Origin of the sequence: Sphingomonas endophytica (genome assembly GCF_014199415.1) — a bacterium.
In the GTDB taxonomy this organism is placed as follows: Bacteria; Pseudomonadota; Alphaproteobacteria; order Sphingomonadales; family Sphingomonadaceae; genus Sphingomonas; species Sphingomonas endophytica.
In genome coordinates this window covers 449,537-507,207 of sequence record NZ_JACIJN010000002.1, presented here as the reverse complement: position 1 = coordinate 507,207, position 57,671 = coordinate 449,537, and the positions used below count along the sequence as shown (strand labels likewise).

At 68.9% G+C, this 57,671-nt stretch carries 45 protein-coding genes (2 of these 45 running past the window's edge); 34 read left to right on the top strand and 11 right to left on the bottom strand.

Annotation, left to right across the window (positions count from 1 at the left end; translation table 11 throughout):
- The 3 genes in view from FHS97_RS05170 to FHS97_RS05160 are tightly spaced (at most 41 nt apart) and all read left to right on the top strand, a layout consistent with a single transcriptional unit that may run on beyond the window.
- A protein-coding gene (locus tag FHS97_RS05170) for a TonB-dependent receptor (RefSeq protein WP_184033972.1) crosses the window boundary here: on the top strand, window positions 1-1,353 show its end. It extends 1,941 nt beyond the left edge of the window; 1,353 of the gene's 3,294 nt are visible here — the last part of the coding sequence; its start codon lies off the left edge, out of view; it ends in the stop codon at window positions 1,351-1,353.
- A gap of 41 nt (window positions 1,354-1,394) precedes the next feature.
- Window positions 1,395-3,704 (top strand): beta-N-acetylhexosaminidase, encoded by a 2,310-nt coding sequence (locus tag FHS97_RS05165; RefSeq protein WP_184033969.1) that lies wholly within the window; start codon window positions 1,395-1,397, stop codon window positions 3,702-3,704.
- Window positions 3,701-5,809: an alpha-L-fucosidase gene (locus tag FHS97_RS05160; protein WP_221233110.1), complete on the top strand. Its 2,109-nt coding sequence runs from the start codon at window positions 3,701-3,703 to the stop codon at window positions 5,807-5,809. Before FHS97_RS05165 ends, FHS97_RS05160 begins: the two co-directional genes overlap by 4 nt.
- A 25-nt stretch (window positions 5,810-5,834) precedes the next feature.
- On the opposite strand, the gene FHS97_RS05155 is transcribed toward FHS97_RS05160, so the two are convergent.
- Entirely contained in the window at window positions 5,835-7,058 is a 1,224-nt protein-coding gene (locus FHS97_RS05155; protein WP_184034159.1) for an amino acid deaminase, read from the bottom strand.
- A gap of 87 nt (window positions 7,059-7,145) precedes the next feature.
- Between FHS97_RS05155 and FHS97_RS05150 the strand changes: the two genes are divergently transcribed.
- From FHS97_RS05150 to FHS97_RS05115, 8 genes are all read left to right on the top strand, one after another.
- Window positions 7,146-8,612, top strand: a complete 1,467-nt coding sequence (locus tag FHS97_RS05150) for an N-acyl-D-amino-acid deacylase family protein (RefSeq protein WP_184033966.1) — start codon at window positions 7,146-7,148, stop codon at window positions 8,610-8,612.
- Window positions 8,613-9,005 (top strand): RidA family protein, encoded by a 393-nt coding sequence (locus FHS97_RS05145; protein ID WP_184033964.1) that lies wholly within the window; start codon window positions 8,613-8,615, stop codon window positions 9,003-9,005. It abuts the gene before it with no gap.
- The gene (locus FHS97_RS05140) at window positions 9,006-10,340 is read left to right on the top strand and encodes a GntT/GntP/DsdX family permease (protein WP_184033961.1); all 1,335 of its coding nucleotides are present in this window, start codon (window positions 9,006-9,008) and stop codon (window positions 10,338-10,340) included. It begins immediately after the preceding gene.
- A gap of 618 nt (window positions 10,341-10,958) precedes the next feature.
- Window positions 10,959-13,466 (top strand): TonB-dependent receptor, encoded by a 2,508-nt coding sequence (locus tag FHS97_RS05135; protein ID WP_184034156.1) that lies wholly within the window; start codon window positions 10,959-10,961, stop codon window positions 13,464-13,466.
- Window positions 13,460-14,545 carry a YdcF family protein gene (locus tag FHS97_RS05130; protein WP_343053378.1) on the top strand — a complete coding sequence of 362 codons (1,086 nt, stop codon included), beginning with the start codon at window positions 13,460-13,462 and terminating at the stop codon, window positions 14,543-14,545. Before FHS97_RS05135 ends, FHS97_RS05130 begins: the two co-directional genes overlap by 7 nt.
- A gap of 32 nt (window positions 14,546-14,577) precedes the next feature.
- Window positions 14,578-14,895, top strand: coding sequence for a hypothetical protein (locus FHS97_RS05125; protein WP_184033958.1), 318 nt, complete (start codon window positions 14,578-14,580; stop codon window positions 14,893-14,895).
- Window positions 14,896-14,906: 11 nt separating this feature from the next.
- A complete protein-coding gene (locus FHS97_RS05120; protein WP_184033955.1) occupies window positions 14,907-15,089 on the top strand; it encodes an alpha/beta hydrolase in 183 nt (60 codons plus the stop codon).
- 52 nt (window positions 15,090-15,141) lie between these two features.
- Window positions 15,142-15,732, top strand: a complete 591-nt coding sequence (locus FHS97_RS05115; protein WP_184033952.1) for an NADPH-dependent FMN reductase — start codon at window positions 15,142-15,144, stop codon at window positions 15,730-15,732.
- A 62-nt stretch (window positions 15,733-15,794) separates the two neighbouring features.
- On the opposite strand, the gene FHS97_RS05110 is transcribed toward FHS97_RS05115, so the two are convergent.
- Window positions 15,795-16,520, bottom strand: coding sequence for an SDR family oxidoreductase (locus FHS97_RS05110; RefSeq protein ID WP_184033949.1), 726 nt, complete (start codon window positions 16,518-16,520; stop codon window positions 15,795-15,797).
- Between the two features lie 148 nt (window positions 16,521-16,668).
- Between FHS97_RS05110 and FHS97_RS05105 the strand changes: the two genes are divergently transcribed.
- The 5 genes from FHS97_RS05105 to FHS97_RS05085 all read left to right on the top strand — a co-directional run bounded on the left by FHS97_RS05105 (window position 16,669) and on the right by FHS97_RS05085 (window position 23,410).
- Window positions 16,669-17,556 (top strand): AraC family transcriptional regulator, encoded by an 888-nt coding sequence (locus tag FHS97_RS05105; RefSeq protein WP_184033946.1) that lies wholly within the window; start codon window positions 16,669-16,671, stop codon window positions 17,554-17,556.
- A 455-nt stretch (window positions 17,557-18,011) separates the two neighbouring features.
- Window positions 18,012-20,141 carry a UDP-galactopyranose mutase gene (gene glf, locus FHS97_RS05100; RefSeq protein ID WP_343053377.1) on the top strand — a complete coding sequence of 710 codons (2,130 nt, stop codon included), beginning with the start codon at window positions 18,012-18,014 and terminating at the stop codon, window positions 20,139-20,141.
- Window positions 20,142-20,153: 12 nt separating this feature from the next.
- A complete protein-coding gene (locus FHS97_RS05095) occupies window positions 20,154-20,540 on the top strand; it encodes a hypothetical protein (protein WP_184033941.1) in 387 nt (128 codons plus the stop codon).
- The gene (locus FHS97_RS05090) at window positions 20,537-22,240 is read left to right on the top strand and encodes a glycoside hydrolase family 1 protein (RefSeq protein WP_184033938.1); all 1,704 of its coding nucleotides are present in this window, start codon (window positions 20,537-20,539) and stop codon (window positions 22,238-22,240) included. The genes FHS97_RS05095 and FHS97_RS05090 overlap by 4 nt, the downstream gene beginning before the upstream one ends.
- 54 nt (window positions 22,241-22,294) lie before the next feature.
- Window positions 22,295-23,410, top strand: coding sequence for an alpha/beta fold hydrolase (locus tag FHS97_RS05085; protein ID WP_184033935.1), 1,116 nt, complete (start codon window positions 22,295-22,297; stop codon window positions 23,408-23,410).
- On the opposite strand, the gene FHS97_RS05080 is transcribed toward FHS97_RS05085, so the two are convergent.
- Window positions 23,355-24,125 (bottom strand): YybH family protein, encoded by a 771-nt coding sequence (locus FHS97_RS05080; protein ID WP_343053376.1) that lies wholly within the window; start codon window positions 24,123-24,125, stop codon window positions 23,355-23,357. The two genes, FHS97_RS05085 and FHS97_RS05080, sit on opposite strands and share 56 nt — an antisense overlap.
- A 53-nt stretch (window positions 24,126-24,178) precedes the next feature.
- On the opposite strand from FHS97_RS05080, the gene FHS97_RS05075 reads away from it, so the two are divergent.
- Together FHS97_RS05075 and FHS97_RS05070 are read left to right on the top strand one after the other, a co-directional pair.
- Window positions 24,179-26,587: a zinc-dependent metalloprotease gene (locus FHS97_RS05075; protein ID WP_184033932.1), complete on the top strand. Its 2,409-nt coding sequence runs from the start codon at window positions 24,179-24,181 to the stop codon at window positions 26,585-26,587.
- A gap of 91 nt (window positions 26,588-26,678) precedes the next feature.
- Window positions 26,679-28,064: a M20/M25/M40 family metallo-hydrolase gene (locus FHS97_RS05070; protein WP_184033929.1), complete on the top strand. Its 1,386-nt coding sequence runs from the start codon at window positions 26,679-26,681 to the stop codon at window positions 28,062-28,064.
- A gap of 87 nt (window positions 28,065-28,151) precedes the next feature.
- Here the strand turns inward: FHS97_RS05070 and FHS97_RS05065 are convergent, their stop codons facing one another.
- Window positions 28,152-28,727 carry a TetR family transcriptional regulator C-terminal domain-containing protein gene (locus tag FHS97_RS05065; RefSeq protein ID WP_184033926.1) on the bottom strand — a complete coding sequence of 192 codons (576 nt, stop codon included), beginning with the start codon at window positions 28,725-28,727 and terminating at the stop codon, window positions 28,152-28,154.
- Between the two features lie 48 nt (window positions 28,728-28,775).
- Here FHS97_RS05065 and FHS97_RS05060 point away from each other — a divergent pair, with 48 nt between their 5' ends.
- Together FHS97_RS05060 and FHS97_RS05055 are read left to right on the top strand one after the other, a co-directional pair.
- Window positions 28,776-29,981 (top strand): aromatic ring-hydroxylating oxygenase subunit alpha, encoded by a 1,206-nt coding sequence (locus FHS97_RS05060; RefSeq protein ID WP_184033923.1) that lies wholly within the window; start codon window positions 28,776-28,778, stop codon window positions 29,979-29,981.
- Between the two features lie 100 nt (window positions 29,982-30,081).
- Entirely contained in the window at window positions 30,082-31,695 is a 1,614-nt protein-coding gene (locus FHS97_RS05055) for a phytoene desaturase family protein (RefSeq protein WP_184033920.1), read from the top strand.
- Here FHS97_RS05055 and FHS97_RS05050 read toward each other — a convergent pair.
- On the bottom strand, window positions 31,667-32,998 hold the full coding sequence (locus FHS97_RS05050; protein WP_184033917.1) for an amino acid permease: 1,332 nt from the start codon (window positions 32,996-32,998) through the stop codon (window positions 31,667-31,669). The two genes, FHS97_RS05055 and FHS97_RS05050, sit on opposite strands and share 29 nt — an antisense overlap.
- Between FHS97_RS05050 and FHS97_RS05045 the strand changes: the two genes are divergently transcribed.
- Window positions 32,997-34,589, top strand: a complete 1,593-nt coding sequence (locus tag FHS97_RS05045; protein WP_184033914.1) for a tetratricopeptide repeat-containing sulfotransferase family protein — start codon at window positions 32,997-32,999, stop codon at window positions 34,587-34,589. The genes FHS97_RS05050 and FHS97_RS05045 overlap by 2 nt on opposite strands.
- Before the next feature lie 108 nt (window positions 34,590-34,697).
- Window positions 34,698-37,226: a TonB-dependent receptor gene (locus FHS97_RS05040; RefSeq protein WP_184033911.1), complete on the top strand. Its 2,529-nt coding sequence runs from the start codon at window positions 34,698-34,700 to the stop codon at window positions 37,224-37,226.
- A gap of 106 nt (window positions 37,227-37,332) precedes the next feature.
- Here the strand turns inward: FHS97_RS05040 and FHS97_RS05035 are convergent, their stop codons facing one another.
- From FHS97_RS05035 to FHS97_RS05025, 3 genes are all read right to left on the bottom strand, one after another.
- Window positions 37,333-37,860 carry a TspO/MBR family protein gene (locus tag FHS97_RS05035; RefSeq protein WP_184033908.1) on the bottom strand — a complete coding sequence of 176 codons (528 nt, stop codon included), beginning with the start codon at window positions 37,858-37,860 and terminating at the stop codon, window positions 37,333-37,335.
- 4 nt (window positions 37,861-37,864) lie between these two features.
- Window positions 37,865-38,113, bottom strand: coding sequence for a glutaredoxin domain-containing protein (locus tag FHS97_RS05030; RefSeq protein ID WP_246346446.1), 249 nt, complete (start codon window positions 38,111-38,113; stop codon window positions 37,865-37,867).
- 125 nt (window positions 38,114-38,238) lie between these two features.
- Window positions 38,239-38,574, bottom strand: coding sequence for a hypothetical protein (locus FHS97_RS05025; protein WP_184033905.1), 336 nt, complete (start codon window positions 38,572-38,574; stop codon window positions 38,239-38,241).
- Window positions 38,575-38,686: 112 nt separating this feature from the next.
- On the opposite strand from FHS97_RS05025, the gene FHS97_RS05020 reads away from it, so the two are divergent.
- Both FHS97_RS05020 and FHS97_RS05015 read left to right on the top strand, forming a co-directional pair.
- On the top strand, window positions 38,687-39,046 hold the full coding sequence (locus FHS97_RS05020; protein WP_184033902.1) for a hypothetical protein: 360 nt from the start codon (window positions 38,687-38,689) through the stop codon (window positions 39,044-39,046).
- 194 nt (window positions 39,047-39,240) lie between these two features.
- Window positions 39,241-41,316, top strand: coding sequence for a phosphocholine-specific phospholipase C (locus tag FHS97_RS05015; RefSeq protein ID WP_184033899.1), 2,076 nt, complete (start codon window positions 39,241-39,243; stop codon window positions 41,314-41,316).
- 30 nt (window positions 41,317-41,346) lie between these two features.
- Here the strand turns inward: FHS97_RS05015 and FHS97_RS05010 are convergent, their stop codons facing one another.
- Together FHS97_RS05010 and FHS97_RS05005 are read right to left on the bottom strand one after the other, a co-directional pair.
- Window positions 41,347-42,483 carry an endo-1,4-beta-xylanase gene (locus FHS97_RS05010; RefSeq protein WP_184033896.1) on the bottom strand — a complete coding sequence of 379 codons (1,137 nt, stop codon included), beginning with the start codon at window positions 42,481-42,483 and terminating at the stop codon, window positions 41,347-41,349.
- Between the two features lie 111 nt (window positions 42,484-42,594).
- Window positions 42,595-44,289, bottom strand: a complete 1,695-nt coding sequence (locus FHS97_RS05005) for a GH39 family glycosyl hydrolase (RefSeq protein ID WP_184033893.1) — start codon at window positions 44,287-44,289, stop codon at window positions 42,595-42,597.
- Window positions 44,290-44,516: 227 nt separating this feature from the next.
- Between FHS97_RS05005 and FHS97_RS05000 the strand changes: the two genes are divergently transcribed.
- From FHS97_RS05000 to FHS97_RS04955, 10 genes are all read left to right on the top strand, one after another.
- Window positions 44,517-46,685, top strand: a complete 2,169-nt coding sequence (locus tag FHS97_RS05000) for a TonB-dependent siderophore receptor (RefSeq protein WP_184033890.1) — start codon at window positions 44,517-44,519, stop codon at window positions 46,683-46,685.
- 393 nt (window positions 46,686-47,078) lie between these two features.
- Window positions 47,079-49,004, top strand: a complete 1,926-nt coding sequence (locus FHS97_RS04995; RefSeq protein WP_184033887.1) for a methyl-accepting chemotaxis protein — start codon at window positions 47,079-47,081, stop codon at window positions 49,002-49,004.
- A 31-nt stretch (window positions 49,005-49,035) separates the two neighbouring features.
- Window positions 49,036-50,631 carry a chemotaxis protein CheW gene (locus FHS97_RS04990; RefSeq protein ID WP_184033884.1) on the top strand — a complete coding sequence of 532 codons (1,596 nt, stop codon included), beginning with the start codon at window positions 49,036-49,038 and terminating at the stop codon, window positions 50,629-50,631.
- Between the two features lie 13 nt (window positions 50,632-50,644).
- Window positions 50,645-51,766 carry a chemotaxis-specific protein-glutamate methyltransferase CheB gene (gene cheB / locus FHS97_RS04985; RefSeq protein WP_184033882.1) on the top strand — a complete coding sequence of 374 codons (1,122 nt, stop codon included), beginning with the start codon at window positions 50,645-50,647 and terminating at the stop codon, window positions 51,764-51,766.
- Between the two features lie 16 nt (window positions 51,767-51,782).
- On the top strand, window positions 51,783-52,403 hold the full coding sequence (locus FHS97_RS04980) for a HEAT repeat domain-containing protein (protein ID WP_184033879.1): 621 nt from the start codon (window positions 51,783-51,785) through the stop codon (window positions 52,401-52,403).
- Complete coding sequence (locus FHS97_RS04975) at window positions 52,397-53,272, top strand: CheR family methyltransferase (RefSeq protein ID WP_184033876.1); 876 nt, start codon at window positions 52,397-52,399, stop codon at window positions 53,270-53,272. Before FHS97_RS04980 ends, FHS97_RS04975 begins: the two co-directional genes overlap by 7 nt.
- On the top strand, window positions 53,265-53,663 hold the full coding sequence (locus tag FHS97_RS04970; RefSeq protein WP_184033874.1) for a response regulator: 399 nt from the start codon (window positions 53,265-53,267) through the stop codon (window positions 53,661-53,663). The genes FHS97_RS04975 and FHS97_RS04970 overlap by 8 nt, the downstream gene beginning before the upstream one ends.
- Entirely contained in the window at window positions 53,660-56,020 is a 2,361-nt protein-coding gene (locus FHS97_RS04965) for a chemotaxis protein CheA (protein WP_184033873.1), read from the top strand. The genes FHS97_RS04970 and FHS97_RS04965 overlap by 4 nt, the downstream gene beginning before the upstream one ends.
- Window positions 56,020-56,271, top strand: coding sequence for a hypothetical protein (locus FHS97_RS04960; protein WP_184033871.1), 252 nt, complete (start codon window positions 56,020-56,022; stop codon window positions 56,269-56,271). Before FHS97_RS04965 ends, FHS97_RS04960 begins: the two co-directional genes overlap by 1 nt.
- Before the next feature lie 18 nt (window positions 56,272-56,289).
- Window positions 56,290-56,658: a response regulator gene (locus tag FHS97_RS04955; RefSeq protein ID WP_184033869.1), complete on the top strand. Its 369-nt coding sequence runs from the start codon at window positions 56,290-56,292 to the stop codon at window positions 56,656-56,658.
- A gap of 6 nt (window positions 56,659-56,664) precedes the next feature.
- Here FHS97_RS04955 and FHS97_RS04950 read toward each other — a convergent pair whose 3' ends face one another.
- Window positions 56,665-57,671: the 3' portion of a M14 family metallopeptidase gene (locus tag FHS97_RS04950; RefSeq protein WP_221233108.1), read on the bottom strand. Its footprint extends 760 nt past the window's final position; only the last 1,007 of its 1,767 coding nucleotides appear in the window; the start codon falls outside the window, past its right edge; it ends in the stop codon at window positions 56,665-56,667.

Here is a 57,671-nt window from a genome sequence, read left to right as displayed (position 1 = left end):
GAGCAGGGGCTTGCGATCGCGATCGGCGCCGAATATCGCAAGCAGCAGGAACGCGGGCTCCAGAACGCGCGCTTCATCGAGGTCTATGGCGGCGTCGCCGACCGGTTCGCGGAACAGGACGTGGTCGAGGGCAATGTCGAGGCGCAGCTGCCGCTGGTGCAGGACGTGTCGCTCATCAAGCTGTTGCAGGTGAACGGCGGCTATCGCCTGTCCAAGTACAGCACCAATCCCGAGACGTTCAACACGTGGAAGATCGAGGCGGTCTATTCGCCGAGCGAGGACATCACTTTCCGCTTCGGCCGCAACCGCGCCGCGCGCGCGCCGGGGCTGCGCGAGGCCAACCAGACGATCAGCTACCAGAATGCGACGATCGTCGACCCGTGCGCCAGCGTCAACGGCGTCGCGCCGCTCGCCAGCCGCGAGGCGTGCCGGCTGACCGGGCTGCCCGACAATCTCTACGGCAACGGCCTTGCCGCCGGCGTGCCGGGCAGCATCCGCTGCGTCGACGACGTCTGCCGCCAGCGCAACAACGGCACCCCGATCGTCCCCGAGGACGCGCGCACCACCACCTATGGCTTCGTGCTGACGCCGCGCTTCCTGCCGCGCTTCAGCCTCTCGGTCGATCGCTATAAAATTCAGGTCAACGACGTGATCAGCTATCTCGGCGCCAGCTTCGCGGTCGACGGCTGCGTCATCACCGGCGATCCCTATTATTGCACGCGGCTGGTGCGCGATCCGACCACCTATCAGCTGACCAGCACCGGCACCGCAGGCGGCTATATCCAGGGGGGCAACCTCAACGCCTATCGCCTCTATGCCGAGGGTTACGACTTCCAGGCGCAATATTCGCTGCGCTTCGGCGAGAAGGCGGGCAAGCTCGACCTGCTGATGAACGGCACGCTGACCACCGATCAGGGCGGACAGGCGGCGGTCAACCAGCCGCGCCTTAATTGCGTCGGCTATTTCGGCGGCTCGTGCCCGCAGCCCGCGCCGCGCTGGGTCCACAATGCCCGCGCCACCTATACGACGCAGGACGAGGTGTTCAGCGCCTCGCTGGCGTGGCGCTATATCGCCGGCACCACCGCCGGGCAGAACGGTGGACCGAATTCGAAGCCGGAGACCGCGGTCACCGACTTCACGCGCATCCCGGCGTACAATTACTTCGACCTCGCGCTGGCGTTCAACATCGCCGACGGGCTGACGCTGACCGCGGCGGTCAACAATCTGTTCGACCGGCAGCAGCCGATCCTGAGCAACACCTATGACTATGCGCTGTCGCGCGGCAATACGATCCCGCAGCGGTACGACACGCTGGGGCGGATGATCTCCGTGTCGGCGACGACGCGGTTCTGATGCCCGCGCGGGCGGCGGCGCCACGATCGGGAGAGCGAATGATGACCGGCCATCTCTTGGGGCGCGCGGCACTTGCGGCGACGCTGCTGGTCGCCGCCCCCGCCGCCGCCGCGCCGCTGGCAGCGGTGTTGCCGGTCCCGGCCGCGGTCACGTTCGGCACCGGCACGTTCCGGGTCGAGAATGGCGCGACGATCGTCGTGCCGGGCCGCGACGCCGCCGCGCGCAACGCCGCCGCGCGCGCGATCGAGATCGTCGCCCGCACCCGCGGCCTGCGCCTGCGCGTCGCCGAAGGCGGCGCGGGTGCGATCCGCTTCGTCCGCGCCGGCAAGGCGACCGCCGGCGACGAACATTACCGGCTCGACGTCACCCCCGCCGGAATCCGCATCACCGCGGCCAGTGACGCCGGGCTCTTCTACGGCGCGATGACGCTCGCGCAATTGCTCGCGCCCGACGCGCGCCTCGGCGACGCAGTCGCCGTCCCCGCGCTGGCGATCGACGACCGCCCGCGCTTCGCGTGGCGCGGGGTAATGCTCGACGTCGCGCGCCACATGCAGCCGGTCGCCGCGATCGAGCGCGTCATCGACATGATGGCGCAGCACAAGCTCAACAAGCTGCAACTGCATCTGACCGACGATCAGGGCTGGCGGATCGAGATCAAACGCTATCCCGAACTGACCCGGAAAGGCGCGTGGCGCGCGTCGACGACGCCCAACGACGGCGCACCGCCCGGCCGATATGGCGGCTTCTACACGCAGGAGCAGCTGCGTGCCTTGGTCGCCTATGCCGCGGCGCGCGCGGTGACGATCGTCCCCGAGATCGACCTGCCCGGCCATGCACAGGCCGCGATCGCCGCCTATCCCGAGATCGGCGTGCTCGGAGATCGTCCGCCGGTGTCAGGTGACTGGGGGATCAACCCCTATCTGTTCGGCACCGACACGCGCAACCTGACCTTCGTCCGCAACGTCCTCGACGAGGTGATGGCGATCTTCCCCTCGCCCTATATCCATGTCGGCGGCGACGAGGCGCTCAAGGACCAGTGGCAGGCATCGGCGGCGGTGCAGGCGCAGAGGCGCGCGCTCGGCATCGCCGACGAACAACGGCTGCAAAGCTGGTTCATCGGGCAATTGGGGGACCATCTCGCCCGCCACGGCCGCCGGCTGATCGGCTGGGACGAGATCCTCGAGGGCGGACTGCCCGCCTCCGCCTCGGTGATGTCGTGGCGCGGCGAGGCCGGCGCGATCGAGGCGGCGAACATGGGGCATGACGTGGTGCTGTCGCCCGGCCCGGTGCTCTATCTCGACAATCTGCAAAGCGCGCGCGACGACGAGCCGCCCGGCCGGCTGAAGATCCAGACGCTCGCCGACGTCTATGCCTATGATCCGCTACCCGCCGCGATCGCGCCCGCCCGCGCGCAGCATGTGCTCGGTGCACAGGCCAATCTCTGGGCCGAATATATGGTCACCCCCGAACAGCGCGAACATGCGCTGTTCCCGCGCCTCGCCGCGCTGGCGGAGATGGCGTGGTCGCCGAAGGCGGCGCGCGACTGGCCGGCGTTCCTCACCCGGCTCGATCCGCAGCTCGACCGCTATCGCCGGCAAGGAATCGCCGCCGCGGACTCCGCCTTCGCGGTCGACTTCGCGGTGCCCGGCGGGGTCGGTGCGGCGTTGCGCGCCAGGCGCGTCACGGTCGCCCTGACCCGGCAGGTGGCCTATGGCACGATCCGCTACACGACCGACGGCAGCGCGCCCACCGCCACCTCCCCCGCTTATGCCACGCCGCTGACGGTCGCGGCGGGCAGCGTGATCCGTGCGACGACGATCGCCCCCGACGGCCGCGCGCTGGCCGCGCCGCGCCGCTTCGACACCGCCCCTCCGGCGCTGCTGACCCGCACCAGCGCCGCGCTGCCGCCGTGCACCACCACCCCCGGCATCCTGCTGCGCCTCCCGCTCTCCCCCGACGCGACCGCCGGGCCGGCGCACAGCATGAACATCTTCGACAGCTGCTGGCGTTACCCCGACGCTCCGCTCGATCAGCTCAGCGCGATCAGCGTGACGGTCGGGCGGCTCCCGCGCAATTTCGCGCTCCGCCAGCCGCAGCGCGAGCAGGTGGTGTGGCGCTATAACCCGACCAGCTTCGGCACATTGCTGGTCCATGCCGGTGACTGTGCCGGCGCGGTGCTCGCCGCGCTGCCGCTGCCCGACCCCGCCAGCGCGCCGAACCGCTTCACGCTCGACGCGCCGCTGGCATCGACGACCGCGCAGGCGGACCTGTGCCTGACGATCGCGCCGCCGGTCGGCGGGCCGCTCTACGGCATCGATACGGTGCGACTGACCCCGAAGGAGCCACGGTGACCTCTCTCCCCCCTCTGTCGCGGCGCGGCGTGATCGCCGGTGCCGCCGCCGGCCTGTCCTTTCCCATGTCGGCGCTCGCCGCGCCGTCCGCCCCGAAGCTGGTCCCGTATGGCGCGACGCCCTCGGCACGACAGCTCGCATGGCACCGGCTGGAGCAGAATGCCTTCGTCCACTTCACGATCAACACCTTCACCGATCGCGAATGGGGCTATGGCGACGAGGACCCGGCGATCTTCGACCCCAAACAGTTCGACGCCGACCAGATCGTCGGCGCGGCCAAGGCCGCCGAGCTGCGCGGCGTCATCATCACCGCCAAGCATCACGACGGCTTCTGCCTGTGGCCCAGCGCCTATACAGAGCACAGCCTCAAGAACAGCCCGTACAAAAATGGCAAGGGTGACATCGTCGGCGAGCTGTCCGCCGCCTGTCGCCGCCACGGACTGAAGTTCGGCATCTATCTGTCGCCATGGGACCGCAATCACGCCGGCTACGGACGACCCGAATATATCACCTTCTTCCGCAACCAGCTTCGCGAGCTGCTGACCAACTACGGCCCGATCTACGAGGTGTTCTTCGACGGGGCGAACGGCGGCGACGGTTATTATGGCGGCGCGCGCGAGACGCGGAAGATCGACGCCGTGCCTTATTACGACTGGCCGTCGATCATCGACTATGTCCACGAACTCCAGCCGATGGCCTGCACCTTCGATCCGGTCGGCGCCGATCTGCGCTGGGTCGGCAACGAGGAGGGCGAGGCCGGCGACCCGTGCTGGGCGACGATGGACGACAGGGGCTTCACCCCCGAAAAGGGCAATACGGGGGTGCGCGGCGGCTCGGTCTGGTGGCCCGCCGAAGCCGATGTCTCGACCCGCTACGGCTGGTTCTGGCACGCCTATGAGGACGGGCAGAGCCGCAGCCCCGCCAATCTGATGAAGATCTATTTCGAGACGGTCGGGCGCAGCGCCGGGCTGTTGCTCAACCTCGCGCCCGATACGCGCGGGCTGGTCACCGACGAGGATGTCGGCAACCTCACCGCCTTCGGCGCGGCGCTGCGCCGCATGTACGCCACCAACCTTGCCGGCGGTGCGCATCCGGTCGCCAGCAGCGCGCGGCCCGGTCATCCGGCGGCGAACGTGCTCGACGGCGATCCCGCCAGCTTCTGGGCGGGCCGCGACGGTGCGGCGGTGCCGACGCTGACGCTCGACCTCGGCGTCGCGCGGACCTTCGACGTGGTGCGGCTCGCCGAGCATCTGCCGCTCGGGCTGCGCGTCGACCGGTTCGCGATCGACGTCCAGCGTGCCGGCGCATGGGTCGAGGTGGTCAGCAAGGAAGGGATCGGGTCGCAGCGCGTGATCCGGCTCGATGCGCCGGTCACCACCGGCGGCGTGCGGTTGCGGATCGTCGCGACCCGTGCCGCGCCCGCGATCACCGAGTTCGGCCTGTATCTGGCCCCGGTGCTGCTCGAACCGCCGCATATCGTGCGGGCGCGCGACGGCATGGTGACGCTGACCAGCGATGCACCGGGTCAGGAGATTGCGTTCACCACCGACGGCAGCGCACCGACGCTCGCCTCGCCGCGCTACTCCGCGCCCTTCGCGCTTCCGGACGGCGGCGTGGTGCAGGCGATCGGCATCCACCGCGCCACAAGCGCGCTCAGCACGGTCGGCCGGCAGAGCTTCGACATCCGCAAGAGCGACTGGAAGATCGTCCGCGCCAGCGCGCCCGGTGCCGAACGGCTGATCGACGAGCTGAACCGCACCGACTGGATCGCGCCGCTGACCGGCCCCGACGGCAAGCCCTGCTCGGTGACGATCGATCTCGGCCGCAGCGTCGACGTGCGTGGCTTCGTGCTCAAGCCCGGCTGGCACGCCCCGCAGGGTGCGGGCGATCCCGCCGCCTGGACGGTGCGGGTCGGCGACGATCCGGCCTTGACCGGGCCGCCGCAGGAGCGCGGCGAGTTCAGCAACATCGCCGCCAATCAGTCCCCGCAGCGGCTCGCCTTCGCGCGCCCGCATCGCGGTCGCTACATCGAGATCGCCTTCACCCGCACCGCCAAGGGCGAGCAGCGGCTGGCGGTCGCGGAGATCGGCATCCTGACGCGCTGAGCCACGCGGCCCCGGGTGGCGATGCTCAGAAGAACGTCTCCACCACCTCCACCACGCGATGCGCGTCATCGGCGACCAGCACGCGCCGCCATTTGTCGAAGGTCAGGCACGGATGCGAGATATCGAAGGCCAGCACGTCGCCGACCGCCAGATCGTCGCCGGGCGCGATCGCGAGATAGGCGTGCTGGTCCATCAGCCCGGTGACCTCCCAATGCGCGGGTGCGGTCGCCGGGGCGGTGTCGCGGCCGGGGCGGAACAGCGTCGCGGGGCGCGGCAGCCCGGCGTCGAAGGCGACGTCGCGCTTGCCCATCGCCACCACCGCGCGCGCCGGATCGGGGAGCGACTGCACCACCGCCCAGATCCGCAGCGCCGGCAACAACGCCTCGCCCAGCGTCGGGGCGACCGGGTTGCGCTGGAGGATCCGTTCCTGTGCGGCGCGGTACAGCCCGTCGTCATGGCTCAGGTAACAGCCCGGCCGCAGCAGCACCTGCACCGCGCCGTCGCGGGTCGCCGCCGCGCTCTCCTCGGCCACGACGTCATACCAGGCCGACCCCGCGCCGGTCAGGATCGCGGGCGCGCGCGCGATCGTCCCCGCCTCCACCAGCCGCGCGGTCGTCTCGACCGCCCGCCGCACGAAGCGACGCACCTCGGCCTCGTCGGGCAGCACGCCTTCGTAGAATTCGACCCCCGCGAGCCGCAACGCGTCGCGCCACCCGGCCAGCGCGTCGAGCACCGCCGCGAGTTGCGCCTCGTCACGGATGCCGGTGCGAAAACCCGGCTGATCGCGTTCGGGCGCCAGCTCGATCAGCACGTCGAGCGTCACCCCGCGCGCGCGACATGCTGCCCCCAGCATCGCCACCCCCGCCGGACTGTCGACCAGACACAGCAATTCGAGTTCCGGACGCGCCGCGAGCTCGGCTATTTCGGCGAGGTTCGCGGCACCGACCACCTGATTGGCGATCAGAATGCGCGCCACGCCATGCGCCGCCGCCGCCCGCGCCTGCTGGCTGGTCGCGACCGTCATGCCCCATGCGCCGGCGTCGAGCTGCCGCCGGAACAGCGCGGGTGCCATCGTGGTCTTGCCATGCGGTGCGAGCGCCATGCCGTAAGCGTCGATGAACGACCGCATCCACGCGAGATTGTGCGCCATGCGCGTCTCGCTCAGCACCGCGGCGGGAAACGGCACGTCGCCGGCAAGCAGGTTCCACGGCCCGTCACCCGACCCGACGCCCTTGTTCAACTCGATCATCGTCACCGCCGGTCTCCTGATAATTCAAGACGTTTACTTAATTGCACGGGCCGGTGACAATGCGGATCGAGCGGTGAGGAACGCAGCATGACCGACACGATGATCGCGGGAGCGATGCTCTATGACGGGAGCGGCAGTGCGGGCTGGCATGCCGACGTGACGATCTGCGGCGCGCGGATCGCGGCCGTCACCCCGGCGAGCGACATTCCGCCGGCCGGCGCGATCGACGCACGCGGGCTGGCGCTCGCGCCCGGCTTCATCGACGCGCATACCCATGACGATCTCGTCGCGATCACCCGCCCGGCGATGACGCCGAAGATCACGCAGGGGGTCACGACGGTCGTGGTCGGCAATTGCGGGATCAGCGCCGGCGCCGGCGGCGCGGACGGCGACGCATTGCCCGATCCGATGGTGCTGCTCGGGGCGCCGGACGCCTTTCGCTACGATAGCTTCGCCGCTTATGCCGCCGCGGTCGACGCGGCCGCGCCCGCGACCAACGTCGCCGCGCTGGTCGGCCACACGGCGCTGCGCGCCCGGCATCTCGACCGGCTCGACCGTGACGCCAGCGTGGCCGAGCGCGAGGCGATGCGCGCCGACCTCGCCGACGCGCTCGCGGCGGGCGCGTTCGGCTTCTCGACCGGGCTCGCCTATGCCAATGCGATCCACGCCTCGACCGAGGAAGTGATGGCGGTCGCCGCGGCGTTGCAGGGGACCAGCGGCGTCTATTGCACCCACCTGCGCAGCGAGGGCGCCGGGATCGGCGCGGCGATCGATGAAGCGGTCGCAATCGCGCGTCACGCCGCCGCGCCGCTCGTGGTTTCGCACCTGAAATGCGCCGGTGCGCCGCAGCATGGCCGCAGCGGCGCGATCCTCGACCAGTTGCAACAGGCCGCAGCCACGCATCCGGTCGGCTGCGATTGTTATCCTTATACCGCCAGTTCCTCGACGCTCGATCTCGGGCAGGTCGTCCCGGAAACGCCGATCATGATCACCTGGTCCGACGCGGAACCGACACAGGCCGGCCGGATGCTCGACGCCATCGCCGCCGACTGGGGCGTCGCGCCGCGCGACGCGGCGCGGCGGTTGCAGCCGGCCGGCGCGGTCTACCATTGCATGGCGGAGGACGACGTCGATCGCATCCTTGCGCATCCGCTGACGATGGTCGGATCGGACGGTCTACCGTGCGATCCGCGCCCGCACCCGCGGCTGTGGGGCAGCTTTCCGCGCGTGATCGCGCATTATGTCCGGGAGCGTGGATTGCTGTCGCTCCCCGCGGCGATCCGGAAGATGACCGGGTTGACCGCCGACCGCCTCGGATTGGCCGATCGCGGCTACGTGCGCGCCGGGTCGGCGGCGGACCTCGTGTTGTTCGATCCCGCACGGATCGCGGACCGCGCCCGCTACGACGATCCCGAACAGCCCGCCGCGGGCGTGCTCGGGGTGTGGGTCAACGGCGTCGCGGCGCTCGACCGCAACGGCGTGACGGGCGCGCGCGGCGGGCGGATGCTGCGCCGCCCGGAAAGCCAGACTGTTTTCAACGAAGAGGATCGATGAATGAGTGACGGGATCAAGCGCTACGGCGTCGAGGGCGGCAGCGGCACCGGCGGGCAGCATCTGCCGTTCGCCCGCGCGGTACAGGCCGATGGGTGGCTGTACGTTTCCGGGCAGGTGCCGATGGTCGATGGCGAGGTGATCGACGGCGGCATCATCCCGCAGACGCATCAGGCGATCCGCAACGTGCTGAAGATCCTGGAGGAGGCGGGCTACGGCCCCGAGCATGTCGTGCGCTGCGGCGTATGGCTGGACGATGCGCGCGACTTCATGTCGTTCAACCGCATCTTCAAGGAATATTTCGGCGCGAATCCGCCGGCGCGCGCCTGCGTGGTGTCGCAGATGGTGGTCGACTGCAAGGTTGAGGTGGACTGCATCGCCTGGAAGAAGCCGTAAGTGGCACCGTCTGCCCTGCTGCTGCTCGAAGGGGCAGCGGCGGTCGCCGTCCTCATCGCGCTGATCGTCCGCGTCCGGCTCAGCCCGTTCATCGCGCTGGTGCTGGTCTCGCTCGGCCTTGCGCTCGTGACCGGGCTCCCGCCCGCCTCGATCGTCAAGGCGTTCGAGGCCGGGGTCGGCAGCGCGCTGGGCCATATCGCGCTCGTCGTCGGGCTGGGGACGATCCTCGGCAAGATGATGGTCGAGTCGGGCGGCGCGGACCGCATCGCGCGGACGGTGATCGGCTTTTTCGGTGCGCGCCGCGCCGACTGGGCGATGATGACGGTGGCGCTGATCGTCGGTCTGCCGGTGTTCTTCGAGGTCGGCTTCGTCCTGCTGGTGCCGATCGTCTTCGCGGTGGCGGGACGGCTGCGCCAGCATCCGATGCGGCTCGGCCTGCCGATGGCGGCGGGGCTCTCGGTGGTTCATGCGATGGTGCCGCCCCACCCCGCCGCGATGCTCGCGACGCAGGCGTTCGGTGCCGATGTCGGCCTCACCGTCCTGTTCGCGCTGATCGTGGGCGTGCCGACCGCCGTGATCGCCGGGCCGCTTTATGGCCGTTTCATCGTGCCGCGCCTCGCCCCCGCCGCGCCGGTGAAGACGCTGGTCGAGGATGTGCCCGACGGCGCGTTGCCGGGCTTCGGCATCACGCTCGCGACGCTGCTGCTGCCGGTGGTGCTGATGCTGCTCGGCAGCGTCGGCGCGACGATCACCGCGCCGGGATCGGGCGCGGACCAGATCATCCGCTTTGTCGGCACGCCGGTGGTGGCGCTGCTGGCGGCGGTGCTGGCGAGCTACTGGACGCTCGGGCTGGCGCGCGGGCTCTCGATGGAGACGATCCAGCGCTACACCAACGATTGCCTCGCGCCGACCGCGCTCATCACGCTGGTCGTCGGCGTCGGCGCGGGGTTCGGGCGGATGCTGACCGAAGGCGGCGTGTCCGGCGCGCTGGTCGCGCTGGCCGCGCAATGGCACGTCCCGGTGCTGCTGCTGGCATGGTTGATCGCGGCGTTGATGCGGGTCGCGACCGGATCGGCGACCGTCGCGATGGCGACGGCGGCCGGGATCGTGGCGCCGCTCGCCGCTGCCCAGCCGCTGGTCCGGCCGGAATTGCTGGTGCTTGCCACCGGCGCGGGATCGGTGGTGCTCAGCCATGTCAACGACGGCGGCTTCTGGCTGGTGAAGGAATATTTCGGGCTGAGCGTCGCGGACACGATCCGCAGCTGGACGGCGTGCGAGACCTTGATCTCGGTGGTCGCGCTGTTGCTGACCCTTTCGCTGTCGCTGGTGGTGTGAGGGTGGATCGACCCTGATCCGGGATCGCCCGAGCAGGAGGCGAGGCTCGCCCGCGCTCGTTGATCCGGCCGGAGTCTCGCGTCAGAGAAGCGGGCCGAGCAGATCGACGTCGATGCAGATCCGCTCTTCGGTGCTCGCCAGCTCGAGCGTCGACGCGGCCTGATGGGCCGCCCGGCCCTGCTCGATCGCGGTCACATCCCAGCGGGCGTCATGCGCCTTGCCCGCCCCGGTCGGATCGCCAGATCGATGGCGAGCCGGTCGGTGGGGTCGTCGCGCGGCGGATGCGCGCGTGCCTCAAGGATCGAAAGGACCTCCCGTGTGAGAAAGCGGGTCCGATCGGCGTCCGCCGCCGCGATGCGCAACGTCGAAAGCGCGAGGGCGCGCCTGCGACGGCGTCGTGGCGCAAGCGATCGATCCGCCGCGACTTTCGGGCAACACTCATGCTGCGATCGCGGCGCGACATCCAAGAAAAACTTGAGCTTTCATCATGCTGTCGCAATCAGCCGCAACGGGCTGCGGCATTGATGGCCCGAAGGGGGAATGATGATCGTGATCGCGAAGTCCATGCTGCTGCGGAATACCCACCTGACCGCCTTCGCCACCGCGACGTGCCTGTTGATGACGCCGTTCGCCGTCGAAGCGCAGGCCGTTTCGACGCAGGCCGACAACACGGCGCCCGCGTCGGACACCGCACAGGCGGACGCGCCCGCGACGACCACCGCCGACGAGACTACCGGCTCCGACATCATCGTCACCGGCTCGGCGCGGCGGCAACGTCGCTTCGACGTGTCCTATGCCGTCAATTCGCTCGGTCAGGACGACGTGAAGCGGCTCGCGCCGCTCAATTTCGCCGACCTGCTCGGCAAGCTGCCCGGCATCCAGGTCGAGGCGACCGGTGGCGAGGTGCAGAACGTCACCCGGATCCGCGGCATCCCGACCGACGACGGCTATGCCGTGTTCCAGCAGGACGGCCTGCCGCTGTTCCACGACATCAACGGCAATTTCTTTCGCGGCGACAGCCTCAACCGCTACGACCTGATGACCGAGCGGGTCGAGGTGGTGCGTGGCGGCCCGGCGCCGATCTTCGCCAGCCAGGCGGCGGCGATCGTCAACAACATCACCGTCACCGGCTCCGAAACGCCGCGCGGCAAGGTGCAGATGACGGTCGGCACCACCGATCTCTACCGGCTCGACGCAATGCAGTCCGGCCCGCTCGGTGAGCGCACCTATTATGCGATCGGCGGCTTCCTACGCCGCGACGGCGGGCAGCGCGACAATGGCTTTCCCAACGACCGCGGCGGGCAGATCCGCGCCAATATCAAGCACGACCTCGACAATGGCTCGGTGCGGCTGAGCGTCAATTATCTCAACGACCACAACACCTTCTACCTGCCGATCCCGGTCGCCGATCCGCGCAACCCTTCGGTGTCGCTCGATCCGTTCATCGACTTCTTCCATGGCACGCTCAACTCGCCGGCGTTCCGCGGCGTGACGCTCAAGTACCGCGACGCGGCGGGCGTGACGCAGAGCGAGACCCGCGATCTCGCCGATGGCCGCCATATGGAATATGGCAATGTCGGCCTTCAATATGATGCCGAGTTCAGCGGCTGGCAGCTCGCGGTGCGGGCGGGCTATACCAAGGGGCGGCTGAATTTCGACGCGCTCTATTCGACGTCGAACCCGGTCGACGCCACCACCTTCGCCAACGGCTTCCGCGCCGCGGCCAACACCGCGTTCGGCACCGCCGTCACCCCGGTCGCGCGGCTGGGCTATGCGCTGTCGGGCAGCAACGGCGCGACCGCTTACGACCCTTACGGCGCCTCGGGTCTGGTGGTGCAGGCGCAATATCGCGGCGTCGGCTCCAGCTTCTATTCGGGTCAGGGCGACGTCAGCGTCACGCGCAAGTTCGAGACCGGGTTCGGCACGCACGATCTGCGCCTCGGCGGCTATGCCTCGGCCTATGGGCTGACCAACAAGGCGGTCTATCAGGATTACCTGATGGAAGTGCGTGGCCAGCCGCGCACGCTCGATCTGGTCGCCTATGACGCGAACAACAACGTGCTCGGCTATGTCACCGACAAGGGCGTGCTGCGCTACGGCACCACGCTCAACCAGGGCGATGTCGATTCGACCGTTTATTCGCTGTACGCCAACGACACCTGGGAAGTGGTGCCCGGGCTGCGCGTCGATGGCGGCATCCGGCAGGAATGGTACCATATCGACGGGTACGGCCTGACCACCGCCACCAACGGCGTCAACCTCGGCGATCCGGCCACGCTGGCCGACAATGCGGTGCGCACGTTCGACGGCGGGCGGCAGTCGCGCAAGGACAATCCGACCGCGACCAACTGGACGCTCGGCGTCAATTACGACGTCAGCGACCATTTCGGCGGCTATGTCCGGGCCTCGCACCTCGAAGTGCCGCCGCAATCGTCGAGCTATTACAACATCAATCCGGTGCTGGTGAAGACGCAGGCCGACCAGTACGAGGCCGGGCTCAAGGCATCCTTCGGGCGCAATTACTTGTACCTGACCGGCTTCTACACGAAGTTCGATCCGTTCAATGCCTCGTTCGTCGCGTTCAATCCCGCCACCGGGCGCAACGATCAGGCGGTGCCGTTCATCGGTCAGGCGGAGGTCAAGGGCGTCGAGGTCGACGGCACGCTCGCGCCGGCGCGGTGGTTCTTCGTCTCGGGATCGTTCACCTATCAGGACCCGCAGTACAAGAATCTGCAGAACAGCTCGGGTGCCGATCCGTCGGCGGTCAATGGCAACCAGATCATCCGCGAGCCGAAGGTGTTCGGCAACGTCCGCCCGACCTTCTCGTTCGACGCCGGCGGCGATCAGGTCGAGGTCTATGGCCGCTACGAATATATCGGCCGCCGCTATGTCGATCTGCTCAACCGCACCGGGCTGCCGTCGTACAACACCTTCGGGCTGGGCGGTACGCTGACCCACAACGGCTTCCAGTTCCAGGTCGTCGGCGACAACATCTTCAACAACAAGGGGTTGACCGAGGGCAATCCCCGCACCGACCAGCTCGACGGACAGGCCTCCAGCGACGCGATCTACGGCCGGCCGATCTTCGGTCGCAGCGTGCGGTTCATCGTGAGCAAGGCGTGGTGAACGCACGCGCCGGTGCGGTCGGTGCGCTGCTGCTGCTGCTGGCGGCACCGGCACCGGCGGCACCGGCCCGCGACGTGCATCTCGCCACGCTCGCGGCACGCCTGTTCCCCCATCTGCGCGGGCTGCCGACCAGCCCCGCGCGCCAGCGCCGCCGCGACGCCTGCGCCGGCCGCGCGGCGTGTCTGGTCGAGGCAGCGGTCTGGCGCGACGACGAGCGCGAAAGCATGGCACGTCGCGCGCCGGACGATGCGGAGGCGGTCCGCCGCGAGATCGACGGGCTCAACGAGGTGCTGCGCGTCTACGGTGTCGGCAAGCTGCCGCGCTATCCGCTCGTCGACGGGTCGGACGAGCCGTTCGGCAGCCCTGCGTTCGCCGCGAAGGTTGCCGATGCAGCGATGCTGGCCGACGTGCAACGCGACGATCCGGCCGTGGCCGGCGATTACAGCCTGTCGCTGGCGCTCGCGCTGCTCGACGCCAATGACAAGGATGCCGCGGTGGCGTTCGAGCCGCTCGACGCGCGCTTCAACGCGGCGGCGCTGGCGAAGGCGCGCGGGGTCGATTGGTCGCGCTTCCGCTACGCGGCGATCGTCGCGCTCGGCGTCGGCCCCGACGACCTGGTCACGCCGCTGAGCGCGCGCGGGAAGGTCAACGTCCGGCTCGCGGCGGAACGTTTCGCGCAGGGGCTGGCCCCGTTCATCATCGTCAGCGGCAGTGCGGTCCACCCCCGCGACACCCGCCATGTCGAGGCGTTCGAGATGCAGCGCGCGCTGATCGACCGCTTCGGCGTGCCCGCGGCGGCGATCGTCGTCGAACCCTATGCGCGGCACACCACCACGAACCTCCGCAACGCGACGCGGCGCCTGCACGCGCTCGGCGCGCCGCTGTCGCAGGACGTGCTGGTCGTCAGCAACGTCGGCCACATCGACGCGATCGTGAGCCCGGCGTTCGCCGCGCGCAATCAGGCCGAACTGGGCTATCAGCCCGGTACGATCACGCGGCGGCCGTCGCCGAACGAGGCCGTCTTCCGTCCGCTCGCCGCCTCGTTGCGCTACGATCCCATCGACCCTCTGGACCCGTAACGCGCACAGCGCCGCGGTCGGGCGCGCGGGAGATGATCGATCACCGCCTGCACGCGCCACGCGCGCAGCGTGGAGGGCGGCATCACCAGATGCAGCACCAGCACCGGGGCCGCCCAGTCTGGCATCACCGCCTCCAGCGCGCCCCTCGCGCAGTCCGCCAGCAGACCGCGACCAACCGCGCGCACTTCTTCCACGACGTCACCCGCCTGTCTTTCGGCTACAGCCGCGGTGGCGCCGAGGTGAAGGAAGGCGTGCGCCGCAACTGGTGGCGGCAGGGGATACCGGGCAGCGTGCTGGCGCATACGCCCGGCATCAAGGCGTTCTCGGAAACCGATACACCGACGATCTGAAGGCGATCAAGGTGCCGACACAGATCATGCACGGCGAGGACGCTCAGGTCGTGCCGCTTCCGACCACCGGCAAGCTGTCCGCCGGCATCGTCGCGGGCGCGGTGCTGAAATCCTACACCCGCTATCCGCACGGATTGCCGACCAAACATGCCGACCGGATCAACGCCGATCTGCTCGCGTTCACTCAGGGGTGAGCGACACTGCGGGCGTGCCGATGGTCCGCCCGCGTCTCCAGGAGAGCGCGCGATGGCCGACCGCATTCTGATCTTTTACGGTTCCTATCGTTCGGACCGGCAGGGCATCCGGCTCGCCGACTATCTGGTGCGCGCCTTCGCCGTGCGCGGCGCGGCGCCCGAGCTGATCGACGCGAGGGCGATCGGACTTCCGATGCTCGACCGTATGTACAAGGAATATCCCCCAGGCGAAGCGCCGCCCGCGCTGGAGGCGCTTGCGGGCAAGATCCGCGCCGCCGATGCCTTCGTCTTCGTCGCCGGCGAATATAACTGGGGCCAGCAGCCCGGTCTCAAGAACCTCACCGACCACTTTCTGGAGGAATGGTTCTGGCGCCCCGCGGCGATCGCCAGCTATTCGGCGGGGCGGCTCGCGGGCGCGCATGCCAGCGTCGCATGGCACGGCACGTTGACCGAGATGGGGATGGTCGTGATCCCGAGCACGCTCACCGTCGGCAGCATCGGCCATACGCTCGATGCCGACGCCAACCCGACCGGCGACGGCGGGGGGTCGTTGACCCGCGCCTTTCCGCGCTTCGCTGACGACCTCGCCTGGTGGACGGCCGCCGCGCGCGCGCAACGGGCACGGGTCGCACCGCCATATTGAGCGTCGCCGCGTTCAAAGGGAGCGCGGGCGTGCCGGCGCGACCACCGGCACGCCCCATGGCCTCACATGTCCGCGGCGACCGGGCGGACGATCACCTCGTTGATGTCGACGCCCTCGGGCTGCTCCAGCGCATAGCGGACCGCGCGTGCGATCGCGTCCGGGGTCAGCGACTTCTTCCGCCAGCCGGTCAGCGCCGCGGCCACGTCGGGATCGGTGATGTCGTGCCCCAGGTCGGTGGCGACCACGCCCGGCGAGATCAACGTCGCGCGGATTTCGTCATGCTCCTGCCGCAGCCCCTCGGTGATCGCGCGCACCGCATGTTTGGTGCCGCAATAGACCGCAGCGGTGGGCATCACCATGTGCGCCGCGACCGAAGCGACGTTGACGACATGGCCGCGCTGCTGCGCCACGAACCGCGGCAGCACCGCGGCGATCCCGTTGAGGACGCCATGGATGTTGACGTCGATCATCCGCTTCCACTCGTCACGCTTGAGCGCGGCGAGCGGCGACAGCGGCATCACCCCCGCATTGTTGACCAGCACGTCGACGCGCCCGAACCGCGCGTCGGCGGCCGTGACGAACGCCTCGACATCGGCGGCGTCGGTGACGTCGAGTTCGCGCCAAGCGACGGTCTCGCCCAGTTCTTCCGCCAGTGCCTTCAGGCGCGCGCCGCGCCGCGCGCCGATGAACAGCCGCGCACCCGCGCTCGCCAGCTCGCGGGCGGTTGCCTCACCGATCCCGCTCGACGCTCCCGTGATGAGGACGACCTTGTCGATGCTTCCTGCCATGATGCTATCCTTTGATTGCCGTGACGGCAGACAGATGGTCCGGCACCCGCGTCGGGCGGTAGCGCGATCGTCCGAACGGCTTGCACGATCCTCCGGAAATCAGGCCGCGCGCTTGCTCGCGCCGCTCGGGTGAGGAAGGATGATCGACATGGACCGGATCGCCGCACTCGCCACCGTCATCGATCGGCATGTCGTGGGCACGGGCATCTGCACCACGGCGATGCCGCGGCTGTCGCTGATCCGCGCCGACGCGCCGAGCACGCCCACCCCCGCCGTCTACGAGGCGTCGCTTTGCCTGATCGCGCAAGGATCGAAGCGCGTGTCGATCGGCGAGCACAGCGTCGTCTATGATGCCGCGCATTACCTGCTCGTCTCGGTCGACCTGCCGCTGGTCGGCCATGTCCTCGACGCCAGCCCCGAACGACCCTATCTCTGCTGCAAGATCGACCTCGATCCTGCGATGCTCGCCGACCTGATGGTGAGCGAGGGCGGTGCGCTGCCCCGCACCGACCTGCCGGTGCTCGGCGTCTACCCGAGCGACCCCGACCTGATCGACGCGGCGTGCCGGCTGGTCGCGCTGCTCGACCGGCCCGCGACGATCCGCGCGCTGGCGCCGCTGATCGAACGCGAGATCCTGTACCGACTGCTCACCGGGCCGCATGGCGCGATGCTCCGCCACGTCGCGACCGCCGGCAGCCATCTCAATCAGGTCAGCCGCGCGATCGCCGCGATCCGCCGCCGCTTCGACGCGCCGATCCGCATCGACGACGTCGCCGCGGAGGCCGGCATGAGCGCCTCCTCGCTTCACGCGCACTTCAAGGCGATCACCCGCATGACGCCGCTGGAATATCAGAAACAATTGCGGCTGCAGGAAGCGAGGCGGCTGATGCTGGTGGGTGGCGCCACGGCGAGCACGGCCGGCTTTGCGGTCGGCTATGAGAGCCCGTCGCAATTCAGCCGCGAGTATCGGCGGCTGTTCGGCGCGCCGCCGCGCACCGATATCGAGCGCCTCCACGCCGCGGCCATCGCGCTCTGAGCGGCGCACGTCCTTTATCGGTCGCCGCCGTCCCCATCATCACTCGATGAAGTCGACGGCCCCAGCCGGCAAGCACCGGCATTGATCCAGGACAACGTAATATCAGCGCCGTCCGCCGGAACCACGATCGGCGCGGTGCGCTTAGGGCGATCTTCGAAGACCCTTTCGGAACATGTCTGGTTTGCCGCAAATGTTGCTGAACATCTAATCAGTGTTACAGTAAGAATTCCAAACTGTTAATCCGGATCATCCAGCGACGTCTTCAGGATCTGCTAGCCCGGTGAGAGCCGAATGGCGGCTGGGAGATACGGATGTCTGCCGTGGCACAAACTACCCCCTCTTCGACCATCGGCAATGGCGAGCTTCTGCTCTGCTTTTCCCACTTGCGGTGGGACTTCGTCTTCCAGCGACCGCAACATCTGCTGACACGCCTGGCACGCCGTTTCGCTGTCGTGGTGTGGGAGGAAGCGGAGGTCGGTGCCACCGCCGCGCCATGCCTTCGGGTACAGACCCGATCGGGCGGTATCCGGGTCGTCACGCCGCACGTGCCGGACGGGCTGGATGAGGAGGCCACCCGGCTGACGCTCGCAAGCCTGCTCGACGGCTTCCTTGCCGAGGAGCCGCCGGTGAGCGTGCGCTGGTATTATACGCCGATGATGCTGGCGTTCTCGCGCGATGTCGTCGCGGCATGCACCGTCTACGATTGCATGGACGAGCTTTCCGCCTTCCGGTTCGCGCCGCCGCACTTGCTGCAACTCGAAGACGAGCTGCTGGCGGCGGCCGATCTCGTGTTCACCGGCGGCTGGAGCCTGTACGAGGCGAAACGCGGCCGGCACGCCAGCGTCCACGCCTTTCCGTCGAGCGTCGACGTTCCCCACTTCGCCGCGGCGCGTACCGGTGATCGTGACGATCACGCCGCGCCCGTGTTCGGCTTCTTCGGCGTGATCGACGAACGGATGGATCTGGCGCTGCTCGCCACGCTTGCCGATGCACGCCCCGGCTGGACGATCGAGGTCGTCGGCCCGGTGGTGAAGATCGATCCCGCCGACCTGCCGCGCCGCGCGAACCTCCATTATCCCGGCGCACGTTCCTATGACGCGTTGCCCGCCACGATCGCGCGGTGGGACGTGGCGTTGATGCCCTTCGCGATCAACGAGGCGACGCGCTTCATCAGCCCGACCAAGACGCCGGAATATCTCGCCGCCGGTCGCCCGGTCGTCTCGACGCCGGTCACCGATGTCGTCCGCCACTATGGCGAGGTCGCCGCCGTCCGGATCGCACCTGCCGGACCGGACTTCGTCGCGGCCTGCGACGCGGCGCTGGCGCTCGCCCGCGGCCCGGATCGTGCGTGGCGCGACGCTGCCGATGCCTTGCTCGCCGCGACGTCGTGGGACGACACCGCCGCCGCGATGCTGGCGGCGATCGCGCCGTATCTGCCTGCCGCCACCTCCGAACATTACGACTGTCTGGTGGTCGGCGCCGGCTTTGCCGGGGCGGTGATGGCGGAGCGGCTGGCCGCCGGGAGCGGCCGGCGCGTCCTCGTTGTCGACCGGCGACCGCATATCGCAGGGAATGCCTATGACGTCGCGGACGCCGCCGGAATCCTGATCCACCAATACGGCCCGCACATCTTCCACACCAACTCCGCCGACGTGTTCGAGTATCTGTCGCGGTTCACCGGATGGCGCCCGTACGAGCACCGCGTCCTCGCCGACGTGCGCGGGCATCAGGTTCCCGTTCCGATCAATCGCACCACGCTCAACACGCTGTTCGATGCGGGGCTGGAGACCGAGGCCGACGCCGCCGCCTTCCTGGCGGCGCGCGCCGAGCCGGTGGAGACGATCCGCACCTCTGAAGACGTCGTCGTCTCGTCGGTCGGGCAGGAACTCTACCGCCTGTTCTTCCGCGGCTATACGCGCAAGCAATGGGGGCTCGACCCGTCGGAGCTGGACAAGGCGGTCACGGCGCGCGTCCCGACGCGAACCTGCACCGACGATCGCTATTTCACCGACACCTATCAGGCGATGCCGGACAAGGGCTATACCGCGATGTTCGCGGCGATGCTCGACCATCCGAACATCACGCTGCGGCTCGGCACCGATTTCGCGACGATCAAGGATGCGGTCACCTACGACCTGCTCGTCTTCACCGGGCCGATCGACGAATATTTCGGTCAGCGCTACGGCCCGCTGCCGTATCGATCGCTGCGCTTCGAGCATCGCACGCTGCCGGTCGCGCAGCATCAGCAGGTCGCCGTCGTCAATTATCCGGACGAGGCCGTGCCGTACACGAGAGTGACCGAGTACAAGCATCTGACCGGCCAACAATCGCCGGTGACCAGCGTCACCTACGAATACCCCTCGCCGACCGGTGATCCTTATTACCCGATCCCGCGCCCGGAGAACCAGGCGCTGTTCAAGCGCTACGAAGCGCTGACGCTCGCCGAGCCCGACGTCCTGTTCGTCGGACGGCTCGCCACCTATCGCTATTACAATATGGACCAGGTCGTCGGTCAGGCGCTGGCAAGCTGGCGGCGCTGGCAGGCGCGTCAGGACGAAGCGACAATGGCGACGGCCGCCGAATGAAGGGCGCGCGCGATGCTGATCGCCCATGAGCTTGCCGGGGTCCGCGTCCTTGTCGCGCATGAGGACGGCTTCCAGAAAGCCTATCTGTCGGCGGTGCTGGCCGCCGCCGGCGCGATCCTCGTCGATCCGTCGGCCGCCGGCGACGCTGCGCTGACCGGCCCGCCACCGCTCGATGCGGCGGTGGTGAGCCAGATCGTGCAGGCGACCGACGGCCACCGCCTGATCGACGCCGCCGCGCGCGGCGCGCTGGCGGTGTTGGTGGTCCATTCCGCCTCCGCCTTGCCGTTGCCGGCGGTTGGCCTGCTCCGCAGTCTTGCGGTGCCCTATGCCGCGTTCCAGGTGGTGGAGGCGATCCGCGACATGCTCGGGCACCGGCACGACCAACGGCTGCGCGCATGACCCGGACGCGCGCCACGCCGCTGCCGCCGCTCGAAACATGGGGCGGCGCCGAATGCACCGTCAACCGGACGCGCGACGAATACCGCGACCAGACGATCCTCAGCGGCCATCAACAGCGCATCGGCGACCTCGACCTGTTCGCGGCGCTCGGGCTGAGCGCGATCCGCCACCCGGTGTTGTGGGAACGGACGCTCCGCGCGCCCGGCGCCACCCCCGACTGGTCGTGGCCGGACGCGCGCCTCGCCCGCCTGCGGACGCTGGGCATCCGCCCGATCGTCGGCCTCGTCCACCACGGCAGCGGGCCGCCGCACACCGACCTGCTGGACGACGGGTTCGCTGAGGGGCTCGGCCAGTTCGCCGGGCGGGTCGCCGAACGCTATGACTGGGTGGAGGACTGGACCCCGGTCAACGAACCGCTGACCACCGCGCGCTTCTCGGCGCTCTACGGTCACTGGTATCCGCACCAACGCAGCGAACACGCGTTCTGGCGGGCGCTGCTCAACCAGATCGATGCGACACGCGCCGCGATGCGCGCGATCCGGCGCGTCACGCCAACGGCGCGGTTGATCCAGACCGAGGATCTCGGCCGCACCTACGCCACCGCCCCCGTCATGGCGCAGGCCGAGCATGACAATCTGCGGCGGTGGGCGAGCTGGGACCTGCTCGCCGGTCGCGTCGACCGGCATCACCCGCTCTGGGAAACGCTGGTTCGCCTCGGGCTGGGCGAGCGCGCCCGCCGCATCGCCGACGATCCCTGCCCGCCCGACATCCTCGGCCTGAACCATTATCTGACGAGCGACCGCTTCCTCGATCATCGGCTCGCGCGCTACCCCGCGCATCTGCACGGCGGAAACGGGCATCTCGCTTATGCCGACACCGAAGCGGTGCGCGTGCTGGACCCGCCCCCGGACGGTTTCGCCAATGCGTTGCGCGACGCATGGGCGCGCTATGCGATACCGATCGCGATCACCGAAGTGCATAACGGCTCGACGCGCGAGGAACAGCTACGCTGGGCGGCCGAGGCATGGGACGTGGCGGTGGCGGCGCGCGACGCCGGGATCGACGTGCGCGCCGTCACCGCCTGGTCGCTGCTGGGCAGCTATGGCTGGAACACGCTGCTGACCGAGGGCGAGACGTACGAGCCGGGCGTGTTCGACCTTTCTTCGGGCACGCCGCGGCCGACCGCGCTTGCTTCGTTGTGGCGCGCCTTGCCGCGCGCAGCGCCACGCCATCCCGTCACCGCGACGCCCGGCTGGTGGCGACGCCCCGACCGGCTGCTCTACGGCGGACGGGCAGCGGAAGCGGAAACGATGCCGGTCACGGGGCGCCCGCTGCTCATCGTCGGCGATCATGCGTCGTGCGCTCTCGTCGCGGACGTCTGCGCGCGCCGCGCGCTCCGGCATGTCATCGACGAAACCGCAGCGCCGGACCGCGCCGCGATCGCGCCATGGGCGGTATTCGAGCTTCGCGCCGACGCCAGGCGAACGACGGATGCCCCGCACTTCACCATCGCCACCGGCTCGATGCCGACAGGCGTGGCGTTCCATCTGCCCGACGTACGCTGCGTCGAGCTGGCGCTGGATCTTCTGATCGACAGTGCGGCGGGTGCATGGCGCTTCGAGGGCGGCGGCGTAATCGCCGTCGCCGCACGGCCGTCGGGCGACGCCGCGGCAGCGCGTATCGACATCGTCGGCGGATAAACGCGCGGATCTGAACGGCTTGGCATTCGCGACCTGGCCGGGCAAACCAGCCGGATGCTGCACTTGCTCTCGCTGCTGGCGCTTCAGGCCGCCACGACCGCCGGCCCTGCCGTTCCCCCGCTCGCCGCGGCGAGCCCTCCGGCCGCGCCGGCCGCGCGATGGCCGGTCCGCGAAGCGGATTTCGTCATCAAGGATTTCCGCTTCGCGTCCGGCGAAACCCTGCCCGAGTTGCGGATCCACTACAGCATGCTCGGCCAGCCGCATCGCAATGCCCGCGGCGAGATCGACAATGCCGTCATGGTGCTCCACGGCACCGGCGGGACCGGCAAGCAATTCCTTGTCCCGCAATTCGCCGACGAACTCTATGGCCCGGGACAGCCGCTCGACATCCGCCGTTACTGGATCATCCTGCCCGACGGCATCGGCCACGGCGGCTCTTCCAAACCGTCCGACGGACAGCGGATGCACTTTCCGCGCTACGACTATGCCGACATGGTCGACGCGCAATACCGGCTGCTCCACGACGGCCTCGGCATCAACCGGATGCGGCTGATCATGGGCACGTCGATGGGCTGTATGCACAGCCTGATGTGGGGAGAGACGCATCCCGATTTCGCGCGCGCGCTGATGCCGCTGGCGTGCGAGCCGGTGCCGATCGCCGGGTTGAACCGCATATGGCGGCAATTGCTGATCGACGGGATCAAGGCCGACCCGGCCTGGGCCGGCGGCGATTACCGGGAGCAGCCGCTGCAAGGCCTGCGGACCGCGCAGACCGCGCTGTTCATCGCCGGCGCCGCCCCGCTCAACCTGCAGACCCTCTATCCCGATCGCGACGCGGCGGCGGACTTCGCGCAGGAGCGTGTCGCCACGGCGCTGTCGCGGCTCGACGCCAACGACCTGATCTATCAGGTCGACGCGTCGCGGACCTACGATCCCTCGGCCAAGCTCGCGGCCATCACCGCGCCGCTGGTCTGGATCAATTCGGCCGACGACTTCATCAACCCGCGCAACCTCGACTATCCTGCGCAGGCGGTACGCCGGATGAAGAACGCCCGCTTCCGCCTGATTCCCGAGACCGCCGATACGCATGGCCACGGCACCCACACCTGGGCCGTCAACTGGAAGGCGGATCTTGCCGGGCTGCTGGCGCGGACGGCACCCGCTCGCTGACCGGCGCGGCCGGGCGGCTGGGGACGTCATGCGCGGAGACGTGGTTGAGCGTGATGACCCAGCGCCCGGCGATCTTGCGGAACAGCCGCGTGTTCACCCCCTCCGCCGCGCGCACCGGACGTTCGAGATGGTAGCGACCCACCAGCATCGCCGCGTCATCGGCGAGCAGCTCGATCTTCATGTCGTAGAAGTGCAACGTCCCCCGCGTCCGCGGCGAGCCGCCATAGTCGCGCACATAATGGTCGAGCGTTCCCTGCCAGCCGTCCTGGAATCTGCCGCTGGAAACGAACACGACATCGGGATTGCTGAACCCGGCCATGTAACCGCGGAAGTCGCCGCGGTTCCAGGCCTGCTCCATCTGCGCCACCAGGGTCAGGATCGCGGCGCGGTCCTGCGCCGGGTCGGCGGCGGCCGGAGACGCGAGGCACAGCGCCGCCGTCAGCAGCCAGAATCGATCGCGCATCATCCACCGCAGCAAGCCGATCCCGGCCGGAAGATCAAGGCGGCGCACGCCACGTCGCCCGTCCCGACTCCATAGCCCGACCGCGTCCGCGATCATTGCGACGCTGGAGCGACCGGCGCAGGCAGATCGGGATAGTTGCGGCTTGTCCTGCGCGGTGATCAGCGGCGCATGGCTGTCGGTCTTCAATTGCACATCGTTGAAATAGCTCTTGGCCTGCGCCAGCAGCTTGGGCGAGGTCATCAGGTCGAGCATGTGCACCGCCATCTGTGTTAGCGTTCAGCAAATTCGCAGAACAAAGGGGCCGCATGACCACCATCGACCGACTTCGGCGCGCGCTCGGCGTGTCGCTCCTCGTCACCGCCGGAACGGGCGCGGTCGACGCCGCCGCGCAGCAACGCGCGCCCGTTGCGCCGACGCTGCTGCCGGTGACCGTCGAGCGGGAGAGCGGCAAGGTGCTCGTCACCCTGCCCCGCCCCGATGCCGACGGGGTGTCGGGGCGCTTCCTCTATGCCACCGCGCTCAAGACCGGGCTCGGCTCGGCGCCGATCCGCATCGATCGTGGCATGGTCGGCGAGACGCAGCTGCTGGCGTTCCGGCGGCTCGGCAAGAAGGTCGCGGTGGTGTTCGAGAATCCGCGCTATCGTTCGTCCGGCGATGCGCTCGCGCGGCGCGGCGCAAGCGCCGATTTCCCGTTCAGCACCGTGGCGATGCTCGACGTCGCGTCGACGGCAGCGGACGGCGCGGTCACGATCGATCTCGCACCGTTCCTGGTCCGCGATACGATGCGGCTTGCCGACCGGCTCAACGCCGAAGCCAAGGGCTTCAAGCTGATCGACGCGCTGAGCGCGGTCGATCCCGGATCGGTGAAGGCCTTCCCCGACAATATCGAGGTCGAGGCGGTGCAGACCTATGGTTCGGACACGCCGGGCAAGGAGGTCGACACGATCGCGCCCGACGGGCGGCAGGTGAGCTTCACCGTCCACCATTCGCTGGTCCGCTTGCCCGCGCCCGGCTTCGTCCCGCGCAAGTTCGACATCCGGTCGGGCACGTTCGCCACCCCGGTCTACGAGTTCAACACCCCGCTCGGCGCGCCGGTGTTACAGCAATATGCCAATCATTTCCGGATCGAGAAGCTCGACCCCGGCGCAGCGCGGTCGCGGGTCCGCAAGCCGATCGTCTTCTACATCGACAACAAGGCCCCCGAGCCGATCCGGACCGCGCTGATCGAGGGCGTGGCGTGGTGGAACCAGGCGTTCGACGCGGCCGGTTATATCGATGCCTTCCAGGCCCGCGTGCTGCCCGCCGACGCCGATCCACAGGACGTGCGCTACAATGTCGTCAACTGGAACGAGCGCCAAACGCGCAGCTGGTCCTATGGCGGCGGTGTCACCGATCCGCGCACCGGCGAAATCATCAAGGGCAATGTTGTCCTGGAAGGACTCCGCCTGCGCCAGGACATCGTTATTTTCGAGGCACTCGTCGGCACCGCGGACGAAAACAAGGGCACCGCCAACGACCCGGTCCGCGTCGCGCTGGCGCGGATCCGGCAGCTCGGCGCCCATGAGGTCGGCCACGCGCTGGGCTTCTCGCACAACTTCGCGGCGAGCACGCAAGGGCGCGCCTCGGTGATGGACTATCCCTTCGCCAAGATCGCGCTCAACGGTGAGATGATCGATCTTTCCGATGCTTACGCGACCGGAATCGGAACGTGGGACAAGTTCACGGTCGACTGGCTCTACGGCCAGCCCGCCGCCGGGACCGATCCGGAGGTCGCCGCCGCGGCCAAGGCCGACGCGGCGCAGCGCGCGGGCATGCGCTACCTGACCGATATCGACGGCCGCGACGCCAGCCTCGCCGTTCCCGGCGACAGCATGTGGACCGAAGGTGATGACAAGCCAGCGGATCTTGCGCATGTCATGGCGGTGCGCCGCGTCGCACTGGCGCGCTTCGGCCCCGGCGTGCTCCACGCCGGTGCGCCGCTCGCCGATCTGCGCCGCAGCTTCGTGCCGGTGTGGCTGTTCCACCGCTACGCCGTCGCCGCGATCGGCAAGACCTTGGGCGGCGTACATTATAGCTACGCCACCGTCGGCGACAGCGCCCCGCCGCCGACCCGCGCCAGCGCCGCGGAGCAGACCGAAGCGCTCGACGCATTGCTCGCGACCCTGTCGCCCGCGGCGCTGACGGTGCCGCCCGCGCTTGCCCTGACATTATCCGCGGGAATCAACGGCAACGCCGATCCGCAATTCGATACCGAAGTGCTCGACACTGCCGGCGGCGCGGTGTTCGATCCGCTGGTCGCGACCGACGTTGCGGCGCAGGTGACGCTGGAAACGCTGCTCGCGCCGTCCCGCCTCACCCGGCTTCACCTCCAGCATGCCGCCGACGCCGCGCTGCCCGGCGTGGAGACCCTGGTCGATCGACTGGTGCGCGAGGTGGTGATGCGGCACGACGCGGCCGTGACGCAGCGGATCGCGCTGCGCACGGTGCTCGCGATCGCCGCCGCCGCGCGTGCGCCCGCCACCGGGCCCGACGTCGCGCTGCGGCTCGACGCGGCTCTCGACGGGCTGCGCGAGCGGTTCGCCCGCGACAACGGCGACGCATGGGCACGCGGCGTGGCACGCCTGCTCGGCGACAGCGCGTCGCTCGACCGTGCGCTCGCCCCGGCCAAGCGGGCGGTGCCGGCGATCCCGCCGGGGATGCCGATCGGCGGGTGAGCCGGACCCGCGGCAAGCCGGCCGCCTTCCAAGTCCATTGCCTTTTTGCTTCAGCGGCCTAGCGTCACGAAAAAGCGGGCGGGGAAAGACCATGACGCGTACCATCATTCGTTCGGCCTTCGGCGCGGCGCTGCTCTGCGTCACGCCGCTGACCACGCTCCATGCCGAGCCGGCGGCAGAGGCGCAGGCGCTCGACATCGCCAAGCGCGCGATCGCGTTCCGCAGCGTCGCCGGCCCCGGCAACCAGACCCCGCAGCTCGCCGCATACTTGAAGTCGGTGCTGGTGGCGGGCGGGATCACCGACGTGACGGTCACCCCGGTCGACGACACCGCCTATCTGGTCGCGCGCTGGCCGGGCAGCGACCGTGCCGCCAAGCCGCTGGTGATCTCCGGCCATATCGACGTCGTCGAGGCCAAGCCCGCCGACTGGCAGCGCGATCCGTTCACCCCGGTGATCGAGAACGGCTATCTCTACGGCCGCGGCGCGACCGACATGAAGCTCGACGCCGCGGTGACAATCGCCGCGTTGTTGCAGATGAAGCGCGCCGGTTATCGCCCGCGCCGCGACATCGTGCTCGAATTCTCCGGCGACGAGGAGACGCGCATGAAGACCAGCGCGCTGATCGCCGAGCAGCTCAAGAACGCCGAGCTGGTCATCAACATCGACGGCGGCGGCGGCCGGCTGGGCGAGGACGGGCGCCCGCAATTCTTCACCTGGAACGGCGCCGAGAAGACCTATGCCGATTTCGAGCTGACCGTCACCAACCCTGGCGGGCACAGCTCCGCGCCGCGGCCGGAAAACGCGATCAACCAGCTGTCGGCGGCGCTGGTGCGGATCGGCAACTACCGCTTTACGCCGCAGCTCTCCGATCTCACGAAGAAGTTCTTCGAGGAAGCCGCCAAGCAGAAGACCGGCGACCTCGCCGCCGCGATGCGCGCCTTCGCCGCCAACCCCAGGGACGAAAAGGCGATCGCCACGCTCGCCGCCGACCCGGCCTATGTCGGGCAGATCGGCACCACCTGCGTCGCGACGATGGTCAATGGCGGCCATGCGCTCAACGCGCTGCCGCAGCGCGCGACCGCGAACATCAATTGCCGGATTTTCCCGGGCGTGAAACCGGCCGACGTCATGGCGACGCTCAAGCAGGTCGCCGCCGAGCCGAAGCTGACGATCCGCGACGTCAGCGAGGGCTCGGTCGCCAACGACGCGTCGCCGATGCGCGCCGATTTCGTGGCGGCGGTGACCAAGGCGATCGGCAAGACCCGCCCGGGCGTGCCGGTGTTCCCCAGCATGTCGGCGGGTGCCAGCGACAGCATGTGGTTTCGCTACCACCACGTTCCCAGCTATGGCGCGAGCCCGACGTTCATCAAGGAGTCGGACGATTTCAGCCACGGGCTCAACGAGCGGACGCCGATCGACAATATCGCGCCCGGCATCGCTTATTACGAGTCGCTGTTCACCGATCTGTCGAAGTAGCACTTCTCCCTCTCCCCTCCGGGGAGAGGGTAGGGGTGACGGGTAGGTGTCTCGCAGAGAGGTCGGCCTCGGCGAGACACCTACCCCTCACAGCCCCGCCAGATAGTCCGCCGCAATCCGGCGCGCCTCGTCGGCGGAGAAGCTGTCCGGCGACAGGCACAATTCCAGCCAGAGCCCGTCGACCAGCGCGGTGACCCCGATCGCCGTCAGTCGCAGCCGCTCCGCCGCCACGCCGCACGCGCCTAGCAAATCCTCGAGCCGTGCGCGGAACGCCGCATAATGCTGCTCGTGCCGCGCGAGCATCGCGGCATCGCCGCGGGCGAGGCTCCATAACGCCAGCCATGTCGCGAGCAACGCCGGGTCGGCGATCGGCGCGGTAAAATTGGCGGCGACATAGGCGCCCAGCCGCGCGCGCGGCGCCGGCCCCGCCCCCGCCACCGCCGTCTCCAGCGCCGCCGCGACCTGGGCCGCGATATGGTCGTAGGAGGCCGCCACCAGCCGGTCGACTCCGCCGAAATGGTGCGTGACCAGCCCCGGTGACACACCCGCCGCCGCCGCGATCGTCCGCACCGACGCGCCCGCCGCGCCGCGTTCGGCCAACACGCGCACCGTCGCCGCGATCAGGTCGCGGCGACGGTCGTCGGGACTTGCCCGCTTGCTCAACGCACCACCTCGTTATACGTTCGTGCAACAAGCACGCGAGACCCTCCTATGCTGCGCCCGGCCGAGCTGCCCGACCATGATCCCGATGCGGACTGGAGCCTGCCCGGCTGGCTCTACACCGATCCCGAATATTTTGCGCTCGAATGCGCGCGCGTCATCCGTCCGTCGTGGCAGATCGTTTGTCATGAAAGCGATCTCGACCGGGCCGGCGCGTGGCGGACCTTGTCGTATCTGGGCGAGAATATCGTCGTGGTCCGCGGTGCCGACGATGCGATCCGCGCCTTCCACAACGTCTGCCGCCACCGGGCGATGCGGCTGGTCGAGGGCGATGCCGGCTGCGCGCGCAAGCTGGTGTGCCCATATCACGCCTGGGCTTATGAGCTCGACGGCCGGCTGAGCGGCGTGCCGATGCGTCGCGACTATCCCGCGCTCGATATGGACGCCAGCGGGCTCGTCCCTGTCGAGGTCGACCAGTGGCGCGGCTTCGTGTTCGTCCGGCTCGAGGATGACGGCGGGCCGGGCGTCGCGGCGATGATGGCGCCCTACGATCACGAGATCGCGCCCTATCGCTTCATCGACATGCGCCGGATCGGCGACGTACGTCAGCGCGAGCGCGCCGTGAACTGGAAGAACGTCGGCGACAATTATTCGGACAATCTTCACATCCCGGTGGCGCACGACGGGCTCACCCGGCTGTTCGGCAAGAGCTATGCGATCGAGGCGGCGGGCTGGGTCGACAAGATGTCCGGGCAGCTGGACGACCGGCCGTCCGACGATCCGTGGGAGCGCTTCTACCAGACGCATCTGCCGCGTGTCGATCATTTGCCCGCGGCGAACCAGCGGCTGTGGCGCTATTACAAGCTGTGGCCGAACATGGCGTTCGACATTTACGCCGACCAGATCGACTTCATGCAATGGCTGCCGTTGACGCCGACGACCTGCGTGCTGCGCGAGATGACCTTCGCGCTGCCCGACCCGCGACGCGAGATGAAGCTGGTCCGCTACGCCAACTGGCGGATCAACCGCACCGTCAACGCCGAGGACACGTGGCTGATCGAGCGCGTGCAGCAGGGCATGGCGTCGTCGAGCTACACCGCCGGCCCGATCGGCGCGAGCGAGGTGTGCCTGCGCAGCTTCGCCGCCAAGATCCGCGCGCGCATCCCGGAAGCACGGCTGCACCGCGCCCCGCCGCCGGGCTGGTCGCGCACCTCCCCGTCGCCGCTGCGCAGGCAGGGGCCCATGGCTGTCGAATGAACGAGGAAGGTTGGACACAGCCGCGCCGCTTCTGTGGCGAAACGGCGCGACGGACGAACCAGACATGGCCCGCTGCCTGCGCAGGGGCGACGGGGGGCAGATGACGGCAAAGTACGACGCACTCATCATCGGTGGCGGCCATAACGGGCTGGTCTGCGCTTTCTATCTCGCCCGCGCCGGGCTGAAGGTGCGCGTGCTCGAACGCCGCCATGTCGTCGGCGGCGCGGCGGTCACCGAGGAATTCCATCCCGGCTTCCGCAACTCCACCGCCAGCTACACCGTCAGCCTGCTCCGCCCCAAGGTGATCGCCGACATGAAGCTGCACGACCGCGGCTTCCGGATCATCGAGCGGACGATCAGCAACTTCTTCCCCTTCCCCGATACCTATCTGACGCTCGGCGGCGGGATGCAGCGGACGCAGGAACAGTTCGCGCGCTTCAGCCGCCGCGATGCCGAGGCCTATCCACGCTACGACGCCGCACTGGAACGCGTCGCGCAGGTGTTGCGCGATCTCGCGCTCCGGATCCCGCCCAATGCCGGCGGCGGGCTGGCCGAGGTGGTCGCCGCGGCGCGGCAGGGCTGGCCGCTCGCCAGGCTCGACATCGCTGCACAGCGCGACCTGCTCGACGTCTTCACCAAGTCGGCGCGCGAGTTCCTCGAAGGCTGGTTCGAGGACGATCACGTCCGCTCGGCGTTCGCCTTCGACGCGGTGGTCGGCAATTTCGCGGGGGTGTCGACGCCCGGCTCGGCCTATGTGCTGCTCCACCACGTCTTCGGCGAGGTGAACGGCAAGTTCGGCGCTTGGGGCCATTCGGTCGGCGGGATGGGCGCGATCACGCAGGCGATGCAGGCGGCATGCCTCGACGCCGGGGTCGAGATCAGCCTCGACGCGCCGGTCGCGCGCGTGCTGGTCGACGGCGGCAAGGCGGCAGGCGTGGTGCTTGACAGCGGGGAGGAGATCGCCGCGCCGATCGTCGCCGCCAATGTCGGCCCGGCAATGCTCTACCGGCAGATGGTCGACGCCAGCGACCTGCCGGCGGACTTCCGCCGCCGCATCGCCGGGTTCAGGACCGGGTCGGGCACGTTCCGCATGAACGTTGCGCTCAGCGAGCTGCCCGACTTCACGGTGCTGCCCGGCAAGGAACGCGCCGAGCACCATACCGCCGGCATCATCATCGCGCCCGGCCTCGACTATATGGATCGCGCGTTCGACGATGCGAAGGTACATGGCTGGTCGCGCGAGCCGATCGTCGAGATGAAGCTGCCGACGACGGTCGACGACAGCCTCGCGCCGCCGGGCATGCACATCGCCAGCCTGTTCTGCCAGCAATTCGCGCCGCGCCTGCCCGACGGGCGCAGCTGGGACGACGCCCGCGAGGAGGTCGCCGACCTCATCATCGACACCGTCGACCGCCACGCGCCCAATTTCAAAAAGTCGGTGATCGCGCGGCAGATCCACTCGCCGCTCGATCTGGAGCGCAAGTTCGGGCTGATCGATGGCGACATCTTCCACGGGCGGATGAGCCTCGACCAGCTCTGGTCGGCGCGGCCGGTGCTCGGCCATGGCGACTATCGCGCGCCGGTCCGCGGGCTCTACATGTGCGGGTCGGGCACGCATCCCGGCGGCGGCGTGACCGGCGCGCCGGGGCACAATGCTGCGCAGGCGATCCTCGCCGACCGCCGCCTCATCGGCCGCTGGCGGCGCCGCGCCTGACCCACCAGAAGACCGGCACCCCCGCGAGCAGCAGCACCAGCGCCCAGCCATTGGCCTCGAACCCGAGCCCGTAGGACAGCCACGCGACGAACCCGGCGGAGGCGATCCCCGCCGCGCGCCCAGCGGTGTCGCCGCGCAGCAGCGCCACCCCCGCCAGCGCGCTCGCGAAATAGGCGAGCATCCCCGCCGCGAGCGACACCGCCGCGACGAACGCGAACAAATCGCCCATCCCACGCGTGTAATTGGCGAGCGTCACCCCCGTCACCAGCACGCCCGCCAGCACATGCGCGCGCACCGGCACCCCGGCGCCATTCTCGTGCCCGAACCAGCGCGGGAACACGCCGCCGCGCGCCATCGCGCGTGGCACCTCGCCTTGCAGCAGCACGAAGCCGTTCAACGTCCCCAGTGCGCTCACCGTCGCGAACAGCGCCACCACCTGCGTCGTCGCGCCGCCCAGCGCGCTCCCGAGAAAGTCGGCGATCGGCGCGGGCGACGCGGCGACTGCGGCGCGCGGCATCAGCGCGGTGATCGCGCCCGAGACGATCAGGTAGATTACTCCCACCGCCGCGGTCCCAATCAGCGTCGCGCGCGGCACCGTCCGCGCCGGGTTCTGCATCCGGTCGGCGGGCACCGTCGCGGACTCGACGCCGAGGAACCCCCAGAAGGTCAGCGCCGCCGCGCCGGCGATCGTGCCCGCGGCGAGCGGCACCGGCGCGTCCTGCACCACCGCCGCGCCGCCCTTGCCCAGCAGCAGCCAGCCGGCGAGCAGCGCCACCGCGGCGAGCGGCATCAGCTTCAGCACCATCGTCACCATCTGCACCCGCGCCGCCGCCGCCACTCCGCGGACGTTGACGCCGACGAATACCCACACCATCACCACCGCCGCGACCGCCGCATGGGGCGCGAGCGCGGGGATGGCGACGCTCAGCGCACTCACCGCCGCGACCGCCACCGCGCCATTGCCGGCCCAGATCAGCGTCCAGTAGCTCCACGCCGTCGCGAAGCCGACCGCCGGCCCGAACGCCGCATCGGCATAGGCGTAAGGTCCGCCCGCCTGCGGCACCGCCGCCGCGAGCCGCGCGAAGACGAACGCCAGCGCCATCGCGCCCGCGATCGTCACCACCCAGCCCCAGGTCGCATTCGCCCCGAACGGCGCCAGCGTCGCGGGCAGCAGGTAGATCCCCGATCCGATCAGATTGCCCATCACCAGCGCCAGCGCACCCCAGAAGCCGAGCGCGCCCTTGTCTTTCAGGGGCCTCGCGCTTGATCCGCCCGTCCCGCCGTGGTCTGCTCGTCCGTCCATGCCCAACCCTGCCCGTTTCCCTGCCCTGCTAGTCGACGCCGCGCTGGCGCTCCACGACAATCGGCTCGACGTCGCCGAACCGTTGCTGCGCACCTATCTGAAGCGCGACCCGTTCGACGCGCGCGCGATCCGGATGCTCGCGGAGTTGGCCGGGCGGATCGGGCGCAACCGCGATGCCGAGACGTTGCTGCGCCGCGCGCTCGAACTGGCACCCGGCTTCACCGCCGCGCGCGCCAATCTGGCGATCGTGCTGTACCGCCGGAACCGCGCGGTCGACGCGCTCGCCGAGCTCGACACGCTGCTCGCCGCCGAGCCCGAGCATCTCGGCCACGCCAACCTCAAGGCCGCCGCGCTCGGGCGGCTCGGCGGGTTCGAGGAAGCGATCGCGCTCTACGAACGCGTGCTCGCCGCCGCGCCCGCACAGCCGAAGGTGTGGATGAGCTACGGCCATATGCTGAAGACGGTCGGGCGGCAGGCGGATGGTGTCGCCGCTTATCGCCGCGCCATCGCCTTGCGCCCGGCGCTCGGCGAAGCCTGGTGGAGCCTCGCCAACCTCAAGACCGTGCGCTTCGACGACGCCGATGTCGCGGCGATGACCGCGGCGCTCGCCGACCCCGCGATCACCACCGAGGACCGGTTCCATCTCGACTTCGCGCTCGGCAAGGCATGCGAGGAGCGCGGCGACGCCGACCGCGCCTTCGCGCATTACGCCGCGGGCAATGCGCTGCGCCGGACGCAGATCGCCTATGATGCCGGCGAGACGACGCAGTTCGTCGACACGATCGTCGCCACCGCCACCCCCAGCTTCTTTGCGGTGCGTGAAGGCTGGGGCTGCCTCGCGCCCGACCCGATCTTCGTGCTCGGGATGCCGCGCGCCGGATCGACGCTGATCGAGCAAATCCTCGCCAGCCACCCGCTGGTCGAGGGTACGACCGAGCTGCCCGACCTGCCCGCGCTCGCCCGCCGCATCGCAGGCTATCCCGCCGGGCTCGCAAGCATCACCGCCGAGCGCGCGCGCACGCTGGGTGAGGAATATCTTCGCCGTGCCGCGGTCCAGCGCCGCACCGATCGTCCGTATTTCGTCGACAAGCTGCCGAACAACTGGGCGCATGTCGCGCTGATCCGGCTGATCCTGCCCAACGCCACGATCATCGACGCGCGCCGCGATCCGCGCGCCTGTTGCTTCTCGAACTTCAAACAGCATTTCGCGCGTGGTCAGGGCTTCAGCTACGCGCTCGACGACATGGGGCATTATTACCGCGACTATGTGCGGATGATGGCGCACATCGACACGGTGCAGCCCGGCCGCGTGCATCGTGTCATCCACGAAGAGCTGGTCGATGCGCCGGAGCCGCGGATCCGCGCGCTCCTCGGCGCCTGCGGTCTCCCCTTCGATCCCGCCTGCCTGACCTCGCATCGCACCGAGCGCGCGGTCCGCACCGCCTCGTCGGAGCAGGTGCGCCAGCCGATCTTCCGTGGCGGCGATCGCGCGTGGCGGCCGTTCGCCGCACACCTCCAGCCGCTGGAGCAGGCGCTCGGCGACGTCATCGCCTGTTATCCTCTTGCGCCAGGCTTCACCCCGTCTGCGTGACAATTTCATCACGGCCGGGAATTAAGATAAAATGTTTCTCGGCCGGATTGACCGCGCTGCTGCCGCGCTGCAGCATGACGTCACATAGTCGCAACAAAGGGGATTGTTGTGGTGGCCAGCTTCCGTCGTCGCGTGCTCGTTCCGTTGCTGGCCTCGGCGGCGTTCGCCGCTCCTGCGGGCGCGCAGACCGGGTCGGCACAGGCCAGTGCCGCCGACACCCCGTCGCAGCAAGCGACCGCCACCACCGCCGACGGCGACATCATCGTCACCGCGCAAAAGCGTGACGAGAGCATCCAGAACGTCCCGATCAGCATCCAGGCGATCGGCACCCGCCGGCTCGACCAGCTGAACGTCTCGAACTTCAACGATTACACCCAGCTGCTGCCGTCGGTCGCCTTCCAGTCGTCGCAGCCGGGCGTGACCACCGTCTATATGCGCGGCGTCGCCTCGGGCGGCGACGGCAACCATTCGGGCTCGCTGCCCTCGGTCGGCGTCTATCTCGACGAGCAACCGGTCACGACGATCGGCGGCACGCTCGACATCCACATCTACGATATCGCGCGGATCGAAAGCCTCGCCGGGCCGCAGGGCACGTTGTACGGCGCATCGAGCGAGGCGGGCACGATCCGCATCATCACCAACAAGCCCGACACCGCCGGCCTCTACGGTCGCGTCGATGGCGAGGTGAACATGCTGCGCTCCGGCGGGATCGGCTACACCAGCGAGGGGATGCTCAACATACCGTTCGGTGAGCGGGTCGCGCTGCGGATGGTGGGCTTCTACCAGAAGGACGCCGGCTTCATCGACAACGTCCCCGGCACGCGGCGCTTCCTGCCGGAAGCGGGCGGGATCAGCGTCGACAATGCCGCGTACGTCAAGAAGGACTATAACGATACCGAGACCTATGGCGGCCGCGCCGCGCTCAAGATCGACCTCGATGACAATTGGACCGCGACGCCGACCCTGCTCTATCAGGAGCAGAACAGCCACGGCAGCTACGGTTACGATCCCAAGGTCGGCGACCTCGAGGTGCAGCGCTTCTACCCCGAATATCGCCGCGACCGCTTCGCGCAGGCGGCGCTGACGATCGAGGGCCAGCTCGGCAACTGGGACGTCACCTATGCCGGCGCGTTGCTCGATCGCCGCGCGGTGCAGTCGAGCGATTATACCGATTATGCCGAGGCCTATGACTCGCTCTACTCGGCGGTCGGCGGGCTGGCCGGCTATTTCTACTATCAGGACAATGACGGCAACACGATCGACCCGCGCCAGCGCGTGATCGGCCGCGATCATTTCAAGAAGCTCAGTCAGGAGGTGCGCGTCGCTTCGCCGGTCGACCAGCCGTTCCGGCTGGTCGCAGGTGCCTTCTACCAGCGGCAGAGCAACCTGATCTTTCAGGATTACCAGATCCCGAACCTTGGATCGCAGGTCTCGGCCAACGGCTATCCCGGTACGCTGTGGCTCACGCGCCAGCACCGCGTCGACAAGGATTATGCCGTGTTCGGCGAGGCGAGCTACGACCTGACGCCCAAGCTGACGCTCACCGCCGGTGGGCGCGTGTTCATCTACGACAACTCGCTGGTCGGTTTCTTCGGCTTCGGTCGCAATCCGGGCGTCGATCCCGCGGACGGCCGACCGTACACCGCCAGCCCGTTCAACGCCGCGGGCAGTTCGCGCACCGGGGTGGCGAGTTGCTACATGGCCGGCGGGGGCACGTTGCGCGACGCCTATCTGAACGGCGGCGACACGGGCAATTTCCTGACGAGCCCCGATGTCGGCGCAATCCCGTGCGTCAATCTCGGCGTCCCGGACGGCAACCGCGTGCTGCCCAAGCACGCCGACGGTCAGGGCGTTACCTATCGCTTCAACGCGACGTGGAAGCCGACCGACGCGGTCCTGCTCTACGCCACTGCCTCGCGCGGCTTCCGCCCCGGCGGGATCAACCGTCGCGGCGATGTCGCCGATTACGCCGCCGACTTCCTGACCAATTACGAACTGGGATGGAAAACGACGCTCCCGGGCGGCGCGGTGCGCTTCAACGGTGCGGTCTATCAGCAGAATTGGGACCAGTTTCAATTCTCCTTCCTTGGCGCGAACAGCTTCACCGTGATCCAGAATGGTCCCGACGCGCGCATTCGCGGCGTCGAAATGGACACCAGCGTCACCCTGGGCGGTCTGTCGCTGACCGCGGCCGGCGCGTATACCGACGCCAGAACGCGCACCGAGCTGTGCGATTCCGTCGATTGCACCGCGGAGGGCGCGAAGGTGCTCGCCCCCGCCGGCACCCGCCTGCCGATCACGCCGCGCTTCAAGATCAGCGGTACGGCGCGCTACGCGGTGCCGATCGGCACGGTGCGCGCCTACGTACAGGGGTTGATCGCGCACCAGAGCTCCGCGTCCTCGGACCTGCGCATCGACAAGGCCACGGCGCTGGGCCGGTTGGAGCCCTATACCAGCGCCAGTCTGTCGGTCGGCGGCGAGGTGGCGAACTACACGTTCGAGCTGTTCGTGCGCAATCTCTGGGACGAGCGCGGCCAGATCTCACGCTTCCAGCAATGCGGCGCATGCGACCAGCGTCCGTATGTGGTGCCGATCGCGCCACGAACGATTGGCATCCGCGCCGGCGCGAAATTCTAGAGCCTAATCCAGCAAAGCTGGATCAGCGGCGGCACCGGCCCGCTCTCCACGTAAGTGGATCGAGCGCTTGCGGCGGGTGGCTTCAGGCTACCCGCCCGCCACGAACCTATTGATCCGGCGCTGGTCCGGACGCCGCATTGTCGCGCCAGATGCGCCCGGCGAGCAACGTGGCGAAGCCGAGCCAGCCGACGAACGGAGCCGCCAAGACCGCGGCTGGCCGGTCCACCTTTGCGGCCGTCCAGACAAGGGCCGCCCCCGACGCGACCATCGCCGCCGAGGTCGCCGCGCTGGCGCCGAGCCGCCGCTCGCGGAAGAAAAGCTGCGTCCAACCGCCCACCATGGCGCTGTTGGCCAGCCACAGCCCGACAGCGACGTTGCGCGCGTCCCCGGCCGGTCGGCGCAACAAACGATATCCACCGACCGCGAGGCCGGTTTCCAGCACCGACCAGACCGCGCCGAACGCCGCGTCGGGCGGCGTGTAGCCGGGCTTGTCCAGCCGCGCGTACCAGCGGCGGATGCCGGGGTGCGACCGGTCGGGCGCATTGCGCCGCCCGACGAGCGCACTCGCCCCGAGCACCGCCCCGACGAACGCGAGCGCCGCAAGGCGCGGCGTACCGTTATCCTGATGCGCCATGCGATCAGGCCTGTTCGAGATAGCGTTCGAGCTCGTCGCTGCCGCCGATCCGCTCGCCGTCGATGAAGATCTGCGGGGTGGTGGCGACGCCATGCTCCGCCTTAAAGGCGTCGACCTCGTCGCGAGATTGCAGGATGCGGTCGTCGACCGCGAACCCCGCTTGCTCCAGCATCTGCTTGGCGCGGACGCCGAACGGGCAGGTATGTTCGGGCAACACCATGCGGTAGAGGGTCGCCGTTCCGTTCGCTGACATTGAAGGTCTCCCCGGACGTGAGCGCCCGTGCCGCTACAGCGACCAGCGCGGCGCGACGTTCCGGATCATCGCGGCGGTACGGATCCGCCGACGCGCACACCCGCCGCGCGCGCCGTCGGCTGCGATCAGCGCTGCTTCCTGGTGACCGTCGCGGTGAAATCGGGATCCTTCTTCGCCACCCAGTCCACGAACTTGCGCACGTTCGGGTTCGCGAGCAGACCGTCCACCTCCAGGCCGTGCCGCTGCAATTCGGAATTGGTGAAATTGGCGGTCAGCGTCTGCTGGCAGATCGAGTGCATCGGCACGACGTCACGCCCGCCACGGCTCTTGGGGACGGGATGGTGCCAGACGATCGTCTTGCCGGTCGGCCGCCCGCACAGCCAGCATGGCACCGGCGCGGGCGGCGCCTCGTCTTCCGGCGGAAGGTGATCGTAGGGATCGTGTTTCGAACGTCTGGCCATGGCTCGATCTGACTGTCTTGATTGTTCCGCGCCTGTAGCCGAACGATCCGCTGCCTCCTATGGAAAGCTGCGAACAACGGTCCCATCGTCGCGGACCGACCGGGAAAGAACGATGACCGACTCGCCGAAGCCGTGGGACGCGCCGCAGGTCCGCAAATGGCTGGAGCGGCGCATCGCGGCGGCGCGGCTGGACCAGGCGGCGGCGGATCGCGGCGGCTATGAGGCGCGGGACGATTACGACAAGGCCGCCGCCGAGGAATGGGCGTGCCGCGCGGCGACGGGCGCCGACTGGACCGACGAACAAGCGACGCTGGCCGCCCGGCTCAAGGAGCTGATCGGGCAGGATGATTATCCCGTGACCGGCATCCATGACGATCTTCGGTTCGAACGCCATGTCCGCACCTATCTGCGGAAGCTGGCCAAGATGACCAAGGCGAACGACGGCTTCGACAAGACCCTCCGCCATCAGTGAGCCGCGGCGACAGGGCCGCGATCTGCCACGCCCCGACCCTCACCACTTCACAACCGGCGCCAAGCCGATGGACGCTGCCAGCGGTCCGCGCGTCGCTGGCCGCTTCCGTGCTGGGCCTTGAAGACCCCGCGTCCACGTCATCATATCGACACCCGGAGCGAGCAGACCCGCGCGGCACGACGTGGAGATGACGAATGCAGGACCGGCGCAGCTTCATCCGGGCGATGATGGCATCGGCAGGCGCGGCGGCGGCGTTTACGCCGGCGATCGCACGCGCGCTGGCGGTGCCGGCCGATCGTCGGACCGGAACGCTGCAGGACGTCGCGCATGTCGTGATCCTGACGCAGGAAAACCGCTCGTTCGATCACTATTTCGGCACGATGCGCGGCGTGAGGGGCTATGGTGATCGCTTCGCGATCCCCGCTCCTCCCCTGCCGGAGGCGCCCGACCGCACCGTGCTTCTCCAGCCGAACGAGCATCCCGGCGCTCAGCCGGCGTTGATCGCGCCGTTCCGGCTCGACACCGCGCGCGACTTCGGCCTCTATCGCCCGCTCGGCACGCCGCACGGCTTTACCGACAGCCAGGCCGCGTGGGACAACGGACGGATGGGCGCGTGGCCGCGCCACAAGCAGAACCATGCGATGGCGCATTTCACGCGCGCCGATCTGCCGTTCCAATATGCGCTCGCCGAGGCGTTCACGCTGTGCGACGCCTATCACAGCGCGATGCATCTCTGCACCAATCCCAACCGGCTCTACATCTGGACCGGGACGCACGATCCGCTCGGCAAGGGCAACGGCCCGGCGATCGACAACGGCTATGACACGGCGGACGCCGATCCGCGGCACCACGGCGGCTATCTGTGGACCACCTATCCCGAGCGGTTGATGGCGGCGGGGATCGATTTCCAGATCTATCAGGACATGGCGGACAATTTCACCGACAATCCGCTGGTCGGTTTCCACCGCTACCGCACCGTGCAGGGCGCGGCCGGCGCATTGCTGAAGCAGCGGACGATGACCACGCGCGCGCTCGACGGGCTGCGGCAGGACGTGCTGGGGCGACGCCTGCCCGACGTATCGTGGATCGTCGCGCCCGCCGCGCAGTCGGAACATCCCAGCGCCTCGACCCCGCTGCAGGGCGCGGACTATATCGCGCAGGTGCTCGACGCGCTCACCGCCGATCCGGCCGTCTGGGCACGCACCGTGCTGCTCATCAACTTCGACGAGAATGACGGCCTGTTCGATCACGTCCCGCCGCCCGCGCCGCCGGCCCGCAGCGCCGGACGCACGATCGGCGCGACCACCATCGCCGCCGACGACGAATATCACCGCCGGTCGCAGGATCCCGCCGACGCCGCCTATCTGGATCGGCCCTATGGCCTCGGCCCGCGCGTGCCGCTCTACGTCGTCTCGCCATGGAGCCGCGGCGGGCATGTCGCATCGGAGGTTTTCGACCACACCAGCATCCTGCGCTTTCTCGAAGCGCGGTTCGGCGTCCACGAACCGAACATCAGCGCGTGGCGGCGCGCGGTGTGCGGCGATCTCACGTCCTGCTTCGATTTCACCACGACCGAAAAGATCGATTTTCTCCCGCCGCTCCCGGCCACCGCCGCCCTGTCTGGCCAGGCGGCGCAGTTGAAGGAAGTCCGCCCACCGGTGCCCGCGCAACCCGCCGCGCCGGTGCAGGAAACGGGCCGGCGGCGACGCCGCGCGACGCCTTATGCGCTCGACGCGCAAGTGCATCATGTCGGGGGTGCGGGCGGCCTGTCGCTCGTCAACCACTCGACGGCGCGCGCCGCCGTGTTTCACGTCTACGACGTCACGCGCCGCGACGACGTCCCGGCCCGCTACACGGTCGGCGCCGGACGCGACCTCACCCATCCCCTGCCCCAGCCCCGCGAAGCGCTGGACCTTTTCATCCTCGGGCCGAACGGGTTCCACCGGCGGCTGCGCGGCCGGGCGGACATCTTCTCGGCCGGCATCGCGGCGCCGGGCGTCCTCACGATCACGAACCTCTCCGCGGTGCGGCGATCGATCGCCATGACCGACTGCGCCTACGGCGCAGCCGCCGCCATGCTCGACCTCGCGCCCGGCGAGACGCGCCAGATCGCGCTGGACCTCTCCGCGAGCCACGGCTGGTACGATCGCCAGTTCGCAGGATCCGGTCAGACATGGCGGATCGCCGGCCATCTGGAAGACGGCAAGCCGTCATGGTCCGATCCGGCCGCCGGCGGCGCCGGCCCGTTGCGGATCGCGGGGGTGGCGTGACGCGCCGGAGCCGCGGCGCGCCGCGCTTCCCTACGCCGGTCGACGCGGCGCCGCCGCCAGCGCCTGCGCGATCGCGGTGCGCAGCGGCTTGGCACGGTAATCGGCATCATAGGGACAAGGGCGGCGCGCCGCCTTGTCGGGGCGCGGCTCGAACGGGCCGATCCAGCTGAAGCGATCGCACATGCCCCAGGCGATTACGTCGCGCAGCTGCGGATAGTCGAACATGACGTCCAGGTAGCGTCGCGCATAATCCGCGACCCCGCGGTCACGCGCGGCGGGGTCCACCGGCAGGCCGTTGTCGCGGACGTCCAGCTCGGTGATGAGCAGGCGGTATCCCATGCCGGTCACCGCATCGAGAAAGTGTCGCCAGTCGCGCTCATAGGCGCGCGCACTGCCGCCCGTATCGGGTCCGGCGGTCACGAGATGCGACTGGACGCCCAGCGCATGGACCGGCACGCCGCGCCGCCGAAATCCCTTCAGCAAGCGCAGCACCCCGGCGCGGTGCGCGGCGTTGCCGGGCTCCCAGCTCATATAATCGTTATAGACCAGCTCGGCGTGCGGCGCCTCGGCGTGCGCAGTGCGGAAGGCGAGGTCGAGCGTCGCTTCCGTGCCCCCCAGCGCGCGGCTCAGCGCGGTTTCCTCGAGCGCGCCCGTCTCCGGCGTCACCGCTTCGTTGACCACGTCGTAACTGGCGATCCGTTCGCCATAGCGTCGTGTCACCGTCGTGATATGGTCGATGAGAATCTCGCTCGCGGACCGTGCCGGACGCGCGCCGAAATCGTACTTTTCCAGCCACGCCGGCATCCATTTGCGGCGTTGCCAGAGCAGATTGTGACCACGCACCGCCATGCGGTGCTGCCCCGCCCATGCCATGATCCGGTCGAATGCCGCAAAGTCGAACGCTCCCGGCGCCGGGCGAAGATGCTGCCATTTCATCTCATTTTCGGCAACGAGCAGCCCGCATTCGGCGCGCAGCGGCGCGGCATAGGCAGGATTATCCGCCGACGCGCCGTTCGTCCGCGCCGACAAGGCCGACCCGAAGCGCAATCCGCTGCGTCGCGCCACCGCGTCGAGCCCCTCGCCGTGCGGCGCGACCGTCGCCAGCGTCGCGAACGGCGCGGCGGCGATCGCCGTCAGCCCCTGTCGCCGTGTCATCGTCCCGATCATGTCAGCCTCCGTTCCCGACCCCGCACCAGGAAACGACCTTCGACGGCAACCTGCCGCAAACTGGTCGCGTTTCGCCAGCAGGCCGAGCCTGCGTGGCCAGCGACCTGACCGCTACTCCGCATCGATTACGACCAGCGCGACGCCCTGCCGCGGCACCTCCAGCGTCGCGGTGGCGGTGCCGCCCGCCGCGCCGGTCAGCGCCAGCGGCTGCGGCTGCATCACCGACGCCTGTTCGAGCTGCACATATTGCGCATCGTCGGGCGCGATCGGCGACCCCATCCTCTTCCAGGCGGTGAAGGCATTGGCATGGTCGCCGTCGACGCGCCACAGCGTCGCGCGCGCCGCTGCCCCGCCCTTCACGCCACGCAGCGCCAGCGTCACCGCCGCGCTCGCGCCCGGCACGTCGTCGTCATGATAATGCCAGACGAGCACCGCGACCTTGCCGTCGGCGGTGCGGGTCGCGATCGTGCCGACGTCGGCCGCCCCGCGCACGCCGTCGCGCATCACGGTATCAAGCGGCAGCTGCGCATCGCTCGTCGCCGCCAGCCGCTCGGCGCCGAGCCGCGCGAACATCCGGAAGACGTTGAGCACCGGCAGATCGACGCCGTTCGAGGACAGCTGCCGGTAACCGGCGAACCACGGCTGGTCCTCGAACTCGAACGCCCAGGTCAGCGCGCCGTCGAGATTGACCTTGCGCCGCGCCGCCAGCTCCCAGATCCGCGCGAAACTGGCGGCGGTGTAGCTCGAATACATCGTGCCGTTGCGATAGGCGTTCTCCGGTCCCGGACAGGCAGCGCAGCCCTCCGGGTCGCTCTCGCCGATCACCACCGGCTTGTCCGCCAGCGCCGGGATCGACAGCGTCTTGGTGAAGCCCTTGTCGACTTCCTTCAGTTGCGTGGCGAGCCCCATCCGCACATGGCCGTCGGCGAAGGTCGGCTGTCCCTTGGCGTGAAAGGCGAGAAAATCGGTCGGCGTCCCGATCTGCCCGGTCGCATGGTTACGGCCGGCGGTGACGTGCTTGAGGAAGCCGTCCATGAACGCACCCCCCGCCCCCGCGGCATCGGGCCCGCCGACCCGTGCGGTCGGCAGCGCGCGGCGGGTGCCGTCGACCGCATAATCGTGCATCTTGTAGAATTCGTCGGGGCTGGCCTTCCAGTAAAAGCCGTTGGCCTCGTTCCAGATCTCGAAATACCAGCGCTCGACCTCGGCGCGGCCGTAGCGCTCGACATTATGCCTGGTCCACTGGAAGATCAGCTCGCGCCACTTGTCATAGTCCTTGGGCGGATAGGCCCAGCCGGACATGATCCTTTTGTAGTCGAGTCCCGGCCGCCAGTCGTGCCGATAGGGCGTGCCGGCGGGCGCGGACGACAGCGCCTCGGGCATGAAGCCGATCTGCAGATACGGATGGATCCCCGCCGCGCGATAGGTGTCGATGATCCGGTCGACGTTGGTCCAGTTGTAGATCGGCTTGCCGTCCGGGGTCTCGTTGTAGATGTCGGTGCTGCCCCATTTGAACGCGGCGGTGCCGTCGCCGGTGTTGAGCAGGTTGTGCGCGCGGAAATAGATGTCGCCGCGCTTCAGCTTGCCGAGTTCGGCGATCAGCTTTTTGCCGTCCTTCATCGTCGCGTAATTGGGCTCGTCGGCGCCGAAGAAGCGCCAGATCGGCGGCAGCTTGCCGGCGGTCTGCGTGGTGTCGACCGTGATCCGCACCGGGCGCGCGGCGGCAGACGCCTGCGCATGGGCCGGCGCGGCGAGCAACGTGCCTGCCAACAGCAACGCGGCGAGCAGATGGCGATAGGGGCGCATCGGGGATCCTCTCTTGTATTGACGGCATGCCCGACCGATGCCTGTGGGAGAAGCATACGCAAATATGCCGCGGGATCACGCGAATAGCGCGCGTATTGCGTGGCAGGCGGAAACGGTCGCTCAACAGCGTCCAGCTGACGAGCTGACCCAACGAAGCCCAGCATCGCACTCGGCTATTGCGAATACATAGCACCGCCCTATGCCCCGCCGCAAAAGGGGGAATGACCATGAAGACCTTTACCGGCGGGCTGCTCGCGGCGGGCCTGGCGCTGGCCTCCGCTGCCCATGCAGCAAGCGGGATCGAAAAGCCGGCGTCGACCGAGCCGGTCGGACAGGAAGTCGTCGTCACCGGCCGCGCCTCTCCCGCGCCTCGCGCAGCGGACGACCGCTACAAGCCGGCCGCCGACGCCTCGACGCTGCGCTCCGCGGCCAGTCCCCTGGAAACGCCGCAGACAGTCAACATCGTCGCCGCGCAGGTGCTTCGCGACCAGCGTCCGCGCTACCTCGACGACGTGCTGACCAACGTGAGCGGGATCACGCAGGGCAATACGCTGGCCGGCACGCAGGACACGGTGATGAAGCGCGGCTTCGGCGGCAACCGCGACGGGTCGGTGATGCACAACGGGATGCCGCTGGTGCAGGGCCGCGGGTTCAACGCCGCCGCGCAGAGCGTCGAGGTGCTCAAAGGTCCCGCCTCGCTGCTGTACGGCATCATGGACCCAGGCGGGGTCATCAACATCGTTTCGAGGAAGCCGTTGCTCGATCCGCAGCTGACGGTGGCGCTGACCGGCTCCAGCTATGCGGCGGCGCGCAGCGGGCTGGAGGCGACGGCCGATCTGACCGGCCCGATCGCAAGCGATCTGGCCGTGCGGCTGGTGCTCGATCATCAGGACGAGGACTATTGGCGCAATTCCGGCACGCGCCGCGACACGCTGATCGCGCCGTCGCTCGGCTGGTACGGCGGCGCGACGCAGGCGGTGCTGTGGTACGAATATCGCCGCTTCGACGATCCGTTCGACCGTGGAACCGCGCTCGACCCGCGCACGATGCAGCCGCTGGCGGTGCCGCGCCGCCGCCGGCTCGACGACCTCAACAACCGCATGGCGGGCGACAGCCACCTCGTCCAGTTCGCGCTCGACCACCGGCTCGGCGGCGGCTGGGCGGTGCATCTGGCCGGCAGCTTCAACAGCGAACGCTATGACGCCGGACAGCTCCGCGTCACCGGGGTCAACGTCCAGCGCGGCACGCTGGCGCGTAGCAACGACGCGACGATCGGCGCGCTGAGCACCGACGCCTATCTCCAGACCTATGTCGACGGCGGTTTCGATCTGGCGGGTACGCGTCACAACGTCCTCTTCGGCGCGGAGGGCGAAGATCGGCGCTATTATCGCCGCGACCTGATCCGGCAGGCGGTGCGAAGCCCGTTCAGCTATCTCGCGCCGGTCTATGGCCGCGAACCGTTGCCGACCAACGTCTCGCCAAGCGACAGCGACCAGACCGACCGGCTCTACAATTACTCGTTGTTCGGGCAGGATGCGATCCACCTCGGCGCGCGCTGGATCGTCGTCGCCGGCGGGCGGCTGATCGGCTTCGACCAGCGCGCCGGGCGCGGGCGACCGTTCGTCGCCAATACCGACCTGAACGGCTGGGCGTTCGTCCCGCAGGCGGGGCTGGTCTGGCGGGCCACCGACACCGTCTCCCTCTACGGCAATTACAGCCGCTCGCTCAAACCCACGTCGACGATCGCGCCGCTGGCGGGCGGTGCGACGATCACCTCCGCGGTCGCGCCCGAACGCGGGCGCTCGTTCGAGCTGGGCGTGAAACTCGACCTGCCCGAGCGTCTCACCGGCACGCTGGCGCTCTACGACATCGACAAGCGCAACGTGCTGGTATCGCAGTTCAACCCGGCCACTGCCCTGACCGACTATCGCACCGCGGGTCGCGCGGGCGCGCGCGGCGTCGAACTCGATATCGCGGGACAGGTGACGCGCGCGCTGAGCCTGATCGGCAGCTATGCCTATATCGACGCGCGTACTACGGAGGACCCGCTGCTCGCCGGCAAGCGCCTCGCCAATGTCGCGCGGCACAGCGCGGCGCTCACCACCACCTACGACATGGGCACGATCGCGGGCGACGACCGGCTGCGGCTCGGCGCAGGTGGACGCTATGTCGCGCGCCGCCCGGGAGACAGCGCCAACAGCTTCTGGCTGGCGGCCTATGTCGTGGCCGACGCCTTCGTCACCTACGACACGCGCCTCGCCGGGCGGCGGGTGACGTTCCAGTTCAACCTCAAAAACGTCTTCGACCGGACTTATTATGCCTCGGCGGTGAACTCCTATGGCGTGGCGATCGGAGATCCGCGCCGCGCAGTCGGCACGATGAGCCTCGCTTTCTGATGCGCGTCATCGTCATGGGCGCGTTACACTCCCGTCCCGCGTGGCTGCGGCCAAGTCACTGCGATGGAGGGCGGTCCTCGAAGGGGACACCTTACACGCGCCACTCGTCTTAACATCGATCGACAGGATTTTTCGTATTTACTATCTACAGTCAAGATAAGCCGATGAAGCTTCACGACATTACCGCTATTTCACTTGACCCAAAAGCGCGGCGGACAATGTTTCCCCTACGTCACCTTACAGCAAATCCATGATTAACAAGGATTTCGCTTAGTCCTGAAACTGTCACATGCTCCCTGATAATCAACTGGACGGGTCGATTAAGTATTCATCAACCGTCACCAACCTACATCATGGCTTACAAATCCACGATGGCGTGATGGGACATACATTATGGCACTGGCTAAGCGGACATCTGTTGGCCGCACGCAAAACGACCAAAGCCTTGAAATCGCTACAACTACCCGGGCGGTTCGCGTAACGGCGGAGGCCGAGAAGCGTAAGGCGCGTACCTTTGCGCGGCAGCAGAAGGCAGCAGAGCGGATCGCCTCCGCCACGACGCAACTGTCGAGCGGGATCACCGAAGCAACGTCCGCCGCAGAGGAGCTGCGCAAGGCCTCGGAACAGATCAGCGTCGGCGCCGAACAGACATCGAGCGCCGCGCAGCAGACGATGAAGTCGATCAGCCAGGCCGACGGACTGTTGCGCGACGCCAAGGAACGCGCCGACTCCTCGCTCAGGCTGACGCAGATGCTGTCGGACCTGATCGGCAATACCGGCGCCGATATCGCCAACTCGGTTAACGCGATCTCGCGCGCCTCGGAGCGGCAGGAAAGCTCGGTCAAGATGGTCGAGGATCTCGATCGCCAGGCCGCCGGGATCGGCGAGGTCGTCAAGGCGGTGGCGCGGATCGCCGACCAGACCAACCTGCTCGCGCTCAACGCCGCGATCGAGGCGGCGCGGGCCGGCCAGCACGGCAAGGGTTTCGCGGTCGTCGCCGACGAAGTCCGCACGCTGGCGGAGACCAGCGAGAAGTCGGCGCGCGACATCCAGGAACTGATCGTCCAGGTCCAGCAGGACGTAAAGGAAGTCGCGCAGGGGATCGACCAGTCGGCCGTTTCCGCGCGCACCGAGGTCGAAAAGGGCGCGGCGGTGACCCGCGGGCTCGAAGTGATCCGGAACGACATGCTTGAGATTATGAAGGGGTGCGAGGAGATCGCGCTCGGCGCGGAAACCGCGTCCGTTGCCGCCGGCGAAGCGCTGAAAGGCGCGGAGGTGATCGCCACCGCCGCCGAGGAGCAGGGCGCCGCCTGTCAGGAATCGAACACCACGATCGAGCAGCAGTCCGCCGCGCTTCAGCAGTGCGAGCAGGCCGCGCAGGAGCTGTCCGAGCTGTCCGAGGAGCTGAAGAACAGCACCAACATCGGCAAGAGCGCCGAGGAAGTGGCGTCGGCGGCCGAGGAACTGTCGAGCGCGGTCGAGGAGATCAACCGCGCTTCGATGCAGATTTCTACCGCGCTGGAGCAGATCAACCGCGGCGCGCAACAGGCGTCCGCCGCCACGCAGCAATCCGCGGCCGCGATCGGCCAGATCGAGAACAATGCGCAGAGCGCCGCGCGGCTCGCCAATGCCGCGGTCGAAAAGGGCAACGCGATCGCTGCCCAGTTGGTCGACAACAAGGCGTTGGTCGAGGCGCTGATGACCGGCGTCGCACAGTCGGTCGACGCCGGCCGCGCCAGCCGCGACCAGATTGCGGCGCTGGAGCAGGTCAGCCGCCGCATCGACAAGATCGTCGACGCGATCACCACCGTTTCGATCCAGACCAACATGCTGGCGGTCAGCGGCTCGGTCGAGGCCGCGCGCGCCGGCGAGTTCGGCAAGGGCTTCGCGGTCGTGTCGACCGACATCCGCAATCTGGCGCGGGACTCGGCCGAAAATGCCGATCGCATCAAGGATACGGTCAAGGAGATCCAGGACACGATCGCGCGCGTCCGCGGCGACCTTCAGGAGATCGCCGATTCCGCCGCGAGCGAGGTCGAGAAGAACCGTGCGATCGCCGCCGGGCTCGACCAGATCGTCAAGGACGTCGCCGAGGTCGTCGGCGGCAACGGCGCGATCGCCAGCGCCGCGGAGGACATCGCGCGGCTGCTCCAGGAAACGCAGGTCGCGATCGAACAGATCTCGTCGGCGGCGCAGCAGGCCACCCACTCGTCGAACGAGGCGAGCGGCGCGGCACGCGAGCAGGCGCAGGGGGCCGAGCAACTGGCGGCGGCGATCGAGGAGATCGCCTCGCTCGCCGACGAATTGCAGGCCGCCTGATCCTTTTTCTCCAGCGCCGAGGAGTGCGCGCATGGTCAAGACCAACCCATCCGTCGCGGCGACCGATCCACCGGCCGCCGCCCGGACCCCGGACGCTCACGAAAACGACACCGGTCGCCAGTTCGTGATCTTCCACAGCGCGGGCGAGATGTTTGCGGTGCCGCTCGCGGAGGTCAAGGAAATCATCCGCGTCCCCGATGTCGTCCGGATGCCGCTCAGCCCCCCGGCTTTGCTCGGGCTGGCGAACCTGCGCGGGACGGTGCTGCCGGTCCTCGACTTGCGCCGTTTGTTCAACCTGCCCGAGGTCGCGGTCGACGATGCCAGCCGCGTCGTGGTGCTCGACCAAGGGCAGCCGGTCGGGCTGATGGTCGACCGGATGGCGAACGTCGTGACCGTCGATGCCGAGCGGGTCGAGCCGGTCGACCGCGTGCGGGCAACGATCGACACCGATCTGCTGACCGGCATGATCAAGGATGGCGACGGCAAGACGATCGTAATGATCATCGACGTGGCGCGCACGATCGGCCGCAATTTCGAGCTGCTCGCGACCGGCGCCGGTTCGATGCGCCAGAACGACGTGGTGCCGGTCGCCACGAGCGGCGACGCCACCGGCCAGCCGGACGTGGCGGACGAGGAACAGCTCGTCAGCTTCATGGTCGACGGGCAGGAATATGCCTTTCCGATCGGCGACGTGCAGGAGATCGTCCAGCTGCCCGAGGCGATCACGCCGGTGCCGAACGCGCCGGGGCATGTGCTGGGCGTCACCACGCTGCGCAGCCGCATCCTGCCGCTCGTCTCACTGCGCGCGCTGTTCGGGATGCACGATCAGGCGCTGTCCGACGCCAACAAGGTGGTGGTGGTGTCCGTCGCCGACGGCGAGCGCGAGCGCGTGTCGGTCGGCGTGGTGATGGACATGGTGAAGGCGGTGCTGCGCGTGAACCGCGCGCTGGTCGAGCCGGTGCCGTTCACGCTCGGCCAGTCGGGCGGGCATGGCGACATCCGCGCGATCTGCCGGCTGGAGGACGGGCGGCGGCTCGTCTCGGTGCTGGGGGCGGAGGGCATGTTCGATCTCGATGTGCTGCGCGGCCTGCGTGGCGACGACGCGGCGACCACCGAAACGACACAGGAGGAAGGCGTAATGGCGATCGAGATTGCGGACGACGCGCAATTCGTCGTGTTCCGGTTGATGGACGAGGAATATGGCGTGCCGGTCGAGGCGGTGCGCGAGATCGTGCGCGTGCCCGACCAGCTCACCCGCGTGCCGCGCTCGCCCGATTTCGTCGAGGGCGTCATCAACCTGCGCGGGACGGTGCTGCCGGTCATCGACCAGCGTCGGCGCTTCGGCCTCGACGAGGTCGAGCGGTCGGACCGCCAGCGGATCATGGTCTTCACGATCGAGGGCCGCGACACCGGCTTCATCGTCGACAGCGTGTCGGAAGTCCGGCGCATCGCCACCGCGGTCATCTCCCCCGCGCCCGAACTGTCGGGCGAGCGCGGGCGCGTGGTGCAGGGGGTCGCCAACCTCCACGACCAGCGCCGCATGATCCTGCTGCTCGACATGGCGTGCCTGGTCGAGCCCGAAGAAGACGAGGCGCTGTCGCATTTCGAAGAGCGACTGGCGGCCTGAAGGAACGACGACGATGTCTGCGGTACGTGTTTTGGTGGTCGATGATTCCGCGCTGATGCGCCGGCATCTCGTCCAGCTTCTTGAGAACGAGAAGGGACTGGAAGTCCAGTCGGCACGCAACGGCGAGGAGGCGTTGACGCTGATCGAGCAGTTCGATCCGCATGTCGTCACCCTCGACGTCAACATGCCGCAGATGGACGGCATCACCTGTCTGGCGCGGATCATGGTCGGCAGTCCGCGCCCGGTCATCATGGTGTCGTCGATCACCGAGTCAGGCGCGGAGGCGACGCTGCAGGCGCTGAGCCTTGGCGCACTCGACTATGTGCAGAAACCGGGCGGCACGATCTCGCTGTCGCTCGAACAGGTCGCCGACGAACTGATCCGCAAGATCCGCATGGCGGTGAAATCGGGTCGGCGGACCGCGCGCGGCGCGCTGTCCAGCGCGCGTCCGCTTGCCGCTTCCCGGCCGACGGCGGCAGCGGCAAGCGATGTGCCGACCCGCCTGCCGCGCCCCATCGCGCGCGCGGCGCCGGAGGATCCGCCGGGGCTGGTGCTGATCGGCGTCTCGACCGGCGGTCCGCTGTCGCTGGAGCAGATCCTGCCCGCGCTGCCCGCGCAGCTGCCGTGGCCGGTGATCGTGGCGCAGCATATGCCGCGCAGCTTCACCGGCGTGTTCGCGCGCCGGCTCGACAAATTGTGCCCGCTCCGTGTGTCGGAGGTCGCGACGCAGACCGACATGCTGCCCGGCAACATCTATATCGCGCGCGGCGACAGCGACGTGCTGGTCGTGCGCCGCGCCGGGCGGCTGTTCCTGACCGCGGTGCCGGCCAGCGAGACGCACGCCTGGCATCCGAGCGTGACGCGGATGGTCGAGAGCGCCGCCGAACATGTTCCGGCCGAGCGGCTGCTGTGCGTCCAGCTCACCGGCATGGGCGACGACGGTGCCGAGGCGATGGCGACGCTCAAGCGGCAGGGCGCGCGCACGATCGCGCAGGACGAGGACAGCTGCGCCGTCTTCGGGATGCCGCACGAACTCATCCGCCGCGGCGGCGCGACGGCGGTGCTGCCGACCCACGCCATCGCCGGCCAGATCGCACGATGGCTCAACACGGCATCGCTCCGGCGCGCCGGCTGACACGAAAGGGACTTCCATGCCGCTCATCAAGGCCCGCTCCCATGATGCCGACGACGATCCGGTCGCGCCCGACACCGCCGGTCCGGCGGACGCCGACACGCTGCTCGCTGCCGCGACCGCCAGCGAGCGCCGCGCCGCGGTCCATGCGCTGGAGGACAGCGTCGACGGGCAGGCCGCGCTGTGCCGCCGGCTCGCGATCGAGCCCTCGGCCAGCGTGCGCGAGGCGATCCTCGCCGCGCTGATCCGCCAGCGCTCGCCCGCGATCGCCGCCGCGCTGCTCCCGCTGCTGCGCGCCGAGGAGGCGCCGCTGCGCAACGCCGCGATCGAGGCGCTCGCCGAGATGCCCGACGAGGTCGCGCCGCATGTCGAGGCGCTGCTCGCCGATCCGGACAGCGACGTGCGGATCTTCGCGGGCAACATGCTCGGCGTGCTCCCGCATCCGCGCGCCGCCGGGTGGCTGCTCACCGCCTTGGCCGACGAGCATGTCAACGTCTGCGCCGCCGCGATCGACGGGCTGGCGGAGATCGGCGACCCGGCCACCGCCGCCGCGCTGGAGGCGGTGCCGGCGCGCTTTCCGGGCAACAGCTTCATCGACTTCGCGGTGCGCGTCGCGGTGCGCAGGATTGGCGGATGCTGAGCGCCACCGCGACCCCGCGCGACGCCGCGCCCGCGCTGACGATCCCCGCCGAGGATTACGCCCGCTTCTGCGATTTCTTCTATCGCAAGACTGGGATCATGTTCGGCGCGAACAAGACCTATTTCGTCGAGCGCCGTCTTCAGGAGCGGATGGCGGCGACCAGGAGCGCGACCTTCCGCGACTATTTCACCATGGTCCGCTTCCAGGCGTCGGGCGAGGAAATGCAGAGCCTCGTCAATGCCATGACGGTGAACGAAACCTATTTCTACCGCGAGGACTATCAATTCGACGCGCTGGTGCGCCACCTGCTTCCGGAGATTGCGCGCACCCGCGCGCCGAATGATCCGATCCGGTTGTGGTCGATGCCGTGCTCGACCGGCGAGGAGCCCTATTCGATCGCGATGCAGATCCTCGAGAACTGGCCGCAGGCGGACGCGTTTTCGGTCGAGATCCTCGCATCCGACATCGACAGCCGCGTCATCGCCGAGGCCCGGCAGGGCCTCTACACCGCCCGCGCGCTGCACCGGCTGACGCCGTCGCTCAAGAGCCGCTATTTCACCGCGGTCGGCGAAAATTTCCGCATCTGTCAGGAGCTGCGCGGCTCGATCGACTTTTCGGTGGTCAACATCACCGAGGGACTGGCGATGCGCCGGTTCCGCAATCTCGACGTGATCTTCTGCCGCAACATGCTGATCTACTTCGACGACAACTCGCGGCGCCGGGCGGTTGAGGCGCTCTACGAAAGCCTCCGCCCCGGCGGCTACATCTGCCTCGGCCATTCCGAGAGCATGAGCCGCATGTCCTCGATGTTCCGGCCCCGCAAGTTCGGCGCCACCATCCTCTATCAAAGGCCCGTGGACAATGACTAAGCCCCATGTGAACGGCAAGCGCGTCCTCGTGGTCGACGACGGCATGACCACGCGCCTCTATTATCGCGACGTGCTCGAAACCGCCGGCTTCGGCGTCGAGGAGGCGGTGAACGGCGTCGAGGGGCTGGAGCGCGCGCTGATGGGCGACTTCGACCTGCTGATCGTCGACGTCAACATGCCCAAGATGGACGGCTATGAGATGATCGCGCAGGTCCGCGTCGATCCCGCGCTGCACGAGATCCCGATCATCACCATCAGCACCGAGGCGGGCGAGCGCGACGCGGATCGCGCCTATGCGGCGGGCGCCAACCTCTACATGGTCAAGCCGGCGGACCCCGCGCTGCTCACCGAGACCGCGCAGATGCTGACCGGCGTGGAAATGGCGCGATGAAAACGGTCCTGCTCGAACGCTTCGTGCAGGAGGCGCGCGAATTGTTGCAGACCGCGGCCAGCGGCCTGCTGACGCTCGAGCGCGAGCCGGGCGACGCGACCGCGATCAACGAGGTGTTCCGCGCGGTCCACACGCTCAAGGGCTCGTCCGGGCTGTTCGATACGCCGCCGCTGACGCGGCTCGTCCATGCCGGGGAGGACGTGCTCCAGCAGGTCCGCACCGGCGCGATGACGCTCGACTCCAACGTCGTCGATCTGCTGCTCGACGGCCTCGATCAGGTCGGTGCGTTCATCGACCAGCTCGATCGCGACGGCACGCTGGCGGGCGATGCCGACCGGATCGCCGCACAGCATGCCGGCGCGCTGCGCGCCCGGCTGGGCGGCGCGGAGACGGCGGTGGTCGTGATCGCCGACACGACGCTGCCCGTTGCGCCGCCTGAGTGGCTCGCAGGCTTTCCCGCGGCGGAGCGCGATGCGCTGCTCGCCCGCGCGCGTGCCGGCGAGGCGTTGCTGGCGGTGCGCTACACCCCCGATGAAGGGTGTTTCTACACCGGCACCGATCCGCTGGCGGCGATCCGCGACGTCCCCGATCTGCTCGCGGTGACGGTCGCGGCGCGCGAGCCATGGGGCGATCCCGTCGCCGACTTCGACCCCTATCGCTGCAATCTCGTCTTCACCGCGCTCACTGCCGCGTCGCGTGACGCGGTCGAACAGGCGATGACCTATGAGTTGGACGCGGTCGAGCTGCGCACGCTGGTCGCGGTCGACGCCATCGCCGCGCCGACTCCCGCTCCCGACGTTGCGCCCGAGCCCGAATCCTCGGCACTGCTCGGCGAGGCCGGTCGCCATATCGTGCGCACGCAACTGCGCGTGATCGCCGGCGGCTATGACGCGATCCGGCTGCGCTCGACCGGCACGCTGATCGGCAACCTGCTGCGCAGCCTGCGTCAGGACGCGTTGCGCGAGCGCTGGGAAATTGCGCTGGCCGAGGCGATCGCGGCAGAAGACCTCGCGCCGGTCGCCGCCTTCCTCGCCGCGCTCGAGGAGGGCCCCGCCCCCGCCGCCGAGGCGCCGCCAGCGCCGGCGGTGCCGTTGCTGCCTGCCGAGCTGCCCGCGTCCGCCACCGCCGACACCCCGTCCGCCGCCACGTTACCCGCCGCCGCCCCGCCTGGCGAGCCGCGCCCCGCGAGCAAGACGCTGAAGGTCGATCAGGGCAAGATCGACCTGCTGATGAACCTGATCGGCGAGCTGGTCGTCCAGAAGAACGCGCTCCCCTTCCTCGCGCGCCGTGCCGAGGAGATCCACGGCTCGCGCGAGATGGGACGCGAGATCAAGGAGCAGTTCGCGACGCTCGACCGGCTGACGCAGGAGATGCAGGGCGCGATCATGCAAATCCGCATGCTCCCGGTCGCCGAGGTCTTCGACCGCTTTCCGCGGCTGGTGCGGGACATCGCGCGGCGGCTCGACAAGCAGGTCGATCTGGTGCTGAAAGGCACCGACACCGCCGCCGACAAGACGATCGTCGAGGCGTTGGGCGATCCGCTGCTCCATATCGTCCGCAACTCGCTCGACCATGGCATCGAAGAGCCGGCGACGCGGGTCGCAGCGGGCAAGCCGCCGGTCGCCACGCTGCGGCTGCGCGCGTGGCAGGACAATGATTGCGTGGTGATCGAGATCGCCGACGACGGACGCGGGATCGACCCGGCGCGCATCCGCGGCGTCGCGGTCGACAAGGGCATGGTGACCCGCGAGCAGGCCGATGCGCTGTCCGACCAGGAAGCGATCAACCTCATCTACCGCCCCGGCTTCTCGACCGCGGCAGAAGTTTCCGACCTGTCGGGGCGCGGCGTCGGCATGGATGTGGTGCTCAGCACCGTGCAGCGGCTGGGCGGGCGCGTCTCGGTCACCTCGCAGCTCGGTCAGGGCACCGTGACGCGGCTGTCGCTCCCGCTCAGCATGGCGGTGACGCGCATCATGGTCGTGGATATCGGCGGCAGCCTGTACGGAATCCCGATCGACCATGTCGTGCAAACCACGCGGCTCGATCCCGGGGTCATCAAGCGTATCAAGCATCGCGAAGTGTTCGTGCTGCGCGACGAGGTCGTGCCGCTGATCCGCATGACGGCGCTGCTCGGCGGACGCCCGTCGGCGGTAGACGCAGGCCGCGGCGAGGCGGTGCTGGTGTGCCGCGTCGAGGGACGCACCGTCGGGCTGGTCATTGACGATTTCCGAGAGGGGATGGACGTCATCCTCAAGCCGATGACCGGGCTGCTGGCAGAAGTCAGCGGCTATTGCGGCACGACGCTGCTCGGCGATGGCCGGGTGCTGCTCGTGCTCGATCTGAAGGAGCTGTTCTGATGGCGATCCGCTACGCGCGCAGCCTCGCGCATTTCGAGGAGCGATGCGCCGTCGAAGAGGCGCTGGCGCTGGTCGAATTCCTGCGCGCGCATCCCAAGGGCAAGATCTCGCTCGCGACCTGCACCAGCATGCACGCCGCGCTGCTGCAGGTGATCCTGGCGATGCGCCCGCCGGTCACCCAGCTGCCCGCCGATCCGTTGCTCGCCGCGCTGATCGGCGCCGCCGCCACCGCCGACCTTATCCCTGCCTGACACCTCGAAGGACTGACCGTGCCTGATACGATCCTGATCGTAGACGATTCCCCCTCCATGTTGATGAGCGTCTCGATCGCGCTGCGCCCCACCGGGCTCGACATCAAGGAAGCCTCCAGCGCCGAAGCCGCGCTTGAATTGCTCAACGGCGGCCTGTCGCCGCGGATGATCCTGACCGACCTGAACATGGACGGGATGAGCGGCATCGAGCTGGTGAAGGCGGTCCGTCAATTGCCCGGCATGTCCTTCACCCCGATCGTGCTGCTGACCACCGAGTCGCAGGAAGACCTGCGCCAGACCGCCAAGGCGGCCGGCGCGACCGGCTGGCTCGTCAAACCGTTCGACGCCGCCAAGCTGGTCGCTTTGGTGAAGAAGCTGGTGCCCTGACCCGGGCTACAGCTCGCGTGCGATCGGATAGCGCAGCGGATAGGGATGCCCCGGCCCCGCCTGCGCATAAAGCCATCTCAACCGCGCGTCCGGATCGGCGGCGAACGCCGGCTCGGCGCGCAGCTTGGCATCGAACCGCGCCTTGAGCGCGGCGTCGGTCGCCAGCATCCGGTCGCCGAGTGCGGCGAGCACGAAAGCGTCGGTGCTGGGCGCCGGCGCCAGCATCTCCGGGAAGAACCCCCAGGAAAGAAACGAATCCTGGCTCTCGGGTTCGAGCAGCGCGGCGGCGAGCAGCCCGAGCGGCTGGTCGGCGGACACGCGCACGCTGCCGGCGGGCATGACCGTCTCCACCGGCTCGTGCATGAAGCGCGCAGTGATCGGATAGCGCCCCTCGTTCGGCTGCGAGACCTTCGGATCGACCAGCCGCACGCGGTCCAGCCGCAGCGTGCGCGGCGCGTCGATCGTCTCGACGGCGATGCCATGGACGCGCAGCCGGTCGAGCACCTCGGTCTGCGCGGCGGGCACCCACCAGGCGCGCGGCAGCTGCACCGTCTCGGTCGGGGTCTGCCCGATAATCGGCATCCGGAACGTCACCGGCCTTCCCAGCCAGCGTTGCTCCCGTCGCCCGGAGGCGGTTGACAGATAGGTATCGAACGCGACGCCCTTGAACCGCTCGATCCAGCCGATCGGCTGCGCGGCCGGCGTCCAGCGGGTCAGCAACGCGCGCGGGCGGCTCGCGCGATCCTCGGCCTTGGCGGCGGCGATCCGCTGTGCGTCGCGCGCGGCGATCTTCAGCGCCGCCTCCAGCAGCACATAGGTGCCGAGTACGCGTTGCCGGTACGGCTTGAGCATATGGTTTTCGACCAGCACGGTCGGCACCGCGATGAAGTCGCCATAGCCGGTCGAATAACGCGGCCCTTCCGGGCTGTAGCGGATGCCCTTGTCCGGCTGACGCGTGTCGATCGGGCTCGGGTAGATGGCCGGGAGGTGCCCGGCGGCGGTCAGCGCCTGCG

What these genes read in the sequence shown, in the direction of transcription:
- FHS97_RS05165 (WP_184033969.1), top strand. Translation starts at nt 1,395, where the DNA reads ATGACCGGCCATCTCTTGGGGCGCGCGGCACTTGCGGCGACGCTGCTG.
- FHS97_RS05090 (WP_184033938.1), top strand. Translation starts at nt 20,537, where the DNA reads ATGACCCGGACGCGCGCCACGCCGCTGCCGCCGCTCGAAACATGGGGC.
- FHS97_RS05030 (WP_246346446.1), bottom strand. Translation starts at nt 38,113, where the DNA reads ATGTCAGCGAACGGAACGGCGACCCTCTACCGCATGGTGTTGCCCGAA.
- FHS97_RS05150 (WP_184033966.1), top strand. Translation starts at nt 7,146, where the DNA reads ATGACCGACACGATGATCGCGGGAGCGATGCTCTATGACGGGAGCGGC.
- FHS97_RS05020 (WP_184033902.1), top strand. Translation starts at nt 38,687, where the DNA reads ATGACCGACTCGCCGAAGCCGTGGGACGCGCCGCAGGTCCGCAAATGG.
- FHS97_RS04990 (WP_184033884.1), top strand. Translation starts at nt 49,036, where the DNA reads ATGGTCAAGACCAACCCATCCGTCGCGGCGACCGATCCACCGGCCGCC.
- FHS97_RS04980 (WP_184033879.1), top strand. Translation starts at nt 51,783, where the DNA reads ATGCCGCTCATCAAGGCCCGCTCCCATGATGCCGACGACGATCCGGTC.
- FHS97_RS05155 (WP_184034159.1), bottom strand. Translation starts at nt 7,058, where the DNA reads ATGATCGAGTTGAACAAGGGCGTCGGGTCGGGTGACGGGCCGTGGAAC.
- FHS97_RS05000 (WP_184033890.1), top strand. Translation starts at nt 44,517, where the DNA reads ATGAAGACCTTTACCGGCGGGCTGCTCGCGGCGGGCCTGGCGCTGGCC.
- FHS97_RS04995 (WP_184033887.1), top strand. Translation starts at nt 47,079, where the DNA reads ATGGCACTGGCTAAGCGGACATCTGTTGGCCGCACGCAAAACGACCAA.
- FHS97_RS04965 (WP_184033873.1), top strand. Translation starts at nt 53,660, where the DNA reads ATGAAAACGGTCCTGCTCGAACGCTTCGTGCAGGAGGCGCGCGAATTG.
- FHS97_RS05035 (WP_184033908.1), bottom strand. Translation starts at nt 37,860, where the DNA reads ATGGCGCATCAGGATAACGGTACGCCGCGCCTTGCGGCGCTCGCGTTC.
- FHS97_RS05005 (WP_184033893.1), bottom strand. Translation starts at nt 44,289, where the DNA reads ATGCGCCCCTATCGCCATCTGCTCGCCGCGTTGCTGTTGGCAGGCACG.
- FHS97_RS05015 (WP_184033899.1), top strand. Translation starts at nt 39,241, where the DNA reads ATGCAGGACCGGCGCAGCTTCATCCGGGCGATGATGGCATCGGCAGGC.
- FHS97_RS05115 (WP_184033952.1), top strand. Translation starts at nt 15,142, where the DNA reads ATGGCCGACCGCATTCTGATCTTTTACGGTTCCTATCGTTCGGACCGG.
- FHS97_RS05045 (WP_184033914.1), top strand. Translation starts at nt 32,997, where the DNA reads ATGCCCAACCCTGCCCGTTTCCCTGCCCTGCTAGTCGACGCCGCGCTG.
- FHS97_RS05010 (WP_184033896.1), bottom strand. Translation starts at nt 42,483, where the DNA reads ATGATCGGGACGATGACACGGCGACAGGGGCTGACGGCGATCGCCGCC.
- FHS97_RS05095 (WP_184033941.1), top strand. Translation starts at nt 20,154, where the DNA reads ATGCTGATCGCCCATGAGCTTGCCGGGGTCCGCGTCCTTGTCGCGCAT.
- FHS97_RS05110 (WP_184033949.1), bottom strand. Translation starts at nt 16,520, where the DNA reads ATGGCAGGAAGCATCGACAAGGTCGTCCTCATCACGGGAGCGTCGAGC.
- FHS97_RS05060 (WP_184033923.1), top strand. Translation starts at nt 28,776, where the DNA reads ATGCTGCGCCCGGCCGAGCTGCCCGACCATGATCCCGATGCGGACTGG.
- FHS97_RS05080 (WP_343053376.1), bottom strand. Translation starts at nt 24,125, where the DNA reads ATGCTCGACCTGATGACCTCGCCCAAGCTGCTGGCGCAGGCCAAGAGC.
- FHS97_RS05050 (WP_184033917.1), bottom strand. Translation starts at nt 32,998, where the DNA reads ATGGACGGACGAGCAGACCACGGCGGGACGGGCGGATCAAGCGCGAGG.
- FHS97_RS05025 (WP_184033905.1), bottom strand. Translation starts at nt 38,574, where the DNA reads ATGGCCAGACGTTCGAAACACGATCCCTACGATCACCTTCCGCCGGAA.
- FHS97_RS05135 (WP_184034156.1), top strand. Translation starts at nt 10,959, where the DNA reads ATGACGCCGTTCGCCGTCGAAGCGCAGGCCGTTTCGACGCAGGCCGAC.
- FHS97_RS04970 (WP_184033874.1), top strand. Translation starts at nt 53,265, where the DNA reads ATGACTAAGCCCCATGTGAACGGCAAGCGCGTCCTCGTGGTCGACGAC.
- FHS97_RS05070 (WP_184033929.1), top strand. Translation starts at nt 26,679, where the DNA reads ATGACGCGTACCATCATTCGTTCGGCCTTCGGCGCGGCGCTGCTCTGC.
- cheB (WP_184033882.1), top strand. Translation starts at nt 50,645, where the DNA reads ATGTCTGCGGTACGTGTTTTGGTGGTCGATGATTCCGCGCTGATGCGC.
- FHS97_RS05085 (WP_184033935.1), top strand. Translation starts at nt 22,295, where the DNA reads ATGCTGCACTTGCTCTCGCTGCTGGCGCTTCAGGCCGCCACGACCGCC.
- FHS97_RS05125 (WP_184033958.1), top strand. Translation starts at nt 14,578, where the DNA reads ATGATCGATCACCGCCTGCACGCGCCACGCGCGCAGCGTGGAGGGCGG.
- FHS97_RS04975 (WP_184033876.1), top strand. Translation starts at nt 52,397, where the DNA reads ATGCTGAGCGCCACCGCGACCCCGCGCGACGCCGCGCCCGCGCTGACG.
- FHS97_RS05075 (WP_184033932.1), top strand. Translation starts at nt 24,179, where the DNA reads ATGACCACCATCGACCGACTTCGGCGCGCGCTCGGCGTGTCGCTCCTC.
- FHS97_RS05055 (WP_184033920.1), top strand. Translation starts at nt 30,082, where the DNA reads ATGACGGCAAAGTACGACGCACTCATCATCGGTGGCGGCCATAACGGG.
- FHS97_RS05105 (WP_184033946.1), top strand. Translation starts at nt 16,669, where the DNA reads ATGGACCGGATCGCCGCACTCGCCACCGTCATCGATCGGCATGTCGTG.
- FHS97_RS05145 (WP_184033964.1), top strand. Translation starts at nt 8,613, where the DNA reads ATGAGTGACGGGATCAAGCGCTACGGCGTCGAGGGCGGCAGCGGCACC.
- FHS97_RS04960 (WP_184033871.1), top strand. Translation starts at nt 56,020, where the DNA reads ATGGCGATCCGCTACGCGCGCAGCCTCGCGCATTTCGAGGAGCGATGC.